At 70.6% G+C, this 57671-nt stretch carries 48 protein-coding genes (1 of these 48 running past the window's edge); 18 read left to right on the forward strand and 30 right to left on the reverse strand.

Features of this window, described 5'->3' with window-relative positions:
* Positions 1-464 precede the first annotated feature (464 nt).
* Positions 465-1472 carry a stage II sporulation protein M gene (locus ACIOEW_RS37390; RefSeq protein ID WP_401969699.1) on the reverse strand — a complete coding sequence of 336 codons (1008 nt, stop codon included), beginning with the start codon at positions 1470-1472 and terminating at the stop codon, positions 465-467.
* A gap of 119 nt (positions 1473-1591) precedes the next feature.
* Between ACIOEW_RS37390 and ACIOEW_RS37395 the strand changes: the two genes are divergently transcribed.
* A complete protein-coding gene (locus ACIOEW_RS37395) occupies positions 1592-2617 on the forward strand; it encodes an RDD family protein (RefSeq protein ID WP_401969701.1) in 1026 nt (341 codons plus the stop codon).
* Here ACIOEW_RS37395 and ACIOEW_RS37400 read toward each other — a convergent pair.
* From ACIOEW_RS37400 to ACIOEW_RS37435, 8 genes are all read right to left on the reverse strand, one after another.
* Positions 2614-3225: a hypothetical protein gene (locus tag ACIOEW_RS37400; RefSeq protein WP_327710876.1), complete on the reverse strand. Its 612-nt coding sequence runs from the start codon at positions 3223-3225 to the stop codon at positions 2614-2616. The two genes, ACIOEW_RS37395 and ACIOEW_RS37400, sit on opposite strands and share 4 nt — an antisense overlap.
* A gap of 215 nt (positions 3226-3440) precedes the next feature.
* On the reverse strand, positions 3441-4898 hold the full coding sequence (gene ahcY / locus ACIOEW_RS37405) for an adenosylhomocysteinase (protein ID WP_362553213.1): 1458 nt from the start codon (positions 4896-4898) through the stop codon (positions 3441-3443).
* 251 nt (positions 4899-5149) lie between these two features.
* Positions 5150-6202, reverse strand: a complete 1053-nt coding sequence (locus ACIOEW_RS37410) for a cation diffusion facilitator family transporter (protein ID WP_362553216.1) — start codon at positions 6200-6202, stop codon at positions 5150-5152.
* 88 nt (positions 6203-6290) lie between these two features.
* Positions 6291-7493: a mannose-6-phosphate isomerase, class I gene (manA, locus tag ACIOEW_RS37415; protein ID WP_401969704.1), complete on the reverse strand. Its 1203-nt coding sequence runs from the start codon at positions 7491-7493 to the stop codon at positions 6291-6293.
* Between the two features lie 212 nt (positions 7494-7705).
* Positions 7706-8845, reverse strand: a complete 1140-nt coding sequence (locus ACIOEW_RS37420) for an SIS domain-containing protein (RefSeq protein ID WP_401969706.1) — start codon at positions 8843-8845, stop codon at positions 7706-7708.
* A 51-nt stretch (positions 8846-8896) separates the two neighbouring features.
* Positions 8897-9079, reverse strand: coding sequence for a Trm112 family protein (locus ACIOEW_RS37425; RefSeq protein WP_148018973.1), 183 nt, complete (start codon positions 9077-9079; stop codon positions 8897-8899).
* A 422-nt stretch (positions 9080-9501) separates the two neighbouring features.
* The gene (locus ACIOEW_RS37430; RefSeq protein ID WP_401969709.1) at positions 9502-10875 is read right to left on the reverse strand and encodes a phosphomannomutase/phosphoglucomutase; all 1374 of its coding nucleotides are present in this window, start codon (positions 10873-10875) and stop codon (positions 9502-9504) included.
* 103 nt (positions 10876-10978) lie between these two features.
* Positions 10979-11356, reverse strand: a complete 378-nt coding sequence (locus ACIOEW_RS37435) for a DUF3499 domain-containing protein (protein WP_362553228.1) — start codon at positions 11354-11356, stop codon at positions 10979-10981.
* A gap of 321 nt (positions 11357-11677) precedes the next feature.
* Between ACIOEW_RS37435 and ACIOEW_RS37440 the strand changes: the two genes are divergently transcribed.
* Positions 11678-12106 (forward strand): metallopeptidase family protein, encoded by a 429-nt coding sequence (locus tag ACIOEW_RS37440; RefSeq protein WP_362553231.1) that lies wholly within the window; start codon positions 11678-11680, stop codon positions 12104-12106.
* Between the two features lie 104 nt (positions 12107-12210).
* Here the strand turns inward: ACIOEW_RS37440 and ACIOEW_RS37445 are convergent, their stop codons facing one another.
* The 3 genes from ACIOEW_RS37445 to ACIOEW_RS37455 all read right to left on the reverse strand — a co-directional run bounded on the left by ACIOEW_RS37445 (position 12211) and on the right by ACIOEW_RS37455 (position 18308).
* Positions 12211-13737, reverse strand: coding sequence for a DUF5719 family protein (locus ACIOEW_RS37445; RefSeq protein ID WP_401969710.1), 1527 nt, complete (start codon positions 13735-13737; stop codon positions 12211-12213).
* On the reverse strand, positions 13734-17666 hold the full coding sequence (locus ACIOEW_RS37450) for a glycosyltransferase (RefSeq protein ID WP_401969711.1): 3933 nt from the start codon (positions 17664-17666) through the stop codon (positions 13734-13736). Before ACIOEW_RS37450 ends, ACIOEW_RS37445 begins: the two co-directional genes overlap by 4 nt.
* A 378-nt stretch (positions 17667-18044) precedes the next feature.
* On the reverse strand, positions 18045-18308 hold the full coding sequence (locus tag ACIOEW_RS37455) for a WhiB family transcriptional regulator (RefSeq protein WP_018103995.1): 264 nt from the start codon (positions 18306-18308) through the stop codon (positions 18045-18047).
* Positions 18309-19012: 704 nt separating this feature from the next.
* Here ACIOEW_RS37455 and ACIOEW_RS37460 point away from each other — a divergent pair.
* From ACIOEW_RS37460 to ACIOEW_RS37470, 3 genes are all read left to right on the forward strand, one after another.
* Positions 19013-19504, forward strand: a complete 492-nt coding sequence (locus tag ACIOEW_RS37460) for a cysteine dioxygenase (RefSeq protein ID WP_401969714.1) — start codon at positions 19013-19015, stop codon at positions 19502-19504.
* A gap of 105 nt (positions 19505-19609) precedes the next feature.
* Positions 19610-20566, forward strand: coding sequence for a 2-phospho-L-lactate transferase (gene cofD, locus ACIOEW_RS37465; RefSeq protein ID WP_401969716.1), 957 nt, complete (start codon positions 19610-19612; stop codon positions 20564-20566).
* Positions 20563-21882: a coenzyme F420-0:L-glutamate ligase gene (locus tag ACIOEW_RS37470; RefSeq protein WP_401969718.1), complete on the forward strand. Its 1320-nt coding sequence runs from the start codon at positions 20563-20565 to the stop codon at positions 21880-21882. Before cofD ends, ACIOEW_RS37470 begins: the two co-directional genes overlap by 4 nt.
* A gap of 208 nt (positions 21883-22090) precedes the next feature.
* Here the strand turns inward: ACIOEW_RS37470 and ACIOEW_RS37475 are convergent, their stop codons facing one another.
* From ACIOEW_RS37475 to ACIOEW_RS37485, 3 genes are all read right to left on the reverse strand, one after another.
* Entirely contained in the window at positions 22091-23074 is a 984-nt protein-coding gene (locus ACIOEW_RS37475) for a DNA-3-methyladenine glycosylase 2 family protein (protein WP_362553249.1), read from the reverse strand.
* Between the two features lie 89 nt (positions 23075-23163).
* Positions 23164-24255: an NDP-sugar synthase gene (locus ACIOEW_RS37480; RefSeq protein WP_362553252.1), complete on the reverse strand. Its 1092-nt coding sequence runs from the start codon at positions 24253-24255 to the stop codon at positions 23164-23166.
* A 151-nt stretch (positions 24256-24406) separates the two neighbouring features.
* Positions 24407-25789 carry an N-acetylmuramoyl-L-alanine amidase gene (locus ACIOEW_RS37485; RefSeq protein ID WP_401969721.1) on the reverse strand — a complete coding sequence of 461 codons (1383 nt, stop codon included), beginning with the start codon at positions 25787-25789 and terminating at the stop codon, positions 24407-24409.
* Between the two features lie 138 nt (positions 25790-25927).
* Between ACIOEW_RS37485 and ACIOEW_RS37490 the strand changes: the two genes are divergently transcribed.
* The 4 genes from ACIOEW_RS37490 to ACIOEW_RS37505 all read left to right on the forward strand — a co-directional run bounded on the left by ACIOEW_RS37490 (position 25928) and on the right by ACIOEW_RS37505 (position 32043).
* A complete protein-coding gene (locus ACIOEW_RS37490) occupies positions 25928-26677 on the forward strand; it encodes a TIGR03089 family protein (protein WP_401969723.1) in 750 nt (249 codons plus the stop codon).
* A 267-nt stretch (positions 26678-26944) separates the two neighbouring features.
* Complete coding sequence (locus tag ACIOEW_RS37495) at positions 26945-28300, forward strand: LCP family protein (RefSeq protein ID WP_401969725.1); 1356 nt, start codon at positions 26945-26947, stop codon at positions 28298-28300.
* A 223-nt stretch (positions 28301-28523) separates the two neighbouring features.
* Entirely contained in the window at positions 28524-30290 is a 1767-nt protein-coding gene (locus tag ACIOEW_RS37500) for an LCP family protein (RefSeq protein ID WP_401969726.1), read from the forward strand.
* Between the two features lie 49 nt (positions 30291-30339).
* Positions 30340-32043 carry an LCP family protein gene (locus ACIOEW_RS37505; protein WP_401969728.1) on the forward strand — a complete coding sequence of 568 codons (1704 nt, stop codon included), beginning with the start codon at positions 30340-30342 and terminating at the stop codon, positions 32041-32043.
* Positions 32044-32196: 153 nt separating this feature from the next.
* Here ACIOEW_RS37505 and ACIOEW_RS37510 read toward each other — a convergent pair whose 3' ends face one another.
* Positions 32197-33228 (reverse strand): glycosyltransferase family 2 protein, encoded by a 1032-nt coding sequence (locus ACIOEW_RS37510; RefSeq protein ID WP_362553270.1) that lies wholly within the window; start codon positions 33226-33228, stop codon positions 32197-32199.
* 281 nt (positions 33229-33509) lie between these two features.
* Between ACIOEW_RS37510 and ACIOEW_RS37515 the strand changes: the two genes are divergently transcribed.
* Positions 33510-34874: an LCP family protein gene (locus tag ACIOEW_RS37515; RefSeq protein ID WP_401969730.1), complete on the forward strand. Its 1365-nt coding sequence runs from the start codon at positions 33510-33512 to the stop codon at positions 34872-34874.
* Between the two features lie 46 nt (positions 34875-34920).
* On the opposite strand, the gene ACIOEW_RS37520 is transcribed toward ACIOEW_RS37515, so the two are convergent.
* Complete coding sequence (locus ACIOEW_RS37520; RefSeq protein WP_362553275.1) at positions 34921-35469, reverse strand: acyl-CoA thioesterase; 549 nt, start codon at positions 35467-35469, stop codon at positions 34921-34923.
* Between the two features lie 119 nt (positions 35470-35588).
* Here ACIOEW_RS37520 and ACIOEW_RS37525 point away from each other — a divergent pair, with 119 nt between their 5' ends.
* Positions 35589-36884, forward strand: a complete 1296-nt coding sequence (locus tag ACIOEW_RS37525) for an LCP family protein (protein ID WP_401969732.1) — start codon at positions 35589-35591, stop codon at positions 36882-36884.
* Positions 36885-36988: 104 nt separating this feature from the next.
* Here the strand turns inward: ACIOEW_RS37525 and ACIOEW_RS37530 are convergent, their stop codons facing one another.
* The 6 genes from ACIOEW_RS37530 to ACIOEW_RS37555 all read right to left on the reverse strand — a co-directional run bounded on the left by ACIOEW_RS37530 (position 36989) and on the right by ACIOEW_RS37555 (position 42317).
* Entirely contained in the window at positions 36989-37795 is an 807-nt protein-coding gene (locus ACIOEW_RS37530) for a class I SAM-dependent methyltransferase (protein ID WP_401969733.1), read from the reverse strand.
* A complete protein-coding gene (locus ACIOEW_RS37535; protein WP_401969736.1) occupies positions 37792-38268 on the reverse strand; it encodes a hypothetical protein in 477 nt (158 codons plus the stop codon). The genes ACIOEW_RS37530 and ACIOEW_RS37535 overlap by 4 nt, the downstream gene beginning before the upstream one ends.
* 126 nt (positions 38269-38394) lie before the next feature.
* Positions 38395-38844 (reverse strand): hypothetical protein, encoded by a 450-nt coding sequence (locus ACIOEW_RS37540; RefSeq protein WP_362553285.1) that lies wholly within the window; start codon positions 38842-38844, stop codon positions 38395-38397.
* A 303-nt stretch (positions 38845-39147) separates the two neighbouring features.
* Entirely contained in the window at positions 39148-39741 is a 594-nt protein-coding gene (locus ACIOEW_RS37545; protein ID WP_401969738.1) for a GrpB family protein, read from the reverse strand.
* Positions 39742-40377: 636 nt separating this feature from the next.
* Entirely contained in the window at positions 40378-41565 is a 1188-nt protein-coding gene (locus tag ACIOEW_RS37550) for a serine hydrolase domain-containing protein (RefSeq protein WP_401969741.1), read from the reverse strand.
* A gap of 119 nt (positions 41566-41684) precedes the next feature.
* Positions 41685-42317 (reverse strand): TetR/AcrR family transcriptional regulator, encoded by a 633-nt coding sequence (locus ACIOEW_RS37555; protein ID WP_362553296.1) that lies wholly within the window; start codon positions 42315-42317, stop codon positions 41685-41687.
* A gap of 107 nt (positions 42318-42424) precedes the next feature.
* Between ACIOEW_RS37555 and ACIOEW_RS37560 the strand changes: the two genes are divergently transcribed.
* From ACIOEW_RS37560 to ACIOEW_RS37570, 3 genes are all read left to right on the forward strand, one after another.
* Entirely contained in the window at positions 42425-43981 is a 1557-nt protein-coding gene (locus tag ACIOEW_RS37560; RefSeq protein WP_401969744.1) for a long-chain fatty acid--CoA ligase, read from the forward strand.
* A gap of 23 nt (positions 43982-44004) precedes the next feature.
* The gene (locus ACIOEW_RS37565; RefSeq protein WP_362553302.1) at positions 44005-45174 is read left to right on the forward strand and encodes an acyl-CoA dehydrogenase family protein; all 1170 of its coding nucleotides are present in this window, start codon (positions 44005-44007) and stop codon (positions 45172-45174) included.
* 129 nt (positions 45175-45303) lie between these two features.
* On the forward strand, positions 45304-46653 hold the full coding sequence (locus ACIOEW_RS37570) for an MFS transporter (RefSeq protein WP_401969747.1): 1350 nt from the start codon (positions 45304-45306) through the stop codon (positions 46651-46653).
* 93 nt (positions 46654-46746) lie between these two features.
* On the opposite strand, the gene ACIOEW_RS37575 is transcribed toward ACIOEW_RS37570, so the two are convergent.
* Positions 46747-47904: an acyl-CoA dehydrogenase family protein gene (locus ACIOEW_RS37575; protein WP_362553416.1), complete on the reverse strand. Its 1158-nt coding sequence runs from the start codon at positions 47902-47904 to the stop codon at positions 46747-46749.
* Between the two features lie 174 nt (positions 47905-48078).
* On the opposite strand from ACIOEW_RS37575, the gene ACIOEW_RS37580 reads away from it, so the two are divergent.
* Both ACIOEW_RS37580 and ACIOEW_RS37585 read left to right on the forward strand, forming a co-directional pair.
* Entirely contained in the window at positions 48079-49422 is a 1344-nt protein-coding gene (locus ACIOEW_RS37580) for a UDP-glucose/GDP-mannose dehydrogenase family protein (protein ID WP_362553308.1), read from the forward strand.
* Between the two features lie 53 nt (positions 49423-49475).
* Positions 49476-49847, forward strand: coding sequence for a VOC family protein (locus ACIOEW_RS37585; protein ID WP_401969750.1), 372 nt, complete (start codon positions 49476-49478; stop codon positions 49845-49847).
* 75 nt (positions 49848-49922) lie between these two features.
* Here ACIOEW_RS37585 and ACIOEW_RS37590 read toward each other — a convergent pair whose 3' ends face one another.
* Genes ACIOEW_RS37590 through ACIOEW_RS37600 form a run of 3 tightly spaced genes read right to left on the reverse strand, consistent with a single transcriptional unit; the run spans position 49923 to position 52800 of the window.
* Entirely contained in the window at positions 49923-51119 is a 1197-nt protein-coding gene (locus ACIOEW_RS37590; protein WP_401969753.1) for a dipeptidase, read from the reverse strand.
* A gap of 5 nt (positions 51120-51124) precedes the next feature.
* Complete coding sequence (gene purE, locus ACIOEW_RS37595; RefSeq protein ID WP_362553317.1) at positions 51125-51664, reverse strand: 5-(carboxyamino)imidazole ribonucleotide mutase; 540 nt, start codon at positions 51662-51664, stop codon at positions 51125-51127.
* Positions 51661-52800, reverse strand: coding sequence for a 5-(carboxyamino)imidazole ribonucleotide synthase (locus ACIOEW_RS37600; protein ID WP_362553320.1), 1140 nt, complete (start codon positions 52798-52800; stop codon positions 51661-51663). The genes purE and ACIOEW_RS37600 overlap by 4 nt, the downstream gene beginning before the upstream one ends.
* A 233-nt stretch (positions 52801-53033) precedes the next feature.
* Between ACIOEW_RS37600 and ACIOEW_RS37605 the strand changes: the two genes are divergently transcribed.
* Positions 53034-53588, forward strand: coding sequence for a GtrA family protein (locus tag ACIOEW_RS37605; protein ID WP_401969756.1), 555 nt, complete (start codon positions 53034-53036; stop codon positions 53586-53588).
* Positions 53589-53600: 12 nt separating this feature from the next.
* On the opposite strand, the gene ACIOEW_RS37610 is transcribed toward ACIOEW_RS37605, so the two are convergent.
* On the reverse strand, positions 53601-54866 hold the full coding sequence (locus ACIOEW_RS37610; protein WP_362553326.1) for an ATP-binding protein: 1266 nt from the start codon (positions 54864-54866) through the stop codon (positions 53601-53603).
* 15 nt (positions 54867-54881) lie between these two features.
* On the reverse strand, positions 54882-55559 hold the full coding sequence (locus tag ACIOEW_RS37615; RefSeq protein WP_018524728.1) for a response regulator transcription factor: 678 nt from the start codon (positions 55557-55559) through the stop codon (positions 54882-54884).
* 422 nt (positions 55560-55981) lie between these two features.
* Between ACIOEW_RS37615 and ACIOEW_RS37620 the strand changes: the two genes are divergently transcribed.
* Positions 55982-57478: an oligopeptide:H+ symporter gene (locus ACIOEW_RS37620; RefSeq protein ID WP_362553329.1), complete on the forward strand. Its 1497-nt coding sequence runs from the start codon at positions 55982-55984 to the stop codon at positions 57476-57478.
* Between the two features lie 129 nt (positions 57479-57607).
* On the opposite strand, the gene ACIOEW_RS37625 is transcribed toward ACIOEW_RS37620, so the two are convergent.
* Positions 57608-57671, reverse strand: partial view of a hypothetical protein gene (locus tag ACIOEW_RS37625; protein WP_401969793.1) — the final stretch only. The gene runs 1247 nt beyond the window's last position; 64 of the gene's 1311 nt are visible here — the last part of the coding sequence; its start codon lies off the right edge, out of view; it ends in the stop codon at positions 57608-57610.

A 57671-nucleotide genomic window follows, 5' to 3' on the forward strand; every position in this document is an offset into this window, starting at 1 on the left:
ATTTTCTGGGGCTTTCCTCCGGGCGCTTCCCTTCGGTCTTGCGTTTCCGACTCTATCAGACTCTTTCGTGTCCGATTCCCGGTCGAAGCGGGCCTTGCATTTCCGCTTTCCAGTTCTTCGCTTTCGCGCTTCCCTTTCCGGCGGTTTCAACCTTACCAGAGTCATCCCGTCCCGTTTCCGGTCCGAATTTGAATTCTGATGGCCGTTGAAGTGACCTTGCCTTTCGGCTGATTCGACTTTATCAGAAGCAATTCCGCCGAGCTAATCGGCTTCATGTTCCGGAGAGTGGGAATCAAATGGCTCTGCGGAAATTCAATATTCCGGCGAGAGCGAGGTAAATCTACCTGTTGGGTTCGAGCTTGTCCAACTCGAGGCAACCGTTTAAATCTACCTCCCCCAGTCCGCCGTGTCAACGGTTTTTGGGGCGAGGAGGACAGTAGCAGGTCAGCGGAGCCGTATGCACATCAGGCGGCCACGGGCAGCTCGGCGCTTCGTTCTGCTGCCGTGATGTCGCCTGCGTCGCCGGCTCGGGCCGCCCTGCCGCCCAGGATGTAGACGTAGGCGAGGAATGCCAGCTCGGCAGCGATTCCGATGGTGATGCGAGCCCAGGTCGGAAGGCCTGAGGGGGTGACGAAGCCTTCGATGACGCCGGATACGAACAGGACGAGGGCGAGTCCCAGGGCCATGCCGATGGCTGCCCTGCCTTGTTGTGCCAGGGCCGTGCGCCGGGTGTGCGGGCCGGGGTCGATGACCGTCCAGCCCAGGCGGAGGCCCGTACCGGCCGCCACGAAGACCGCGGTGAGCTCCAGCAGCCCGTGGGGAAGGATCAGACCGAGGAAGGTGTCGAGCCGGCCCGCCGACGACATCAGTCCGATGCCCACCGCGAGGTTGAGCACGTTGACGAAGAGGATCCAGATCACGGGGACGCAGAGGAACGCGCCCAGCACCAGGCACATGGCGGCGGCCTGAGCGTTGTTCGTCCAGACCTGGGCGGCGAACGAGGCCGCCGGGTGGCTGGAGTAGTACGTCTCGTACTCCCCTCCCGGGCTGGTCAGGCGGCGGAGATCCTCCGGGGCGGCGATGGCCGACTGGACCTCCGGGTGGGTGCCGATCCACCAGCCCATCAGCGCGGCCAGGAGCACGGAGAGGACGGCCGTGGGTATCCACCAGTACCTGGAGCGGTAGACCGCTGCGGGAAAGCCCGCCGTGAGGAAGTGCGCGGCGTCGCGCCAGGAGGCGCGGCGGGTGCCTGTCACCGTCGAGCGGGCGCGGGCCACCAACTGCGTGAGGCGCGCGGTGAGCAGCGGGTCGGGAGCGCTGGACTGGATCAGGGAGAGATGGGTCGCCGTGCGCTGGTAGAGGTCGACCAGTTCGTCGGCCTCCGCGCCCGTGAGCCTGCGCCCGCGGTGCAGGAGGTGGTCCAGGCGGTCCCACTCGTTGCGATGGGCGTTGACGAAGACGTCGAGGTCCATGGGCGGCTGCTGCTCCTGGCATGGGTGTGTACGGGTGCGTACAACTGCGGCGCGTTGCGGGTCAGCTTGGCAGACTGTGGCCCCGAGGGGCAGAGATGGTCGGCGAAGGGTGGGCGGCGATGAGTGAGCTCGTGACCGGGGACGCGGTCGTGCTGGGGTTGCGGACGGCGAAACTGCCGAGCCGGGCGCTGGCTCTGGTCATCGATCTGGTGGCGGTCGGGACGGTGTTCGTGCTGGTGTCGGTCGGGATGGCCATCGCGACGGCCACGCTCGACGACGCAGCGGTGGCGGCGGTGGGCGTCGCCACCTTCCTGCTTGTTCTGGTGGGAGCACCGATCGCGGTGGAGACGCTCAGCCACGGCCGTTCGCTCGGGAAGCTCGCGTGCGGACTTCGGGTGGTGCGGGACGACGGGGGGCCCATCCGGTTCCGGCACGCGCTGGTGCGCGGGGCGATGGGTGTGGTGGAGATCCTCGCGACGCTCGGTGTGATCGCCACTGTCGCGTCGCTGGTCTCCGCGCGTGGGCGGCGGCTCGGGGATGTATTCGCGGGGACGCTCGTCGTGCGGGAACGGGTTCCGGCGGGCAGGGCGGCCGCCGTGCCGCCTCCCCCGCCCTGGCTGGTCGGGCGGTTCTCGGGACTGGACCTGTCGGCGGTCCCCGACGAACTGTGGCTTGCGGTGCGGCAGTACCTGACACGGATGCACCAGTTGGATGCCGTCGTGGGGCGAGCCATGGCGGAGCGGCTGGCCGCTGAACTTGCCGCGCGGACCGGGGTTCCGGCGCCGGAGGGTGTGCCTGCCGCGGCGTTCCTGGCCGCAGTGGTGAACGAACGGCAGTCGCGGGATACGCGCCGGGCGTTCGCCGCAGCCTCTGGCACGGTCAGCGGTTTCGTCGTTGGGAGGCCGCAGAGCGGGACAGTGGAAGTGACTGACGACTTCGGCACAGTCGGTGCGGTCGGTGCGGGTGCGGACGCGCCGTGGGGCGCCGGCCCCGTTACGGCCCCCGTGACTCACCCCGCTCCGGTGGCCGCTTCCCCTCGTGTGCAGGTGGCCCCTGGCCGGCCTGCCGGGCCGGACGGTGCGGCAGCGGAGCCCGGGGTGGATTCGGCGCCGCCACCGACTACCGGATTCGCCCCGCCCGCTTAGCGGTCCGAGGGCGGGGATTCCAACTCTTCGAGCTCGATACCGGGGGCCGAGAGGACCACGTCGCCGGCGATGTGAACGGTGTGCTGCTCACCGGTGTCCAGGGCGCTGACCTGGTACGCGTCCACGGTCAGCGGGCCGTTGTCAGTGGGGTGCGCTTCACTGTTCACCAGGGCCCAGGACTGGTCGACGGTACGAGGGGCGAGCACCGGGTCCGTGAAGGTGACGATGCGGAGCCGGGTCGGCGGGGAGGCGGGGGTGAGACGCAGCAGCCGGGCGGTGGCGATGAGGAACGCGGGGGACGTTCCGCTGAAGGCGTGGGCGCGGACATTGCCTTCGGTGGCGTGAGTGCCGGTCGGATCGGTTCGCACCCAGGTGACGCCTTCGAGGGCGGCGCCACGGACCTGCCAGCTCGCGGCATGGAGTTCAAGACGGATGGGGCGGCCGAGCTCGTCGAGAGTGAGGTCCACGGATCCGAGGTGATCGCCGGACGGGGCGGTCGTCTGGGAAACGTAGCGCCAGCCGGAGGGGCCTGGTGCGCAGTGGAAGTGTTCTTCGCCGAGGGGGGTGTGGTCGTGGAGATCGTGGAGCGAATATCGGCCGCGTGGCATGGGGTCCTTCGGGTTCCTCGGGTCGTGCGGGTGCGGTACAGCGCAGGCCCCCGACACGGGGGTGCGGGGGCCTGCGTTCGTAGCTGCTGCTGAGTCACCGGGGCTGCTGACGCGTGTGCGTCCGCAGGCACTGCGGGGTCTGCCGGTGGCCGGTCGTCACTGACCGGTGACGGAGTGACCGGTCACCGGCGGACCGTCGCGAGTGGTGACGGGGATCAGTAGCGGTAGTGGTCGGACTTGTACGGGCCGTCGACCTCGACGCCGATGTAGGCGGCCTGCTCGGGACGGAGCGTCGTGAGCCTCACGCCGAGTGCGGCGAGGTGGAGACGGGCGACCTTCTCGTCGAGGTGCTTGGGCAGCACGTAGACGTCGGTCGGGTACTCCTCCGGCTTCGTGAACAGCTCGATCTGGGCCAGGGTCTGGTCCGCGAACGAGTTGGACATCACGAAGGACGGGTGACCCGTGGCGTTGCCCAGGTTCAGCAGGCGGCCCTCGGACAGCACGATGAGGACCTTGCCGTCGGAGAACGTCCAGGTGTGGACCTGCGGCTTGACCTCGTCCTTGACGATCCCGTCGATCTTGGCCAGGCCGGCCATGTCGATCTCGTTGTCGAAGTGGCCGATGTTCCCGACGATCGCCTGGTGCTTCATCCTGGCCATGTCGGCGGCCATGATGATGTCCTTGTTGCCCGTCGTGGTGACGAAGATGTCGGCCTGCTCGACGACGTCGTCGAGGGTGGCGACCTGGTAACCGTCCATCGCCGCCTGCAGCGCGCAGATCGGGTCGATCTCCGTGATGATCACCCGGGCGCCCTGGCCGCGCAGCGACTCCGCGCAGCCCTTGCCCACGTCGCCGTAGCCGCAGACGACGGCGGTCTTGCCGCCGATCAGGACGTCGGTGGCACGGTTGATGCCGTCGATCAGCGAGTGGCGGCAGCCGTACTTGTTGTCGAACTTCGACTTGGTGACCGCGTCGTTGACGTTGATCGCCGGGAACAGGAGGGTGCCGTCACGGTGCATCTCGTACAGCCGGTGCACACCGGTCGTGGTCTCCTCCGTGACACCACGGATCTCCGAGGCCAGCTGCGTCCACTTCTGCGGGGACTCACCGAGGGTGCGGTTCAGCAGGGTGAGGATGTACGCGTACTCCTCGCTGTCCGCCGTCGACGGGTCCGGAGCCGCGCCCGCCTTCTCGAACTCCACGCCCTTGTGAACGAGGAGGGTGGCGTCGCCACCGTCGTCGAGAATCATGTTCGGACCACCGGTGGGGGTGTTCGGCCAGGTCAGGGCCTGCTCCGTGCACCACCAGTACTCCTCCAGCGTCTCGCCCTTCCAGGCGAAGACGGGAACGCCCGCAGGGGCTTCCGGCGTTCCGGCGGGGCCGACCGCGATGGCGGCTGCGGCGTGGTCCTGGGTGGAGAAGATGTTGCAGGAGGCCCAGCGGACCTCGGCGCCGAGGGCGACCAGGGTCTCGATCAGCACGGCCGTCTGCACGGTCATGTGCAGCGAGCCGGTGATGCGGGCGCCGGCCAGCGGCTGCGTGGCGGCGTACTCCTTGCGGATCGACATCAGGCCGGGCATCTCGTGCTCGGCGAGGGTGATCTCCTTGCGGCCGAAGGCTGCGAGGGAGAGGTCGGCGACCTTGAAGTCCTGTCGATTGGCGACCGTCGTCATAACGGGCTGCTCCTCGTGATGGGTCGAGGGTGGGTAGGGCGGCTCTGCGGCACGCAGTGGGCACAGGAATGCCCGGGCGGCTCGCAGCGCAGTCCGTCGGAGGCCCTCTCTCCCTCGGCCGGTCCGGCGTACGGACCGATCGACCGCCATCAGCAGCGACGTCTGACACTGTCAACGAATCTACACCGAACGGCCCAGCCGCTCCCAGTCCACCGGGTCCGGGAGCGGCCGGAGAGGCCTGACGGATGCGGTCAGTGGCCGGATTCCGTGGGGTCGGCCGGGGTGTCGGAGGTATCAGGGCTGTCGGGGCTGTCGCCAGGGGTGTCGTCGGCCGTCGGTTCGGCCGGTGCTCCGCCCAGCTGCTTGGCCGGGTTGACGCCGGCCGCGGCCGCTGCCGCGTTGTAGATGTCCGGCTCCAGGTAGATGACCCGGGCGATCGGGACCGCCTCACGGATGCGGGACTCGGCGGCGTTGATGGCATTGGCGACCTTGGTTGCCGTGTCGTCGTGCTGGACCGCGATCTTGGCGGCCACCAGCAGTTCCTCCGGGCCGAGGTGGAGCGTACGCATGTGGATGACGCCGGTGACGGTGTCGCCGTCGACAACCGCTGCCTTGATCTTCTCGACCTGGTCGGTGCCGGCGGCCTCGCCGAGCAGCAGGGACTTGGTCTCGGCTGCCAGGACGATCGCGATCACGATCAGCAGGATGCCGATGCAGAGGGTGCCGATGCCGTCCCACACACCGTTGCCGGTGCCGAGGGCCAGACCGACGCCGGCGAGCGCGAGGACGAGGCCGATGAGCGCGCCCAGGTCCTCGAGCAGCACGACAGGCAGTTCAGGCGCCTTCGCGCGGCGGACGAACTGGGTCCAGGAGAGCGAGCCGCGGGTCTCGTTGGACTCCCTGATCGCCGTACGGAAGGAGAAGCCCTCGGCGATGATCGCGAAGATGAGGACGCCGACCGGCCAGTACCAGGCCTCGATCTCGTGCGGGTGCTTGATCTTCTCGTAGCCCTCGTACACCGCGAACATGCCACCGACCGAGAACAGGACGATGGAGACGAGGAAGGCGTAGATGTAGCGCTCGCGCCCGTACCCGAAGGGGTGCTGGGGGGTGGCCTCGCGCTGGGCCTTCTTGCCGCCGAGCAGCAACAGCCCCTGGTTGCCCGAGTCGGCCAGCGAGTGGACGCTCTCCGCGAGCATCGACGACGAGCCACTGAACAGGAACGCCACGAATTTGGCCACTGCGATCGCGAGGTTGGCGCCTAGTGCCGCCACGATCGCCTTGGTTCCGCCTGACGCACTCATGGGTGCCTGGTGTCCCTTCTTCGGTGCTGCGGCTCCGGCGGCCGCGGTACGGCCGGACATTGTTGCAGTCGCTGGTGCGGACGGTACGTCAGGCCATCACAGTGGCGCGGAACAACGTACCCGTACCGGACACTTCGGCCTTCTCCCCGGCCGGCACGAAGACCGATTCGCCCGGCCCGAGCCCAAGCTCGCCGGCCTTGGGTGCGCCCGCCGTGCAGAGCAGGATCTGGGGCGTGGTCGCCGTCAGGTCGACGGGGGCGGCACCCGGCGAGAGGTCGAAGCGGGAGAGCCGGAACTCGTCGACCGGTGTCTCGTACAACTCCTCGCCGGACGGAGACGCCTCGGGGCGCAGGACGCCCGGTTCGGTCGCCTCGAAGCGGACGATGCGCAGGAGTTCGGGCACATCGATGTGTTTCGGGGTCAGGCCGCAGCGCAGCACGTTGTCCGAGTTGGCCATGATCTCGACGCCGAGGCCGCCGAAGTAGGCGTGCGGTACTCCGGCGTCGAGGAACAGGGCTTCGCCGGGCTGGAGTTGCACGTAGTTCAGCAGCAGGGCCGCGACGACACCGGCGTCGCCCGGGAAGTGATGGGCGACGCGGGCGTACGGGGCGTAGATGCCGCCGATCCGTTCGGCGGCGGCCGCCACGGCTGTCACCGTCTCCGCCATCTGCGCCGGGTCCGCGGTGAGGATCGCCGTGAGGACCTCGCGCAGGGCCGCCTCTTCGGGATGGGCGCGGAGCAGATCGGCGTAGGGCTTGAGGGAGTCGACGCCCAGCGCCTCCATCGCCTCGGCCGCCTCGGCGGGCCGGCGGAAGCCGCACAGGCCGTCGAAGGGGGTGAGCGCGCAGATCAGTTCGGGCTTGTGGTTGGCGTCCTTGTACACGCGGTGGGGCGCGTCGATCGGGACGGACCGGCGCTCCTCGTCCGCGTAACCCTGCTGTGCCTGGGCGAGGTCGGGGTGGACCTGGAGAGAGAGCGGGACTCCGGCGGCGAGGAGCTTGAGGAGGAAGGGCAGGCGGGGGCCGAACTTCTCGACGGCGGCCTGACCGAGTTCGCCGGCCGGGTCGGCCGCGATGACGTCGGTGAGGGTCTGTTCGACGGGGGTCGCCGAGGGGGTGTTCGGGACCTCGGCGGCGGCACCGGTGCGGGTTATCCGGGAAGGGGCTCCGGGATGGGCGCCCATCCACATCTCCGCCTGCGGCTCGCCGGTGGGGGCGACGCCGAGCAGGGCCGGGATGAGGGTGGTGGAGCCCCAGGCGTACGGGCGCACGGTGTTGGAGAGCCGGTCCATGGAATTCGTCCTCGGGCTGTGTGAGATGCGTGCGGTGCGAGATACGTGTTCTGGGTGGTGCGGGTTCGTTCTGCGGTGCGGGGTTCTTGCGGTGCGAGATACGTGCTCTGAGTGGTGCGGGGTCTGCGTGGGGCTTTTGGTCTGTGTGGGGCGTGGTCGCGCGCGTGAGCCGTGTGGCGGTGCCGCGCGGGGCCGGGGCGTCGCTCGCAGGGTCAGGCGCGGGCTGCCGAGGCCAGGGCCAGGTATACGGCGGCGAAGTCGGTGACCGCCAGGAGTTCGGCGAGGGCTTCGAGCCTGCTGCTGCCCTCCTCCGGTTCCAGCTCGCTGATCGCCGTGTCGTGGCCCAGGGCCAGCTCGCGGGCCGCGGGGGCTGCGCTCAGGCCGCCGGTGGGCCGGTCTCGGAGCAGGACCACCCGGGCATGGAGGGGCTCGGACTCCTCGACCCGGTCGCGGAAGAAGTCGTCGGGGTCGGCCCCGGCGGCAAAGGCACCCGCAAGCAGGGCACCGTGGGCGGGAAGCGCTTCAGGGAGTTCGGCCGAGAGGGCCGGACGGCCGGAGAGCTCGGCCAGGACGGCGGCGAACCTGCGCCCGACCGGGCCCGCGGCGTCACCCTCCGTCCAGACGAGGGGCAGGCTGTCCGCGAGTTCGGCGGCCAGCGTCTTGGCGGGGTTGCTGTACGTGGCGATCGCGGGTCCGCAGCGCTCTGCCGTGCGGTCCAGGCGGTCGGCGACGCTCTGCAGCGTCTCCGGGGGCGCGGTGACCAGGCCGACTCTGTCGAGCAGGGCGAGCAGCGGGGTGAACAGGGCCCAGAGCGTGCCGGGGCCCGCCGCCGACGTCTCCGCGTCGTACTCGCCGTGCGGGGCCGAGGCCATCGGTACGACGAGGCCGTGCACGCCGTCGACCGCCTCACGCAGCGGGGACTGCCGGGGGGCGACGGCCACCACGGTGCAGCCGCGGCGGTATGCCTGCTCGGCGAGGAGGGCGAGGCCAGGTTCGGAGCCGTCCGCCGTGGCGATGAGGAGCAGGTCGACGGAGCCGGCCCAGCCGGGCAGCGTCCATCGCATCGCGCCTGCGGCGGGGGCGACGCCGGTCGGGTGAATGCGCGTGACCGGGGCGGAGGCCCCGGCCAGGGCCCCGATCAGGTCGGCGACGCCGGATGCGGCGGTGCCGGAGCCTGCGACCAGAACGGCGCGTGGGCGGCCCTCCGGGCTCAGCTCGGTGATCCCGGCCTCCGTCGCGTGGCGGGCGGCGGTACGGACCCGGGCCCCGGCCTCGGCGGCGCCGCGGAGCAGGCCGCGGCGGTCGGCTCGGGCCAGGGCTTCCGGGGCGTCGAGCAACGACTCGTCGAGCATGGGGACGGTCCTCCGATCACGTGCCGATCACCGTGCGGGGTGGGGCCGGGTTTACGCGGGGCGGCGGGCCTCGTCGACGAGGAGGACGGGGATGCCGTCCCGTACCGGGTAGGCCAGGCCGCAGTCCGTGCCGGTGCAGATCAGTTCGGGGCTGTCGGCCGCCGACCGGTCGTCGAGAGGGGAGTGACAGGCCGGGCAGGCCAGGATCTCCAGGAGGCCGGCTTCGAGCGGCATGTGATGGGTTCCCTTCGGGCGGGCGGGCGCGGAGTGCGTGGTGCGTGTTACGTGGTGCGTGGTGCGTGTTCCGGTTTTGCAGTTGATCTTGTTTGTGATTCGCGCTCTGCCATTCGCGTTTGGTGCGTTGTGCGTCGCGCCTCGCGGAACGGGCGAGGTCAGCCTACCGCTGGGGTGGCGGGGGCGCGGCCTGGCCCGGCCGGGCAGGCGGTGCGGGTGGCGAGGGCTGCGGAAGTTGCGGGGGTGGTGAGGGTGGGAGGGGGTGCGCCTGCGGCGGGCCCTGTCCCCTACCCGCCCCTTCCCGTAACCGGGGCTCCGCCCCGGACCCCGCGCCTCAAACGCCGGCGAGGCTGGAAGTGGGCCTCAGGCGCCGAAGAGGCTGGAGGGGCGGAAGGCCCGGTCTGTGCCCCGGAGGCTCAGGATCAGGCGGTCGGTGTGCGGATCAGGGTCAGGACCTCGTCACGTACCGCCGTCATCGTCTCCTCGTCGCCGGCCTCGACGTTCAGGCGCAGCAAGGGTTCCGTGTTGGAGGGGCGGAGGTTGAACCACCAGCCTGGGGACGTGACCGTGAGGCCGTCCAGGTCGTCGGTGGTCACGTTCTCGCGGCCGGCGAACGCTGCCCGTACGTCTGCCGTGCGGGCCTGCTGGTCGTCGACCGTGGAGTTGATCTCGCCGGAGTCGACGTAGCGGTCGTACTGGGCCACCAGGGCCGAGAGGGGTTCCTCCTGGCCTCCGAGAGCGGCCAGGACGTGGAGGGCGGCGAGCATGCCCGTATCGGCGTTCCAGAAGTCACGGAAGTAGTAGTGGGCCGAGTGCTCGCCGCCGAAGATCGCGCCGTGTGCGGCCATCTCCGCCTTGATGAAGGAGTGGCCGACCCGGGTACGGACGGGGGTGCCGCCGTGTTCGCGTACGACCTCCGGGACCGAGAGGGAGGAGATCAGGTTGTGGATGACCGTGCCCCGGCCGCCGTTGCGGGCCAGTTCCCGGGCCGCGACCAGGGCGGTGATCGCCGACGGGGAGACACCCGCACCCCGCTCGTCCACGACGAAGCAGCGGTCGGCGTCGCCGTCGAAGGCCAGGCCGAGATCGGCGCCCTCGGCCAGTACCCGGGCCTGGAGGTCGACGATGTTCTTCGGGTCGAGCGGGTTGGCCTCGTGGTTCGGGAACGTGCCGTCCAGTTCGAAGTACATCGGGACGAGTTCCAGCGGCAGCCCTGCGAGGACCGTCGGGACCGTGTGGCCGCCCATGCCGTTGCCCGCGTCCACGACCACCTTCAGGGGGCGGATCGCGGACAGGTCGACGAGGGACAGCAGGTGGGCGGCGTAGTCGGTGAGCGTGTCCCGTTCGGTGACCGTGCCGGGGGCGGCGGCCGGCTGCGGTGCACCGGTCTCCGACCACTTCTCGACCAGGGTGCGGATCTCGGCGAGGCCGGTGTCCTGACCCACCGGGGCCGCGCCGGCCCGGCACATCTTGATGCCGTTGTACTGCGCCGGATTGTGCGACGCCGTGAACATCGCGCCCGGCAGGTCAAGTGACCCCGACGCGTAGTACAGCTGGTCGGTCGAGCAGAGACCGATCAGGGTGACATCGGCTCCGCGGGCCGCCGCACCCCGGGCGAAGGCTCCCGACAGCGCGGGGGACGTGGGGCGCATGTCGTGGCCGATGACGATCGCGTCCGCGGCTGTCACCTCGACGAACGCCGCGCCGAACAGCTCGGCCAGTGACTCGTCCCACTGGTCGGGCACGACTCCGCGCACGTCGTACGCCTTCACGAGCTGCGACAGATCTGCGGTCACGGGCCGGGCCTCCTGAGGTCTCTTCGGACCGCCAAACTACCCGGCGCCCAAGAACGCCCCATGCTCCGGGGAGGCTGCCCCGGCTCAGAGGCCGGGCGACGGCTCAGGAGTCGGGCGAGCGCAGCACGCGGAGGTGGCCTCTGCGGCCGACCTCCATCGGATCCGCGGTGCGCGGACCGCCGCCCCTGGGACCGTCGCCGCGGTCCGGTGGACGCGCTGCTTCCCGTACGGCGTTGGCCAGAGCTTCGAGGTCGTCGCCGCTGGGACGGGTGGGCGCGGAAGGGTCGGAGAGCCGGACGACCTCCCAGCCACGGGGCGCGGTCAGGCGCTCACTGTGCTCGGCACAGAGGTCGTAGCAATGAGGCTCGGCATAGGTGGCGAGCGGGCCGAGGACCGCAGTCGAGTCGGCATAGACGTACGTCAGTGTCGCGACGGCAGGGCGGCCGCACGCGGTGCGCGAACAGCGACGTACAGGGCTCACGATGTTGGACGGTACCGCACTCTTGAGCGGGCTGCGACGACTCTCCCCGGCTCACCCCACCGTGTCGCCCTGTGACCCCGGGCACAGGCTCTTGCCGGACAACTCCCCTGACCTGCACGGGAGGAGAGGGGCGCAGTTCCTGGCCGCACCGATTCCGGTCACCACCTGGCACAAAAGCTGTCATACGGCAGGTAACCAACGATCAGGAGCGGGGCCTGAAACGGGTCATCCCATGGCCGGATCGTTCAGCAACGGACAGGTCGGCTCCCTCCCGGACAGCCGCAGGCCGCTCACCCGGCGGAGGGTTACGCTGCGTCAGTGATGGACAGTCCCGTACCGCCCCACCCGTCCGAGCCGCGACCGCGGCGCCGAGACCGACACGGCCGCGGCATGCGCGGCCCCGTCGCCCCTCCCCAGGTGCCGCTCTCGGCCAGCAGGGCGGACAGCTTCCGCGATCTGGTGCAGGACTCGGTGGAGCGGCTGGAACGGCGCTGGCCGCAGCTGGCCGAGGTCGACTTCGTGGTCCTCGACGTACCGGGGACCGTGGAGGAGACCGTTCCGCTGGGGAGTGCGTTGTCCGCCGAGAAGGAGCGCCCCGCGCAGATCGTCATCTACCGGCGCCCCGTCGAGATCCGTACCAAGAACCGTGACGAGCGTGCGCTGCTGGTGCACGAGGTCGTGGTCGAGCAGGTCGCGGAGCTGCTCGGGCTCTCGCCGGAGTCGGTCGATCCCCGGTACGGGCAGGAGTAGGCGGCCCCTGCGTCGGGGGCGCACAGCTGTGGGGCGGGCCGGTTGCACGGACCGCCCCACAGTCATGTCGTCGCGGCCCTCAGTCGTCCAGGTCCGACGGTCCCTCAGTCGTCCAGGACCGACAGGTCCTGTTCGGCGGCCGGTACCTCGACCGTTCCCCGGTCGTCCGGCAGCGTCTGCACCGTGAACATCGGGATGCCGCCCATCGGGACCGTGAGCGTGCGGGCGGCGTGGACCGGACCGCCCGACTGCGTCTCGACGGTCAGCGCGTACGTGCCCTTGAGTCCTGCCGGAACGGGCGGCGTGACCGCGACGGTCGTACCGGCGCCGACCTCGTACGTCTTGCTGACCGGTGTGCCGCCCTTGCTGCCGGCGGACGCCGTGACCTTCACGGTGCCGGCGGCGCCGGGGGCGGTGAGCGAGAGGACCGAACCCTTCGCACGGTTGTCGGCGGCGGTCGCCTGCGCGCCCACCGGGCCGGTCGCCGGAATGTAGCCGACCTCCTGGTTGGCGCCCTTGCCGCGGACCACCCGCAGTGCGGCCACCACCGGGGTGGCCTTGCCGTCCTGGGCGGGGCTCAGGACCAGGGAGCCCGCCTCGCCCCTGGTCAGATCCTTCAGGTCGACTCCGGCGGTCATCTGCGACTTGACGTGAAGTTCCTCGTGGCCCGCCGGTGAGATCGAACCCGTCTTGCCGAGCAGCATCACCTTGAGGTCGGCGTCGTCCTCGCCGGGGGCGAAGGCCACGAGCCGCACCGAGGTTGCGTCCGCCGGGATGCCGGGCAGGACGAGGGTGCCCGCCGGCTCGGTGGAGGCGGGGAGCCAGTCGCTGCCGGTCTTGCTGTCCGCGGACCTCACGACCGCGCCGACACGGCCGGTCCGGGTGGTGACGTGGACGGTCACGTCGTCTGCGGCCTTACTGGTCAGCGTCGAGATGAGGACGCGGACACCGGACCTGGCGGGCACCGTGATGCCTTCGCCCACGTCGGACTTGAGCGTGCCGTCGGGGCCGTACAGCTCGATGTCGGCGACGGCGGCGGTGTCGTCCGGGTTGGTGAGGTGGACGTAGTCCTCACGGGACTTCGCCGTGCTCGCGGCCGGGAACCAGAAGTCGGTGTCGGGTGCGGTGCAGCTGACCCCGAGGAGGCCTCGGGAGTCGCCCGCCTCGACGGTGGTGGTCTGCTGGGCGGTCCAGCCGGGGGCCAGCCGGCCGGTCGCGGTGCCGACGAGTGCGGGGGCGTCCGCGCCCGACACCTCGGCGGTGACCGGCTTGCCGGGCTCCTTGAGGAGAACGACCGGCTTGTCCGGGGCCGCCTTCTTGGTCTTCTTCTTGCTCTTCCCGGATTCCTTCTCGTCGTCCTTCGCGGCCGTGGACGACAGGAGTTCGGCCGTACCGGCCGGCCCCGCCGCGTCACCGCCCTTCGCCGCCGGAGTGAAGGAGGTGTACTCCGTCTCCGCGAGGTCGGACAGGCCGGGGGCCGGGCAGAGCAGGCTGGACCGTTCCACGGGCAGCCGTGCGGCCGCCTTCGCCGTCGTCGTGCCCCCGGCGTCCGGCACGGTGACCGCGGCGAATCCGGTGACGGCTGCGAGGGCGACGGCCCCGGCGATGAGGGACAGGCTGGTGGACTTCACTCGGACTCGCCTCGCGATGCGTTACCGGTCGGCCACGGGTTCTGGCCCGGGGCGGGGTTCCCGTCGGGGTTCTCGTCGGGGTTCTGCGGGTCGTACGCGCCCTGGGTGCCGTACTGGTCCGCACCGTACTGGCCGGTGCCGTACTGACCGGGGTCGTACGGGGCGTTGCCGTACTGGGCGTTGGGGTCGTACGGCCCGCCGTCACCCTGCGGAGCGTTGGGGTCGTACGGTCCGCTGTTGCTCTGCGGAGCATTGGGGTCGTACTGGCCCTGGGCGTACGGGGCGTACTCACCCTGCTGCTGATAGCCGTACGGGTCATAGCCGGCGGCGCCGTCGGGCTGCTGCTGCGGCGCGGCGGCGTACTGGCCGTCCTGGTACTGACCTTCCTGGTACTGACCCTCCTGGTACTGCGGGTAGGCGGTGTCCTGGTACTGCTGGGCGTCCCAGTCCCCGTACTGCTGCTGGGGCACCGCCGCGTACTCGCCGGTGTCGCCGTCGGCCTGCTGGGGGACGAAGACGTCCTGGCCGTCGTCGGCGTCGAACGGCTCCGCCGCGGTGGTCCGCGGACCGGTCTGCTGGGCGGGGATGTGCCCCGCCGGCTCCCCCGCTTCCGCGGACTCGCCGGCGTCGAAGTCCTCGCCGTCTTCGCCCTCGCCCTCCGCCAGCGCGGCCGCACGCAGCCTGCGGGCCCGGCGTCCCTCGCCGGCGACCGGCTCGGCGGGGACCACCACGTCCTCCTCGGGCAGGTCGTCGTCGATCTCCCGGCGGCGGCCCGGCAGGGCCAGCACGAGCAGGACCACGATGAGCGCGGCCTGGCCCCAGACCCACACGGAGTGCGTGAAGGGCGTCTCGTACGTGAGGTCCAGCGTGCCGCCCTCGGTGGGGAGCTCGAAGCCCTGCGCCCAGCCGTCGACGGTCTTGCGGGTCAGCACCCGTCCGTCGAGCGTGGCCTGCCAGCCGGAGTCGGCGGCGTCGGCGATCCGCAGCACGCGGCCCGCGCTGCCCGACGGGATCTTGGTGTGCGCCTCGACGGGCTCGGAACCCACCGGGAGCGGTTCGTCACTGGCGGCCGACGGGACGATCATGATCCGGGCGACCTGGCGGTCCACGCGCCACAGCGCGCTGCCGTCCAGCTGGCTGAGGCGGCTGAGGCCGGGGGTCGCGTCGAGGACCCGGCTCATCTGCTTCGGCGCCCCGTCCCGCACGAGCACGTAACGGATCGCGAAGCCGCTGAGCTGGCTGCCCTGGTCGGCGCCGGAGCCTGCCACCAGGTTGGCGACGACCTTGTCGAGATGGCTGTTGCCGCCACCGGCCGCGGCCAGTTCGGCATCACCCAGCCGCGCGCCGGAGCCACGGACCAGGGTGTACGCGACGGAGGTGGCCGAGGTCCCGCCGAGCACCAGGGTGCGCGGCTGGTCCCGGGTGCCGCTCTCCTCGGCGACGAACGCGGGCACCTGCACCGGATCGCGCCGCTCCAGCGGGCCGGCGGCGCCGCCGATCATCCAGCCGACGGCGGCCAGCACGGGGGCCAGCACGGCAGCCAGCGCGATCAGGACCGCGACCGGCTGGCGCCAGCCGAAGCTGAGTTCGGCCACCCGGACCCGGGCACCGTCCGCGCCGACCAGGGCGGCGGCGATGAGCGCGGCGCCGTAGACGAGGGTGGCGGGTCCCGCCCAGCCCGAGCCGTTGGCGAGTCCGGCGAAGGCCAGGCCCACCAGGGCGACGGCCCAGGCGGTCCGTACCGCGAACTGCCGCTCCCCGCGCAGCAGCGCGGCCAGTGCCGCGAGCACGATGCCGAGGAGCAGGACGCCGCCGGCCGCCTTGGGCCCGCCGGGGCTGATCCCGAGCAGGTCCAGTGCGGAGGCCGAGCCCGAACCGGTCTCCAGCCCCGCTTCCTTCAGGAAGGAGGAGGGGCTGGACAGGAGCGAGAGCGACCAGGGCGCGAGGACCAGCATCGGGGTGCCGACCGCGGCGAGGAAGCGGAGGCCGTAGGCCGTGATGTCGTTGCGGCGCAACGCCAGTACACCGATGCCGAGGACCACGGCGAGCGGCCAGACGATGGGGGTGAACGCCATCGCGAGCGTGAGGAGCAGGGTGTACGCCCAGGTGGCGCGCCAGCTGCCGCGGTTGTCACCGCCGCCGCCGCGCAGGCCGTGCGCGGAGACGGCCGTGCGCGCGATCAGCGGGAGCAGGACGGCGAGGACGGCGGTGCCGAGGCGGCCGGTGGCCAGGGCGCCGGTCGCGGCGGGCAGAAAGGCGTACGCGACGCTCGCCCAGGCCCGCAGCAGCCGCGAGGGGAGCAGCGGGCGGGAGACGAAGTACGCGGTGAGCCCGGCGAGCGGGACCGAGCAGACGAGCAGCAGGGTGAGCGCGAAGCCGGTGGAGCCGAGGAACAGCGCGGACAGTGCGGAGATCACGGCCAGGTAGGGCGGTGCGGTCTGGGTGCCGCCGGTGCCGATGGTGTGCCAGCCGTCCGCGTAGCGGCCCCACAGGTCGGAGACGTCACCGGGCGCGGGCAGCAGGGCGCCGCCGGCCAGCGCGCCGCCGCCCAGGAGGCTGCGGCACGCGACGAGGGAGACCAGGAGCAGGACGGCGAAGAGCACCGGGCCCGGCTTGCGCCCGACGCGCTTCAGCTTGGCGAACTGGTCGATCTCCAGGAAGTCGGCGTCGTCGCCGCCCGGACCGGACTCGACGGCGCCGTGCCGCGACCCGCCGGACTCGGTCTCCGCGCCGCCGCCGAAGTTCCCGGCGACCTGCTCGACGGTCGCGCGGACGGTGGCACCGGGGGCGGGGAAGAGCCCGCGCAACTCGGCCGGGTCGACGACCCCCTTGCCGCGGTGCCGTCGTGCGGTGAGGATGCGGCCGGGGCGCAGCAGGGTGCCGAGGAGGCCGGTGACCTCGTCGAGTGCCTGGCCCGGCACCTTGCCGACGAGGTAGGCGAGCGTACGCAGCAGCGTGCCGACGAGGAGCCGGAGCAGCACCCAGGGAAGCCGTTTGCCGGGGGCGTTGACCAGCATGGTGTAGACGGCGCCGGCCTTGTCGACGCGGTGCGGGCTGGAGACGGAGCGGCCTGCGCAGTCGATGGGGCGTCGTTCGCGGGCGGACGCCTCGGCGTGCCGCAGGACGGCGTCGGGGGCGACGAGCACCCGGTGGCCCGCCATGTGGGCGCGCCAGCACAGGTCGACGTCGTCACGCATCAGGGGCAGTCTGCGGTCGAAGCCGCCGAGCTCCTCCCAGACGTCCCGGCGGATCAGCATGCCGGCGGTGGAGACGGACAGGACGGTACGGACCTGGTCGTGCTGGCCCTGGTCCTGCTCGCGCCGGTCGAGGCCGGTCCAGCGGCGCCCGCTGTTGGCGATCGAGACGCCGACTTCGAGGAGCTGGCGGCGGTCGTACCAGCCGCGGAGCTTGGGGCCGACGATCGCGGCGTGCTGGTCGTTGTCGACGACGCGCAGCATCTCGGCGAGGGCGTCGGGTTCGGGGGCGCAGTCGTCGTGGAGCAGCCAGAGCCACTGCACCGGTTCGCCGTGCGGCAGGTCCGGCAGGTCGTAGGCGTCGTCGCGCCAGGACCTGGTGACGGGGTCCCAGCCGCTCGGACGCTTCAGGTACGGCAGGTCGTCCGGGGTCAGGACACCGGCGGTGCGGCTCGCCTCGTCGACGGCGGTGCCGAAGCTCGTACGCCGCGCGAGGTGCAGTACGCGGTCGGCGCCGAGCGCCTCGGTGACCAGTCGCGCGGAGTCGTCGGCGCTGCCGGTGTCGGCGGCGACGACGTTCTGTACGGGGCGTTCCTGCCCGAGCAGCCCGGCGAGCGCGTCGGGCAGCCAGCGTGCGCCGTCGTGGGAGACGAGCACGGCGGTGACGACGTGCCGGGGGAACTCTGGGGCGGCGGCAGCCGCGTACGGCGCCGTTGCTTGGCTGTGCACGGACATCGAGGTACGGGCCCTCCGGCCGGGTCCGGGGGACGTCCCCCGGGGGCTGCATCGGTGTACACGCGCGCCCTGTCGGGTCGTTGGCGCGTCTCGGACGGGGCCCCACACTAACGGTACGGATAACCGGGGTTGCGCGGAGCGGTTGAACGAGGGCTGCGGTACAGCGGTGGAGGGCGGCCGGTGCCCCTGGTCCGGCAGTGGCGGCAGAGGGAGCCCGGAACGGGTCCCGGGCCGCTCCGCCACCGTGCCGGAGGTACGGCAATGGCCCGCCGCCTGCGGGCCAGGCGCAGGAGGGCGGGCCATGGACGGCCGGTCCGGGAGCAGCCGGCTCTCAGGGTTCGGCGCCTTGCGGCCAGGGCGTCGCGGAGGGGGGCCGGGTCAGACCGCGGCCTTCTTCAGGCGCCGTCGCTCACGCTCGGAAAGACCGCCCCAGATACCGAATCGCTCGTCCTTGGAGAGGGCGTACTCAAGGCATTCGGACCGGACCTCACAGGCGAGGCAGACCTTCTTGGCCTCGCGGGTCGATCCGCCCTTCTCGGGGAAGAAGGACTCGGGATCGGTCTGGGCGCACAGTGCGCGCTCCTGCCAGCCGAGTTCCTCGTCCGCGTCCTCGACCAGCAGTTGCTGGAACAGCTCGGTCATGTGCGCCCCTCGTCTGTCTCTTGCGTCCCCGTGATGCGGCCGTTATCGAATCGGCCGAACGACACGAGTGAAATTACAAGTGTGTAGCTCCGGGCCAGTCAAGCTCAGATCTGCTATTGGACCCGGGATTCACTCTGCGGAACCAAGCGTATGCGTAAAGTGTGCAAATCACCAAAAACCTGACATATGCCACGGGCTCTGGTGCGTCTTCGCCCGCCACAGGGAAGAACTCCCAGGAGGGCGGACACGTTGCGATTCGATCACCGAAGCGATCAAGATCACAGTCGGGTCACAGAGGCGCGACCGCGTTTGCCGCAGCGGTTGTTGCGCCACATCTCCGCCACGGGGGCTGCATAAACCTTTCTCCGAACGGAGTAACCGGATGAGGTGAAACATTACCCCCAAATCGGGCATTGGGTTGACAGTCGGAGGTTCTCCGGTTCTCCTTGATGTCATGCCAGCGACCTCAGCCATGCGTGTCACCCACATCCGTGGGTTCCGCAGCGCTGTCCAGGCCCGCTGTTGCTGTTCCAGCTGTCTCAGCTGTTGAAGCCCCCGCGCTCCAGCCCGACACAGCTCATCCCGGACCCCCGGACCCTCCCCACGCGGCTTCCCGCCACTGCGGTCACCCGGTCCCTCAGGTCCTGCGACACCCCTGCATCCGCACTGCACGACTTGCACCCTGCCGAGGAACCACCGCACCCATGAACAGCAACAGCGACCTCCAGATCGCCGGCGACCTCCTCGAGGTCCAGCACCTCCTGCGTCCCGCCCGCAAGCACCCCGCCACGGTGGCGGAATTCGTCGGGCTCGCCCGCACCATCGCCGGCGACCGCTCCCAGTGGGCCCCGCTCGTCCGGTACGACACCACCACCCGCTGGTACCACCGTCTCCGCACCGGACCCGGCTACGAGATCTGGCTGCTCAGCTGGGTCCCCGGCCAGGGCAGCGGCCTGCACGACCACGGCCCGTCCTCCGGCGTACTGACCGTCCTGGACGGCGAACTGACCGAGCGTACGGACCGCGGAACACGGACGCTGAACGCCGGCTCGCAGCGCGTCTTCGCCCCCGGCTACATCCACGAGGTGGTCAACGACTCCCTCGAACCGGCCGTCAGCCTGCACGTCTACTACCCGGGCCTGACCGACATGCCGATGCACGCCGCGCAGTGCGCCGCGGCCGTCGCCACCGCCTGACAACCCGCCACCACCCGGACGAGGACCAGGCTCCGCCCGACAGTCCCGCCCGTCACACACCACCACCCCGCCAAGGATCAAGCGCCGCCTGACAGACTGGTTCGCATGCGCATTGTGGTTCTGGCCGGCGGTATCGGTGGTGCTCGTTTTCTGCGTGGCCTCAAGGAGGCCGCGCCCGACGCGGACATCACGGTGATCGGCAACACCGGTGACGACATCCATCTGTTCGGCCTCAAGGTCTGCCCCGACCTCGACACCGTGATGTACACCCTCGGCGGTGGCATCAACGAGGAGCAGGGCTGGGGCCGTACCGACGAGAGCTTCCACGTCAAGGAGGAACTTGCGGCGTACGGCGTCGGCCCCGAGTGGTTCGGGCTCGGTGACCGGGACTTCGCCACCCACATCGTCCGTACGCAGATGCTCGGCGCGGGCTATCCGCTGAGTGCCGTCACCGAGGCGCTCTGTGCGCGCTGGAAGCCGGGGGTCCGGCTGCTGCCGATGTCCGACGACCGGGTCGAGACGCATGTGGCCGTCGACGTCGACGGCGAGAGCAAGGCCATTCACTTCCAGGAGTACTGGGTCAAACTGCGCGCCTCCGTCCCGGCGCAGGCCATCGTGCCCGTCGGCGCCGAACAGGCCAAGCCGGCTCCGGGCGTCCTGGAGGCCATCGCCGAGGCCGACGGCATCCTCTTCCCGCCGTCGAACCCCGTCGTGTCCGTCGGGACCATCCTCGCCGTGCCCGGCATCCGGGAAGCCATCGCCGAGGCCGGGGTGCCGGTCGTCGGCCTCTCCCCCATCGTCGGTGACGCACCGGTGCGCGGGATGGCGGACAAGGTCCTCGCCGCGGTGGGCGTCGAGTCGACGGCCGCTGCGGTCGCCCAGCACTACGGTTCGGGGCTGCTCGACGGCTGGCTCGTCGACACCGTGGACGCGGGCGCCGTGGACGCGGTGGAGTCCGCGGGCATCCGCTGCCGTTCCGTGCCGCTGATGATGACCGACGTCGCCGCCACCGCCGAGATGGCGAGGCAGGCGCTGACCCTCGCCGAAGAGGTACGCGCATGAGCACCGCAGCCCCGGACGCCGCGCCCTCCTTCCGCGTGTGGGCGCTGCCCGGCATGCCCGAGGTGCGGGCCGGGGACGACCTCGCGAAGCTGATCGCCGCCACCGAGCCCGGACTGGCCGACGGTGACGTGCTGCTCGTCACCTCGAAGATCGTCTCCAAGGCGGAGGGCCGAATCGTCGAGGCCACCGACCGGGAGGCGGCGATCGACGCCGAGACGGTTCGGGTGGTGGCGCGGCGCGGCACGCTGCGGATCGTGGAGAACCGGCAGGGCCTGGTGATGGCCGCCGCCGGGGTCGACGCGTCGAACACCCCCGCAGGGACCGTCCTGCTGCTGCCCGAGGCCCCGGACGCCTCGGCGCGGGCGATCAGGGAGGGGCTGCGGGACACGCTCGGCGTCGAGGTCGGCGTCATTGTCACGGACACCTTCGGGCGGCCGTGGCGCAACGGGCTGACCGATGTCGCGATCGGCGCGGCCGGGGTGCGGGTGCTGGACGATCTGCGGGGCGGCAGCGACGCGTACGGCAATCCGCTGAGCGCGACCGTGGTCGCCACCGCCGACGAGCTCGCCTCGGCCGGTGACCTGGTCAAGGGCAAGGCGGACGGGCTGCCGGTCGCGGTCGTGCGAGGGCTCGGCCATGTCCTGGACCCGGCCGATGCCGGCGGGGCCCGCGCGATGGTGCGGGTCGCGGCCGACGACATGTTCCGGCTGGGGACGTCCGAGGCTGTACGGGAGGCGGTGACCCAGCGGCGTACGGTCCGCGAGTTCACCGACGAACCGGTGGACCCGGGGGCGGTGCGGCGTGCCGTGGCCGCGGCGGTGACGGCTCCGGCCCCGCACCACACGACGCCCTGGCGGTTCGTCCTGCTGGAGTCGCCCGGGTCGCGGACCCGGCTGCTGGACGCGATGCGGGACGCGTGGATCGCGGACCTGCGGCGCGACGGCAAGAGCGAGGAGTCGGTCGCGCGACGGGTGAAGCGGGGCGATGTGCTGCGCCGGGCGCCGTACCTGGTGGTGCCGTGTCTGGTGATGGACGGCTCCCACACGTACGGGGACGCGCGGCGCGACGGCGCGGAGCGCGAGATGTTCGTGGTCGCCGCGGGCGCCGGGATCCAGAACTTCCTCGTGGCGCTGGCGGGCGAGCGGCTGGGCTCGGCCTGGGTCTCCTCGACGATGTTCTGCCGGGATGTCGTGCGGGAGGTGCTGGAGCTGCCCGCGTCGTGGGATCCGCTGGGAGCGGTGGCCGTGGGGCGGGCCGCGGTGTCGCCTCCGGCGCGGGTGGGGCGGGGCGCGGAGGGGTTCGTCGCGGTGCGGTGAGGGGGTGGGGGGTGAGGTTTCCCCTTGCCCGCCCCTTCCCGTGACCGGGGGCGCTGCCCCCGGGCCCCTGCGCCTCAAGCGCCGGCGGGGCCGGCTTTCGGGGCTCGGCCCCGGACCCCGCTCCTCAAACGCCGGAGAGGCTGGATTTGAGACGCCCCCGATGATGCCCGGCAGCATGGGGCCGGACTTTCCGGACCGACGTGGCCGTTCACAGACGCGCGATGTTGCCCGGCTGCATGCGGGGCGCGCGGCGGGACGGGGTGTTGTCCGAGAGCATGATCAGGCGGGTGGCCCGGTGGCGTTGGCCCTCGTAGGGGGTGAGGAGGGACAGCATCTCCTCGTCGTCGGCGTTCCGGTTGCCCGCCAGTGCGTGGCCGACGATGCCGGGGAGGTGGAAGTCGCCGACCGTCACCGCGTCCGCCGCACCGTTCGCCCGTTGCAGGGTCTCGGCGGCTGTCCAGGGGCCGATGCCGGGGATCGCCTGAAGGCGGGTCATGGCCTCGGTCAGCTCCATGGCTGCCGCCTCCTCCATGCGGCGGGCCACCCGGACCGTGCGCAGGATCGTCGCCGAGCGCTTGCTGTCCACACCCGCGCGGTGCCACTCCCAGGACGGGATCAGCGACCAGGTGCGGGCGTCCGGCATGACGTAGAGGCCGTACTCCTGCGGGCCGGGCGCCGGCTCCCCGTACGTGCGCACCAGCAGCCGCCAGGCGCGGTACGCCTCGTCCGTGGTGACCTTCTGCTCCAGGACCGACGGGATCAGGGACTCCAGCACCAGGCCGGTGCGCAGCAGCCGCAGACCCGGGCGGCGGTGGTGGGTCACGGCAAGCAGGCGGTGGCGCGGGGTGAACGCCTCGGGTTCGTCCGACGCGCCCAGCAGGGTAGGCAGCTGGTCCAGCAGCCAGGCCGCGCCCGGCCCCCAGGCCGCGGCCTCGATCCGGCCCGCGCGGGCGACGACATGGAGTGTGCCGGGTCCCGCGGGGGTGCGGCTGGCCCGGCGGACCGAGCCGTCGGCGGACATCCGGAACGTGGGGTCGGCGGGGCCGCGTCGCAGCGGGCCGAGGACGAGCCTCAGGTCGAGCGGGCCCGGCGGGGTCCAGGCGCGGGTCAGCGGCGCCGGTACGGGCGTCGCCGCCGCCTGGTGCGGGACGGCCGCGCGCGGGGCGCTGCGGGGAGCGAATCGTCCTGCCACGGGTGAGGTCCTCGGTAGTCGGGGCTGCCTGTCGAGGGTACGGCTGATTCAGGCCACTCGGGGAGTCCATACGGAGGTGGCCGGTCCGGTCATTCGTCCGAGGAGAACCGGACCGACGCGGCGGGCAGGTGCGCCCCGCACCAGATACGGACGCCGTCGCGCAGTTCGTTGTCGGCGCCGACCTTGGCCCCGTCGCCGATGACCGCGCCCGCGAGCACCGTACGGCTGCCGATCCTGGCACCCGCTCCGACCAGGGAGTCCGTGATCACGGCGCCCGGTTCGACGATGGCTCCCGCGAGCACGGTGGAGCCGTCGATCCTGGCGCCCGCGCCGATGACGGCGTCGGCGCCGATGACCGTACCGCCGGAGAGTTTGGCGTCGGGGGCGACGGAGGCGGTGGGCAGAACGAGGCGGTCGCCGCAGCGGCCGGGGACGGCCGGGGAGGGCGCGATGCCGAGGACGAGGTCGGCGGAGCCGCGTATGAACGCCTGCGGGGTGCCGAGATCCAGCCAGTACGTGGAGTCGACCATGCCCTGGAGGTGCGCGCCGTCGGCGAGCAGTCCGGGGAAGGTCTCGCGTTCCACGGAGACCGGGCGGCCCGCCGGGATCGTGTCGATGACCGACCGGCGGAAGATGTACGCCCCCGCGTTGACCTGGTCGGTGACGATCTCCTCGGGCGTCTGCGGCTTCTCCAGGAACGCGGTGACCCGGCCCGTGTCGTCCGTCGGCACGAGGCCGAAGGCGCGTGGGTCGTCGACCCGGGTGAGGTGGAGCGAGACATCCGCTCCGGAGTCGGCGTGCGTGGTGACCAGGGCCCGGATGTCGAGCCCGGTGAGGATGTCGCCGTTGAAGATGAGGACCGGTTCGTCCGGGCCGGAGGTGAGCCGCCGGGCGACGTTGCGGATGGCGCCGCCGGTGCCGAGCGGTTCGCGTTCGGTGACGTACTCGATGTGGAGGCCGAGCGACGAACCGTCACCGAAGTACGGCTCGAAGACCTCCGCCAGGTACGACGTCGCGAGGACGATGTGCTCGACACCGGCGGCCCGGGCACGCGCCAGCTGGTGGGTGAGGAAGGGGACGCCTGCTGCCGGAACCATGGGTTTCGGGGTGTGCACCGTGAGGGGGCGCAGCCTGGTTCCCTTGCCGCCGACCAGGAGAATCGCTTCTTTTGCCTCTGTCACAGCACTGTCTCTGCTTCCTGCTGGGGCCGGGCCGGCGAACAACCGCTTCTTTCGGCTGGCCAGTGTATGCAGACCAAAGGGGGGGTCCTTCGGTCAGCAGCCCGCAGCAGGTCTCCGGCGCGGCCGGCGCCGGTTCACGGCTCCTTGCGCGTCAGCGGCCCTGCAGCTTGGCCGAACTGGTTCGGGCCGTGCCGAGCTTCTTGTAGAGACGCGCTCCGGGGCATTCGGTTGCGAATCCGTCCCGGTGACCGGAGATGACGTTGAGTTTGACCTTCTTGCCCTTCTTGTACTTGTTGCTGCCGCCCGAGGTCAGGGTGACCTTTCCCTTCGGGTTGGCGCCGAACAGGCCGAGCTTCCAGGCGGTGAGCTTGGAGACGGCGTTGACGGCGGCGGCCGGAGGGTTCGACGTGGTGAAGGTCCCGAGCACGGCGATGCCCATGGTGTTGGTGTTGAAGCCAAGCGTGTGGGCGCCCATGACAGCCTTCGTCACGCCTCCGGCACGGCCCTCGTAGATGTTTCCGCACTTGTCGACGGCGAAGTTGTAGCCGATGTCGCGCCAGCCGCTGCTCTTGACGTGGTAGCGGTAGATGCCGCGCAGGACCGAGGGCGCCTGGGAGCACTTGTAGTTGTTGCCGGTGGCGCTGTGGTGGATGAAGGCGGCCTTGACGGTCTTGGTGTACGCGAAGCCGCTCTCGCGGAGCTTCTCGTCGGCGCCCCAGCCCTTGCGGGTGATGATGCGCGGCCGGGGCCCGATGTACGGCTTGGCGACGGGCGCGAGGCCGGCGGCCTCCTCGGTCTCGGCCCTGTTCAGGGCGGGGAGCACGGCGGCGGCGCCGGGCGAAGTGGCGCGGTCCGCGCCCGCCACGCCGGTGTCGGGGCCTTCTTCCAGGGGATCCGTTGCGGGGCTTTCCGCCGGGTCCGTGCCGGGGACCTGCTGCGGGTCCTTGCCGGGGTCGACGAGTTCGAGGTGCAGCCCGGCGGGCAGCGGTACGGGGGCCTCGGCGGCCTCGCCGGGGCCGGGGGTCTCGGGGCGCACCCGCACCTCGACGCCGTCGGAGTCTCCGACCCAGAGCGGGGCGGTGGAGCCGCGGGCGGCGCCCGAGTCGCGTTCGGCGGTGCCGGCGTCGGCGGAGTGCTCGGCGTTGTGCGTCTCCAGGTCCTGCCAGTCGGACCACTGGCCGGTGCCGGTGGCGCGGGTGCGGACCTGGGCGGTGCCGTGGAGTTCGGTGTTGACGTCGTCCCAGACGACACCGACCAGCGAGAACGGCTGGACGTCGCGCTCGGGCAGCCCTTGTTCGGCAGCTGCGGCGGCGGGTGCGCCGGTGGCCCGTACGGAGGGGGAGGCCAGCGGATCCATGGCCAGGGACTGCGTCGAACCGGGCACTCCGGCCGGTTCGGACGCCTCGGCGGGAACGGATCCCGCAGTGGCCGGGTGGGCGGGGGTGTCGGGGGCGGCGCCCGCGGGCGCGGCGAGCGGCAGCACGAGAGCTGCCGCGCAGGTGACACCTATGGAGGATGCAATGAAGGCACGCATACATATGATCCTGGGCATAAGCGGACCACTCCGGCGACCGGGATTTCTCTGGGCAATTGACGACTCGTCTGCCGAACCGGTGCACCCGGCAGCGGCCGCACCCGGCCCCTCCCGGCACCGCCGCGTACCCTTCTGCGAATGAACGCCAGCGACCGCACCCCTGCCGACCTGCTGCGTTCCGCGCTCGCCGCGGACCCGGCCCGCCCCATGGTCACTTTCTACGACGACGCCACCGGAGAGCGCGTCGAACTGTCGGTGGCCACCTTCGCCAATTGGGTGGCCAAGACGGCGAACCTGCTGCAGGGCGACCTCGCCGCGGAGCCCGGCGACCGGCTCGCGCTGCTGCTGCCCGCGCACTGGCAGTCCGCGGTCTGGCTGATGGCCTGTGCCTCGGTCGGCGTGGTCGCCGATGTGCAGGGGGATCCCGCCGCCGCGGACCTCGTCGTCTCCGGGCCGGACAGCCTGGAAGCCGCGCGGGCCTGCCGCGGTGAGCGGATCGCGCTGGCGCTGCGCCCGATGGGCGGCAGGTTCCCGCAGGCGCCCGACGGCTTCGCGGACTACGCCGTCGAGGTGCCGGGCCAGGGCGACCGGTTCGCCCCGTTCGCGCCCGTCGACCCGGATGCGCCGGCGCTGACCGTGGGCGGTGTCGGGTTCACCGGGGCGGAGCTGGTCGCGCGGGCACGCGTGGACGGTGCCGCGCTGGGCCTGGGCGCCGGTTCACGGCTGCTGTCAGGTCGTACGTACGACACCTGGGACGGCCTCAGTGCCGGGCTCTTCGCACCGCTGGCCACCGGGGGTTCCGTGGTGCTGTGCCGGCATCTCGGACAGCTGGGCGAGGACGGGCTGGCCCAGCGCGTCGAGAGCGAGCGGGTCACCCGGACCGTGTGACGGCCGGGCGGACGCGCCGGGCCCGCCAATCCTTCTTCCTGCGCCCCGTCACCTGCGCGGGCGTCCGCCTCGACGCCGCAGTACGACAAGCGGCCCGAGGGGTCACCCGTCCGGCCCAGCCTGGGCCGAGCCCTCCGGCCTGGGCGCCAACTCCGGTACATGATCTGCGGTACAGACCACTCAGGCACAACCAAGCGTGAGGTTCAGCCGTCTACTTCTGCAACCGGCGGCCCAGCGCGCTGCCGAATATGAAGGATGGACGCAGACGTGACCGAAAGCTCCGGCACGCCGGCCGACCCCGACGACTCGGCCGCAGGCGGGAACCGGACGCCCGACGACTCCGCCGCGGACGGGCCGTCCGGCGAGGGCCCCGGCGAGAATCCCGTCCCGGGCAACGGCTCCGAGGGTGCCCCGGGCGGTGAGACGCGCAGCGGGTCGGGCAGCGGCCCGTCGCACGGGCCGCTGCCCGAGGACTCCGGACCGGGTCCGGGCCTCGACATCGTCGTCAAGCGCAAGCGTCACTGGCTGCGTTGGACCGCGCTCGGCGCCTCGTTCGTCGTGCTCGTCGCCGCGGGCGCCGGCTGGTGGCTGTACAAGAAACTGGACGGCAACATCAGGACGGACACCTCCGCGGCCGCCGAACTCAGGGCGTACGAGAAGGAGCGTCCCGCCTCCGTCGTCCACAACGCGCAGAACATCCTGCTCATCGGCTCCGACAGCCGGGCCGGGGACAACCGCAAGTACGGCCGCGACGACGGCGGCAGCCAGCGATCGGACACCACGATCCTGCTGCACCTGGCCGCGAACCGGAAAAGCGCCACGGCGATGTCTCTCCCGCGCGACCTCATGGTGAACATCCCGGAGTGTCACAAGCCGGACAAAACCGTGAGCAGGCCGCAGTTCGCGCAGTTCAACTGGGCCTTCGAGTTCGGCGGAACCGCCTGCACCATCCGCACGGTCGAGAAGATGACCGGCATCCGCATCGACCACCACATGGTCGTCGACTTCAACGGCTTCAAGAACATGGTCGACGCGGTGGACGGGGTCGAGATCTGCCTCAAGGATCCGATCGACGACAGTGCCGCACACCTCGAGCTCCCGGCGGGCCGCCAGAAGCTCAACGGCGAGCAGGCCCTCGGGTACGTACGGGCCCGCAAGTCGATCGGCAACGGCAGCGACACCGAACGCATGGACCGCCAGCAGCAGTTCCTGGGCGCACTGGTGAACAAGGTGCAGAGCAACGGGGTCCTGCTCAACCCCACCCGGCTCTACCCGGTGCTGGACGCGGCCACCAAGGCGCTGACCACCGACCCGGGGCTGGACAGCCTGAAGGACCTCTACGACCTGGTGCGCGGCATGCGCAACGTGCCGACCGACAAGGTGCAGTTCCTGACCGTCCCGCGGCAGCCGTACAGCGCAAACAGGAACCGGGACGAACTGGTGCAGCCCGACGCGGACAAGCTCTTCAAGCAACTGCGTGACGACAAGCCCGTCGCCGTCGTGCCTGCGGACCAGCTGAAGGATGACGACGGGAAGGATGCTGACGCCGCCGACGCCTCCGGCCCGACTCCCACACCCACGTACTCGGGGAACAATGCGGCGACCGACCTGTGCAAGCAGTAAAGCAATGACCAAGCGGACAACAACGTTCGACGTGCAATGGGAAGAATGCCCGGTTGTAAGGGCCGTGGAATATGTCACGCCCGTCGCTCGACAGCGAACGGGACGGATAGTGTGACGCGATCCGGTGCTATCGGCCACCTGGCCGCGCACTTCCGGAGCGAAAGACTGAGCGCCTTATCGGGGAAGGCGCCTCGCGTGGCACCGACGGAGGATTCAGGCGACCGTGGATGCACAAGGCCGTGGGCGGGCGGAAGAAATCGATCCCGCAGACCAATGGGTCCTCAACCCGGACACCGGCGACTACGAACTGCGACTGAACAATTCCGGAGGGGATTCAGGCAGGGCGTCAGGCGTTTCGGCTCCGCGGAGTTCCGGGCGCAGAGGTGCTGCCCGTGAGGGCGACGGCGAGCGTCGCGGTGCGGCGGGCGAGGGTGCGCGCCGCAGCCGTGAGGTGCCGCGGCAGGGTGGCCGCCGTTCGGCCTCCGGATCGCGCGGCCAGGAGGCTTCCGGCTCCGCCGAGAACAGCACGGGCAGGCGCAAGCGCAAGGCCCCGAAGGCCCGCCGCAAGAAGGCGCTGCTCTGGACGGGCGGCGTGATGGCCTTCCTGCTCGTCGGCGTCTCGGTCGGCGGATACATGCTGTACCAGCACTTCAACGGCAACCTGAGCACCGTGGACATCGGCGACCGCGGCAACAAGGACGTCGTCACGGCCAACGCGCCCCTCAACATATTGGTCATCGGTACGGACAAGCGCACCGGCAAGGGCAACGAGGGCTACGGCGACAAGGGCAGCACCGGCCACGCGGACACGAACATCCTGTTCCATGTGTCCAAGGACCGCACCAACGCCACGGCGATGAGCATCCCCCGCGACCTCATGACGAACATCCCGGACTGCAAGACCAAGCAGCCGGACGGCTCGGAGAAGACCATCCCGGGCACCCAGAACGTCCGGTTCAACACCAGCCTCGGCCAGGACGGCCGCGACCCGGGCTGCACGATGGACACCGTCAAGGAGCTCACCGGCCTGACCGTCGACCACTTCATGATGGTCGACTTCAACGCGGTCAAGGAACTGTCCACGGCGGTCGGCGGCGTCAAGATCTGCCTGGCCCACGCGGTCAAGGACGAGAAGTCGCACCTCGACCTGCCGGCGGGCCCGAGCACCGTTCAGGGCGAGCAGGCGCTGGCCTTCGTACGGACCCGGCACGCCTACGCCAACGGGAGCGACCTCGACCGGATCAAGGGCCAGCAGCAGTTCATCGGCTCGATGATCCGGCAGATGAAGTCCGACGACACGCTGACGAGCCCGACGAAGCTGTTCAAGCTGGCGGACTCGGCGACCAAGGCGCTGACGGTCGACTCCGCCATCGGCTCGGTGCCGAAGCTGACCTCGCTCGCCAAGGAACTCACCAAGATCGACACGAAGAACATCACGTTCGTCACGCTGCCGGTGATCGACAACCCGGCGGAGCCCACACCGATCACGGTGGTCGTGGACCCGGTCAAGTCGCCTCAGCTGCTCACGATGATGCAGGAGGACACCTCGCTGACCGAGGTGGCCGCGCAGAAGAAGGCCGCCAAGAGCAAGCAGGACGCGCTCCTCAAGGGAACCAAGGCGGCAGCGGCCGACGTCCGTGTCGACGTCTACAACGGCGGCGAGATCGCCGGTGCTGCCCAGCAGACCGTCACCTGGCTGCAGAACGACAAGGGCGTCCTGAAGTCCACGAACAAGGCCAACGCTCCGGCGAAGGCCGCCAAGACGACACTCGCGTACGCGCCGAACCAGGCCGACCAGGCCCGGGCGCTTGCCGAGATGATGGGGCTTCCCGCCTCGGCGATGAAGCCGGGCACCAAGGACGCCGTGGGATTGCAGGCAATGGTGCTGACGCTGGGGGCCGACTTCAAGGGCGCGGGCACCCCCATCACCGGCCCGGCGAAGATCGACATTCCGAAGGCCAGCGCCGACAAGGCAGAGTGCGCCAAGTGACACCGCGTCACAGCGCGATACCGCGAGTCTGAGCAGCAGGGGGGTCCTGGTGGGACGGAGCAGTACGCCCGGGGAGGGGACGCGACCACGCGTCCGGCAGGCCGGCCAACTCGGCTGGGACGACGGCCTCTACGAGGGCGGGGACGAGGGCAGCGGCAAGGATGCCGCGAAGCCGGACGCCGGTGGGAGCGAGGGCGGCGGTGGCCGTCGCGCCGCGAGCCACGGCGGACGCCGCGGCCGGCCCCGCCGCGCCCCCAAGCGGAAGAAGCACCGCGTTCTGCGCTGGATAGCCTTCTCCCTCGCGTTCCTCATACTCGGCACCGGCGCGGCCGGTTATCTCTGGTACGAGCACCTGAACAGCAACCTCCGCAAGGGGGACCGGAGTGCGGGCAACAGCGGGGCGAAGAAGAAGGCCCCGAACGCCGCGGGCCAGACCCCGCTGAACATCCTGCTGATCGGTTCCGACGACCGGAACAGCAAGGAGAACCTGAAGCTCGGCGGCTCGAAGAAGAGCGTCGGCAATACCCCGCTCGCCGATGTGCAGATGCTGCTCCATGTGTCGGCGGACCGGAAGAACGCCTCGGTCATCAGCATCCCGCGGGACACCCGGGTGGACATCCCGGCCTGCGAGAACCCCGATACCCACCAGAAGTACGCCGCCACCAACGGAATCATCAACGAGTCGCTCCGCGGCGGCCCCGGATGCACGCTGGACACCTGGGAGCAGCTCACCAAGGTCTACATCGACCACTGGATGATGGTCGACTTCGCCGGTGTGGTGGACATGGCGGACGCCGTGGGCGGCGCCTGGGTGTGTGTGAAGCAGAACGTCAACGACGTCTCCAAGCCCGGCGTGCCCGGCGGCTCCCACCTGAGGCTGACGAAGGGCCCGCACAAGATCCAGGGCGAGGTCGCACTGCAGTGGCTGCGCACCCGGCACGCCTTCGAGAGCGACTTCGGCCGGTCCAAGGCCCAGCACATGTATCTGAACTCCGTCATGCGTGAGCTGAAGAATCAGAACGCGTTCACGGACACCGGGCGTCTGATGAACCTCGCCGAGACCGCGACCAAGTCGCTCCAGGTCTCGGAGGAGATCGGTACGGTGAAGAAGCTGTTCGACCTCGGCATGCAGCTCAAGAACGTGCCGATGGACAAGCTGAACATGCTGACGATGCCGCGGATCCCCGACCCGAAGAACCCCGAGGCGCACGTCCTGCCGAAGCCCGGCGCCTCCGAAAAGCTGTGGGCGCTGGTGCGCGACGACCAGTCGCTCGACCCCAAGGACCGCGCCGCGGCAGCGAAGAAGGTGAAGGCCGGCCCGAAGGCCGGCGCTCCCGCCTCGCTCGGGGTGACCGTCATCAACGGCACCGCCGCCGATGGCCAGGCGGCCACCGAGGGCAGGGCCGGGGTCGTCCGGGACATGCTGAAGGCCAAGGGCTTCACCGAGGCGGACACCTCGACCGAGCTCGGATCCGCGCTGACGACCGAGGTGACCTATCCGCACAGCGCCGGTGCCCAGGGCAAGTCGGACGCACTGTCCGTCGCCAAGGCGCTGGGGATGCCGACCAGTGCCGTGACGGAGACACCGGACGGAGCGGGGCTGACGCTCACGGTCGGCTCGGACTGGCGGACCGGCTCCACGTTCCCGAAGACCGTGGACGACGACAGCGACCCGCTGGAGGGCACCGAGTCGGTCAACGGCGCCAAGACGGACGACTGCATGGACGTGTACTGGCCGTACCGCCAGATGTAGCGGCCGCGGGACATGCGAGAGGGGGCGCCCGGTGGACCGGGCGCCCCCTCTCGTACGTCTGTGTGCGGTGGCCGGCCGCTCAGCTCTCGTACGTCTGCGTGCGGTGGGCCGGCCGCTCAGCTCTCGTACGTCTGCATGCGATGGGCCGGCCGCTCAGCCGACCGGCGCGTCCGGCTCACGGACTGCCGGGCGGCGGCTCGCGATGACCCGCTTCGCCAGGGAGCGCGGGCTGGTCAGGAAGCCGTAGCCCCACGACATGTGCATGGTCGCCAGCGCGACCGGGATCTGCGCCCGCGCCTTCAGCGGCAGGCCCTTGCCCGCCGGGAGCGAGCCCGCGACGATGGCCGCGACGTAACCGGCCGGGACGACCAGCGCCCACGGAGTGACGGCGGCGCCCACCACGAGACCGGCCGCGATCGCGACGACGGCGGTCGGCGGGGCGAGGTAGCGCAGGTTGATCGAGCCGGGGTGGTAGCGGGCGACGACGTGGCGCCAGCGGCCGTAGTCCTTGTACTGCTTGGCCAGCGCCCGGACGGAGGGGCGCGGCCGGTACTGCACGCGCAGCTCGGGCGAGAACCAGATCAGGCCGCCGGCCTCGCGGATGCGGAAGTTCAGCTCCCAGTCCTGGGCGCGGATGAACTCGATGTTGTAGCCGTCCGCCCGCTCCAGGGCCTCCCGGCGGAAGACGCCCAGGAACACGGTCTCGGCCGGTCCCGCCTCGCCGCCCGTGTGGAAGGCGGCGTTGCCGACGCCGATCTTCGACGTCATGGCCGCGGCGACGGCGTCCTCCCAGGCGTTCTCGCCCTCCGCGTGCATGATGCCGCCGACGTTCTGCGCGCCCGTCTCCTCCAGGAGCCGGACGGCGGTCGCGATGTAGTTCGGCGACAGCATGCCGTGGCCGTCCACGCGCACGACGACGGGGTGGCGGGAGGCCTTGATCGCGGCGTTGAGCGCGGCGGGGGTGCGGCCGGTCGGGTTCGGCACGGTCTGGACCCGGGGGTCCTCCGCGACCAGTTCGGCGGCGATCTCGTCCGTACGGTCCGTGGACGGGCCGAGCGCGATCACCACCTCCATCTCGCCGGCGTACTCCTGTTCCAGGATGTGCCGGACGGAGTTCCGGAGGTGCCGCTCCTCATTGAGTACCGGCATGATCACGGAGACGGCGGGGTGCTGCGCGGCAGACATGTGGTCCTCGGGGGGTCCTCGGGGGCGCCGGGGGTCTCGCACCCCACCAGGCGGCGGTATTCGGCCGCCACGTTACCGCGAATGGGGGACAGCGGCGCGCGCCGCCTGTGTGCTGCCCGGGATGCAGATCGTATGGGCCTACTGTGCGAATTGTCCCCCTTGCACCGCGGAGGTGTCACCCCGTGCCCACGCCGCACCGCTCCCCCCGTCCGCCGAGGCCTCGTGCCGTTCCCCCACAGCGCAGGCGGCCCAGGAAACGGGACGAGAGACCACGCTGGGGCATGCGGGTGGCGACCACGCTCTCCGTGCTGGTGCTCGGCGCGGGCGGCATCGGCCACGCCGTGGTGACCGACCTGGAGTCCGGGATCGACCGGATCGACCCGTTCAAGGACATGAAGAACCGTCCCGCGGGCGGTAACGGCATGAACCTGCTCCTGGTGGGCACCGACGGCCGCGACAAGATCACCGCGGAGGAGAAGAAGAAGTACCGGCTGGGTGGTGCCCCCTGCCACTGCACCGACACGATCATGCTGGTGCACCTGTCCGCCGACAAGGAGCGCGCCAGCGTCGTCAGCCTGCCGCGTGACAGCTACGCCGAGATCCCCGAGCACCGGGACGCGACGACGGGCAAGAAGCACGCGGCCCATCCGGTGAAGCTGAACGCCGCGTACGCCGAGGGCGGGCCGAATCTGACGGTGCGGACCGTCGAGCACATGACGGGTGTCAAGGTCGACCACTATCTGGAGGTCGACTTCACCAGCTTCATGACGACGGTCGACACCCTGGGCGGGGTGAAGATCTGCACCGCTCGGCCGATGAAGGACGCCTACACCGGTCTCGATCTCGCGGCCGGCACCCATGAGCTGGACGGCGGCCAGGCGCTCCAGTACGTGCGCTCCCGGCACATCGACGGCGCCGCCGACCTGGGCCGGATGCAGCGCCAGCAGAAGTTCATGGCCTCGCTGATCAAGCAGGCGACGAGCAGCGGGGTGCTGCTGAATCCGGTGAAGTTCCGTGAGGTCGCCTCGACGATGCTGAAGTCGGTACGGGCCGACAAGGGCTTCGATACGGAGCAGATGCTGGATCTCGGCCAGGCGATGCGGGGCTTCTCCGCCGCCTCGTCCGAATTCACCTCGGTGCCGATGAGTGACGTCGCCTACCAGGTCAAGGGCATCGGCTCGACGGTCAAGTGGGATCCGAAGAAGTCGAAGCAGCTGTTCCAGGCGCTGCGGGACGACAAGCCGCTGACCGTGGCGCGGCCCAAGCAGGAGCCGGCGAAGACGGTCGACGTCGCGCCGCAGCAGATCCGGGTCCAGGTCTACAACGGGACCTCGAAGGACGGCCTCGGTTCCACGGTCGACGCCGCACTGCACGGCACGGGTTTCAACACCACCCGCGCCCCGCTCACCGCGCCGCAACGCGACCTGGAGCAGACCCTGGTCACATACGACCCGCGCTGGGACCGGTCTGCGAAGACGCTGGCGGCAGCGCTGCCGGGGGCCGATCTGAAGGCCGTGAAGGGGCAGGGCGGCACGATGAAGGTGACGGCGGGGGCGGACTACCGGAAGGTCGAGCGGGTCCGGGCCGAGGAGCCGGATCCGGGCAGGTTCGGCGCGGTGAAGGGCGACGAGGTGGTCTGCCCGTAGGGGCCCCGGGCCTCAGTCCCCGGTCTCGATCCTCGGCCCTCGGCCCTCAGTCCTCGATGCCGTCGGCAGCGCGCTTCTCGCGCAGTTCCTTGATCGCGCGACGCCGGGCCAGGCGGTGGGTGCGACGGATCTGCGCCTCCTGGTAGCGCCGGTTGTCGCGCTCCGTCTCCGGGATCACGGGCGGTACCCGGCGCGGCCTGCCGTCCGCGTCGACCGCGGCGAACACCAGGTACGCGCTGCCGACCTGCGAGGCGGGGGTCGACTCGTTCCACCGCTCGGCCATGACCCGGACCCCGACCTCCATGGAGGAGCGGCCGGTCCAGTTCACCTGGGCCCGGACGTGAACAAGGTCACCGACGCGGACCGGCTCCAGGAAGACCATCTCGTCCATCGAGGCCGTCACAGCGGGGCCGCCGGAGTGCCGGCCGGCCACCGCGCCCGCCGCGTCGTCGACCAGCTTCATGATCACGCCGCCGTGCACCGTACCCAGCAGATTCGTGTCGCTGCCGGTCATGATGTGGCTGAGGGTGGTCCGGGAGGCTGCGGTGGGCTTGCCCGGAATGTCACTTTCCGAGCGCGGGGCCTGATCTGTCATACCGTCCACCTTATGCGGGGGCTCGGAACGCGTCGCAATGCATCAGCTTCGCAACAGCCCTGGTCCGATTTCCCTCACACCCTGTAATAGCAGTGGCTCCGACCTGCACACTGGATGGCATGAACGATTGGCCCGAGGGTTGGACCGACGACAACCGCAGCGGAAACCGCTACGGGCAGGGCAGCGCGAGCGACCGGCCCGAGGGTGCCCGCTCGATGCCGCACGTCCAGCGCCGCCCCGCTCCGCCCCAGCAGCGCCCCGCGCCGCCGAGGCAGCGGCCGGTGCCGCAGCAGCCCGGCGGCTACGGCGACGCCCCTGAGTACGACAGCGGCTACAACACGGGCCAGGTCTACGGCGGCGGCCAGGGCGGCCGCGGCGGTGGCGGTCACGGCGGCGGACCCGGCGACGGCGGATACGTCCAGGGCCGGCCGGGGGCAGCGCCCGACTGGCGTCGCCGGATCAAGATCGGCGCGCTGACCCTCGTGGTCGTGGTGCTCGCCGTCTCCATCGGCACGTATTTCTGGGCGGACTCCAAGCTGAAGCGCGAGGTCGACCTCTCCAAGGTCATCGAGCGGCCGAAGTCGGGGGACGGCACGAACTATCTGATCGTCGGGTCCGACAGCCGCGAAGGCATGACGGCCGAGGACAAGAAGAATCTGCACACCGGTTCCGCCGCGGGCAAGCGGACCGACTCGATGATGATCCTGCACGACGGCTCCAACGGCCCGACGCTGGTCTCCCTGCCCCGTGACTCGAACGTCGAGATCCCGTCCTTCGTCGGCTCCGACTCCGGCAAGAAGTACGAGGGCAAGGGCCGCACGACCAAGCTGAACGCCGCGTACGCCGAGGACGGCCCCGACCTCCTCGTCCGTACGGTCGAGTTCAACACCGGGCTGCACATCGACCACTACGTCGAGATCGGCTTCGGCGGCTTCGCCAAGATCGTGGACGCGATCGGCGGCGTGGAGTTGGACATCCCCAAGGCGTTCAAGGACAAGTACTCCGGCGCCGACTTCCAGGCCGGCAAGCAGACCCTCGACGGGCAGCAGGCCCTCGCCTTCGTCCGGACCCGGCACGCCTTCACCTCCGACCTGGACCGTACGAAGAACCAGCAGAAGTTCCTCGCGGCGCTGGCGAGCCAGACGGCGACACCGTCGACGATCATCAACCCGTTCAAGCTCTACCCGACGATGGGCGCCGGTCTCGACACCCTCGTCGTCGACAAGGACATGTCTCTCTGGGACCTGGGCCAGATGTTCTTCGCGATGAAGGGCGTCACGGGTGGTGACGGCGCGTCGCTGAACATTCCGATCTCCGGCTCCAGCGGCGGCAACCTCCTCTGGGACAAGGCCAAGGTCAAGCAGCTGGTCGAGCAGCTCAACAACGACGAGAAGGTCACGGTCACCGGTAGCTGACCGCGTACAGCGCGCAGTACGGGGCCCGGACGGTCGAACCGTCCGGGCCCTGTGCCGTGCGCCGTACGTCTTGTGCCGCGTGCCGTACGTCCTGTGCCGTGCGCCTACACCCTCCCGTGAGCCAGCACCGCAACGTGCGGCAGCGCCAACAGCCCGTCCTCCGCGGCGAACTCCTTGCACATCACGTCGTACTCCCGCTTCGCGGCGGCCACCCCCTCCGGCCCCCGGCCGTTGAGCAGCTGCCCGGTCGCGGCGACCCCGGACGCGGGCCCGGCCCACCAGTCGTCCGCTTCGGCCCGGTGGTCCCAGGACAGCGATTCGCTCCGTACGTCCCCGAGACCGGCCGCCGTCAGCAGGGCGCCCAGCCCGTCCGGGGTGCGCGGGAAGTTGTGTTCCTCGTCGACCGTGGCCAGCCAGTCGGGCCGGGTCAGTCCGGCGGCCTCGGCGGCGCGGCCGATCAACGCCTGGCCCGGGGCGTTCGGCACCTGCCAGATGGTGACGGCGATCCGGCCGCCGGGGCGGGTGATCCGGCGCAGTTCCACGAGGGAGTCCAGTGGCCGGCCGACGTGGTTGAGCACGAAGTTCGCCACGACGGCGTCGAACTCGCCGTCGGGGTAGGGCAGCTGGGGCAACGAGCCGGTACGTACCTCGACTCCGGGCGCCGCCTGCCGGGTTGCGGCGACCATGCCCGGTTCGGCGTCCACGGCCCGTACGACCGCGCCCCGTCCGACGGCCGCCACCGTCACGCTGCCGCTGCCGCACCCCACGTCGAGCAGCCGCGTCCCGGCGCCGGTGGACACGACGTCCAGCAGGACGGGGACCGTATGGGCGCAGAGGTGGGCGAAGGTGCGGGCGTAGCTCTCGGCCCGCCCGTCCCAGATCCGCCGCTCACTCACGTCGAACGCGGTCATGAGCCACCTCCGGTCGGGCTCTGCGGTTCCGCTTCGTTCAGGTCCTCGTGGAGCGCGCCCAGGGTCCGCCCCGTGGGCTCGCCCTCAGGTGACAGCTCGGCCAGACGCCAGCCGGGCAACTGCGCCTCCGTCCCGGGCGGTACATCGCCGCGCGCCGGGTCGTCCATCCCCTGCAGCAGAGCGAACGTCGTCTCCCTCGCGATCTCCCGGGCTATCTCGCCCAGTTCCACGGGGGTCAGCCCGAGCCGCACCGCCCGCTCGACGGCCCCGCCCGCCAGACCTTCCCTCCGGTAGGCCTCGACCCAGTGCGGCGCCGCCGAGCTCCACGCGTCGATGTCCTGCCAGGCCATGCGCAGGAACCTGAACCGGGCCAGCTGAGGAATGTCGTCCTCGGCCTCCGAGTCGGCCCAGCCCGTGGCGTCGTCGGCCCCCAGCGCTTCGAACAGGCCGGTGAGCTTGTCGATGTCCGTCATGGAAAGGGAAGTTACGCCACCGGGCTTCCCGTCACGCGGGACCGGCCGCGCCGACACGGTCGCGGCCGGGGCGATGCGTACCTCTCCGTCCGGATCGGACGTCGTTCATGCCGTCCGCCACTTCGTTCAGCCGAACATCGAGACGGCGATCAGCCCGACAACGACGGCGGCACACACCAGGACGGCCGTTCCCTGCCTGCGCCTGCTCTTCCGGCGTCCCGGCCGTGACCGGGCCGTCATCGGTGAGGGTGTCGCCGTCTCCGGCGCCCGCGCACCGGCCGTTTCGGCCAGCAGGCCGCGGCAGCAGGCCGCGAGACGGGCGATGTCGCCGTCGAGGGGGACGGTGGTCTCGGCACGGGCCGGGGCGGTGGTTCCGCCGTCCAGGATTCGGCCGGCCCGGATGCGCACCCGTCCGGACCCGTGGGAGGCGAGACTGATCCACCGGCCGGCGTCCTCGCCTCGGATCACTACGGTGCCGCCGCGTTCGCGGTAGACGGTGTGCCGCCGCCAGAGCAGCTTCGCCAGCGGTTCGGGGAGGTCGGACACCGTCGCCGCCTGGCGCCTGTCGTCGCTCAACGGCATGAGGCCGCCCGTCGGCCCAGGGCACGGGGACGGGTGTGTCGCGCCTGCCTTCCGCGAGCCTCCACGGCCACGGCGGTGCGTCTGTGGTTCGACCGGGGTCTGTGCCCCGGTATGTGCGTGGTCAACTCGCCGGTCCTTTCGGTCCACGCCGGTCGGCGTGATCACCGCTGGATTGTAGGCGTGCAGCAACCATGCATGCCTGCCCGGGAATTGGCCGGCCGTGAGTCCTCCGTCACGGTTGCCCGGAGATTCGGACGAACCAGGGCGACCTGACCCGGCCGAAGATCCGTCCCGGCCCTACGGCCGCCAGCCCGTCGCCCGCGCCCAGGGCTCCGCCACGGCAACCACCAGGTCCACGACCGGGTCCTTGACGTCCGCGTACGTCCCCGTGTCCGGGACCGATGCGGCGAGCGTCCGCTTGAACGCGGCGTAGGCGGGCACGGCCTCCGGGTGGCTCCGGAACCAGTCGCGGAAGAGCAGCGCGAGGCGCTCGTTGGGCGAACCGGCCACCCGTACATGCAGGTTGACGTCCTCGGCCGCCGCACCCGAACCACCACGACGCACCCACAGCCGCTTGCCCCAGCGCGCCGGATCGTCGTCCAGGCCCGCGGGCGCATGGTCACGCTCGTACGGGGAGCGCCCGAACCCTAGCCGGGCCAAGGGGAGTTCGAAGGCCAGTGCCGCCGCCCCGAGATCCTCGACGCTCGCCTGGAGATCGAAGACGGGCTTGGCCGACATGCCGGGAATGGCCGTGGAGCCGATGTGCTCGACACGTAGAGCCAGGGGGCCCATCTCCGCCCGCAGCCGATCGGCCAGCGCCTGACCGCGGCGCCCCCAAGCAGGGTCGGCGGGGAGGACTACGGGGCGGTCGGAACTGGAGTCGTGGATCATCCGGCCGATTCTAGGAGCCGTCGGACAGCGCTGGACGACGCGGCGGGGCGGAGCTCGTCGGTCGGTCATCGCAGCGGCTTTCCCGCCGGCGCCGACCGCCTCGTCCACCGTGTCCAGAAACACCGTCCGCGGAATCCGCCGCCCGCCCTCCACGGGCAGCCGAGCCGAGTGATGCGCCTCCCTCACGGAGCGCTTCCCGGAGAGCGAAGCCCGCGTCGCCGCCGCCCTGCGCGAGCTGGAAGCCACCGGCTACCTCCACCGCAACCGCGTACGACTCCCCGACGGCCGCGTCGTCACCCGCACGGTCTCGTGCAACCGGCCGGACAGCGAGGCACCGCAGGTCACCACGCCACAGCAGCGGACGCCACAACGGCAGACCGAGCCCCCACCCTCACCCACGTACCGGCACCCCACACGCCCAGGACGTCGCCCCCGGCATCGCCGCCTGGCTCGAACGCGACACGCACCCCGACACGGAGGGGCGGCGCTCAGGGGCGTACTGCCGCTTTGTGCACAGGAGCGGGCCCGCATGAGCAGCCGGGACGGGTGCCACAGAACCCCGCCTCGTACGCGCGCCGAGGGATCACGATCTGGGCGGCACATGTCCGGACGTCACCGGGCCGCGTCAGCTCCTCCTCAATCGTGAAGGTGGGTTCCGATCGCCAGAAAGGCCTGGACAAGGGGGACTTGGGGAACCGCCGGGGAGACGACCTGGGAGGCGTAGTGGACGATCACCAGGTCGAGGGCGGGTGAGACGAAGAGGCGCTGGCCGTGGATGCCGCTGGCCATGAAGGAGCCGTAGGGGTCGTTCGGGATCCACCACAAGTCGTGGTACGAGAGCGTGGCGGGCGCGTCGGGCGGCGCCGCGGGGAAGCGGACGCGCCGGGGATAGCCGTCCGGGACTCCGGAGACGATCGTGGAGGCGACGGCCTCGGGAATGATCTGGCGGCCGGCGAGGGCGCCGCCGCAGCGGATCATCTCGCCGAGCCTGGCCAGATCGCGGGCTGTGGCGCTGAACCCGCCGCAGGCGGCTTCGGTTCCGTCCGCGTCGAGAAGGTAGTAGGCGTCCTCCTCGGCTCCGGTCCGGGACCAGATCATCTCGGACAGGAGTGCCGAGGTGGTGGCGCCGGTGATGCGGCGCAGGACCTCGGCGAGGGCTTCGACGTTGCCGTTCTCGTACCGGAACTCGCCGCCCGGTTCGCCGGTCGGGCGGGCGGTGGCGAGGTGTTCACGGATGGTGGACGGCCCGGTGTAGGCGTAGGGCCGCAGCTGGGGGGCGAGGACCGCGAAGTAGCGCTGGGCCTCCAGGGCCTTGTCGTAGGGGCGGCCCGCGTAGCTCATCCGGGTGCCCATATGGAGCAGGTGGTCGACCTCCGCTTCGCCGAACGCGGTGCCGGCCAGTTCGGGGACGTACTTCGACACCTGGGCGGTTCGGTCGAGTTGGCCTTCGTGGGCGAGGACCGCGGCGATGAGGCCGAGGTAGGACTTGGCGGCGGAGGCGTTGAAGTGCGGGACGTGGGGCTCGTACCCGTGCAGGTACTGCTCGTGGACGAGCGATCCCCGGTGCAGTACGAGAAGGGCGTCGGTCTCGGCCTGGGCAAGCAGCTCGGTGAGGGTGCGCGCCCGTCCGTGCGGTCCGGGGAAGGTGAGGCCGTCCAGGGCGCCGGGCGGTGCGGTAGGCAGAGCCGAAGCCGGTCCGGATCCGCGCCAGACACTGCGGCTCGGTACGAGCTCGCGGCCCGATGTCGTGTGCCGACGGGCCCAGGCCGGATCGGTGTATCCCCGTGCCCAGACGAGGTCGGCCAGTGTGGGCATGCCTGTCATGCGTCCGCTCCGCTCGGTCGATCGTGCACTGCTCGGCTCGTTACCGTACATGTTGTTCGGTAACTCGCCCCAGTGGGCCGAGGGGGGCGGCGGTCACGGCACCGGGCGCCGGTTGCGGTTCAGGGGGTGAGGTCGAGGGCCCCGGGGGCGTCCGACGGGGCCAGACCGGTGGCCCAGACACGACCGTAGACGGACAGGTCGCGCAGGTGGGCGGTGACGTCGGTGGCGGTGTACCCGGTGTCGTTCTCGACCCACCAGGTCAGCACGCCGATGAGCTCGCCCGTCCAGGCCCGGGCGACGATGTCGAGGGGGATCCTCGGCGTGACGCCGAGCTGTTCGGCCCGCAGGCGGAACGCGGCTTCGGCCTGCGCACGGATGAGGTCGGTGAATTCGCGCAGGGCCCGCCCGTCGCCCTCGCCCCGGAGGATGACGCGGTAGACCGGCTTCTCCTGCTCGGCGTGTTCGAAGATGTACTTCACCGGCAGGCCGGTGAAGCCCTCGGCGCGCGCCTGGCGAATGGCCGGCAGGAGGCGTTCGCGGTCGTCGGCGAGGTCTCGGACGATGCCGATCAGCAGGTCTTCCTTGTCGCGGTAGTGCGCGTAGAACGTGGCGCGTCCGACGTCGGCGCGCTCGGTGATCCGCTCGACCGTGACCGCCTGGAATCCGTCTTCCAGAACCAGTTCCACCAGGGCCTGGCGCAGCGCGGCCCGCGTTCTGCGGACTCGGCGGTCTCCCGCGGGCTTGATATCCACTTTGCTTCCTTCTCCTCCGGACCGTTGACCTGACCTTAGCGCTGCCCTTACGTTACCGAACATCAAGATTGCTACGAGACATACTGTTCGGAAACTCTGGAGATGCGATGAACCTCGGGCGGTACGTACGCCGGACAGCCGGCCACCAACCCGATGCCGAAGCTGTGGTCTGCGGCCCCGTTCGGCTGACGTATGCGGAACTCGACGACCACAGCGACCGCCTCGCCACCGCGCTGCGCGGGCTCGGGCTCAGCCCCGGTGACCGCGTCGCCACGCTCGCCGCCAACCGGGCCGAACTCGTCGTCACCGAGGTCGCCCTGTACAAGGCGGGGCTGACACGCGCGCCGATCAACGCCAGGCTCGGCACCGCGGAGGTCGCCCATCTGCTCGCGGAGTCGGACGCCCGGGTGCTGCTCACCGACGCCGCCCACCTCGAATGCGCCCGTGCCGCGGTTCCCGGCACGGCGGTGAAGACGGTTCTGGGCTACGACGGACCGAGCGACCTGGGCCCCGGCTACACCGAGACCCTCGCCGCCACCGCCGCCGAACCCGTGGAGGTGGACTGCGCCGAGAGCGACGCCGCCGTACTGCACTTCACGTCCGGCTCCACCGGCAAGCTCAAGGCGGCCGTGCAGACGTACGGCAACCGGCTGGCGCTGCTGCGCAAGTCGGTGATGGGCGACGGGACCCGGGTCGGTCCCGGCGACCGGCAGATCCTGGCCGGGCCGGTCACCCACGCCTCCGGCATGCCGCTGATGGGCATCTTCTTCGCCGGGGGCTGTGCGATCGTGCTGCCGCACTGGGATGCCGAGGGTTTCCTCGCCACCATCCAGGGCGAGCGCGCCACGCACGCCTTCGTCGTACCCACGATGATCAACACCGTCCTCGCGCTGCCGAACACCCGCGACTACGACGTCTCCAGCCTGCGCCAACTCATCTACGGCGCCGCCCCCATGTCCCCGGCCCGGATACGCCAGGCCTGGGACCTTTTCGGGCCCGTTCTCTCCCAGGGGTTCGGATGCGGCGAGACCACCTCCGGCGTGCTGTTCCTCACCACCGAGGACCACCGGCGGGCGATCGACGGCGAGGACGAGGAACTGCTGCTGTCCTGCGGGCGGCCACTCGCCGAGGCGGAGGTGCTGATCGTCGGCGACGACGGCACCCCCGTCGCCGACGGGGAGATCGGTGAGATCGCCGTCCGCGGGCCCGACGTCGTCCCCGGCTACCACAACGAACCGGGCCTCACCGCGGAGACCTTCCGCGACGGCTGGTTCCACACCGGGGACCTGGCCCGCCGCAGGTCGGACGGGTACGTCTTCATCGTCGACCGCAAGAAGGACATGATCATCTCCGGCGGGTTCAACATCTACGCCGTCGAGGTCGAATCCGTACTGCACCAGCACCCCGACGTGTACGAGGCCGCCGTCGTCGGAATCCCGGACGAGCAATGGGGCGAAGCCGTCCAGGCCGTCGTCGTACCCCGCGACGGCGCCGTCCTCGACGCGGCCGAACTGATCGCCTTCTGCGCCGAACGCCTCGCCCGGATGAAGAAGCCCCGTTCCGTCGACCTCGTCGCCGCACTGCCTCACAACCCCAACGGAAAGATCGACCGCCGCGCGATCCGCGAGCGGTACTGGGCGGGCACCGAGCGCCGCGTCCACTGACCCACGGAACAGGAACCCGCACCATGCCCTACACTCTCGAACCCTCCTACGACGACAACCCACGCCTGAAGGAACTTGCCGCCCGGCTGCGCTCCTATCTGACCGACGAACTCATCCCCTACGAGCGCGCCCACGGCATCACCCCCGAGAGCAAGCTCGACCGCCCGACGCTCGAACACGTCTGGAAGCGCAGCGGCGAACTCGGCTTCTACGGCGTCAGCCTGCCCCCGGAGCTCGGCGGACAGGGGCTTAGCCTCGTCGAACTGTGCGCGCTCAAAGAGGAGTTGAGCGCCTCCGGGGCCGCTCTGTCCCACTCCGTCCTCGGGGACATGGGAGGCCCGCTGCGCGTCGGGGCGATCGTGCAGTACGCCACCGAGCACCAGCTGGAGCGCTACCTGATGCCCGTCATCCGCGGCGAGCGGGCCTGCTGCTTCTCGATCACCGAACAGGACGCGGGCTCCGACGTACGGCGGATGAGCACCACCGCGAGCCCGGACGGCGACGCCTACGTCCTCAACGGGCACAAGGTGTTCTCCTCCGCGGCCCCCTTCGCGGACTTCGCGATCGTGGTCGCCCGCATGGCCGGAACCGAAGAGGCGTACAGCGCCTTCCTCGTCGACCTGGACACCCCGGGCTGCCGGGTCCTGGAAGGCGAAGTACCCATGTCCGGCCAACAGATGGAGGGCGACCTCCTCTTCGAGAACTGCCGCATTCCGGCAGCGAACCTGCTGGGCGAGATCGGTCAGGGCCTGCGCATCGGCATCGGCCGCATCACTCTCAACAGGCTGCTGCACTGTCCTTCCCTGATCGGCGCCGCCCGGAGGGCATGGGACCTCTCCGTCGCCCACTCCAAGAGCCGTATCGCCTTCGGACAGCCGCTGCTCGCCCTCCAGGCCATCCAGCACAAACTCGCCGACATGGCCACCGACCTCTACGCGGCCCGTTCCATGGTCATGGCCACCGCAGCGCGGGCCGACCGCGGCGAGAACATCGCCGTCGAGGCCAACATGTGCAAGCTGTTCGTCTCCGAGGCGTGCTTCCGCGTCGCCGACCAAGCCGTACAGATCCACGGCAAGACCGGGCTGACCCGCGGCCACGAGGTCGAGCAGATCTTCCGCACCCTGCGCATGTTCCGGATCGTCACCGGCACCACGGAGATCCACAAGAACGCCATCGTCAAGGCCCTCGTCTGAGCCGGAACCCCGGCATGTACAGCGTTTGAGGCCCTTCTCCCGGTTCCGCCGCCCCGCCCTCACCGGCGGCGGAACTGGCCTCCCCTTCGCCTGGCCACCTGCTTCACCCGCACCCCGCAGGAGTCACCCATGCCCGCCCATCCCGCCGCGTCCCCCGCCGCCTCCGCGTCCCCCGCGGGTCCTCTCGACGAAGAGACGGCCGACGCCCCCTCCTACGACCGGCGCCGCGCCTGGCTCATCACCGCCATGATCGTCACCTTCATGGTCATCAACTTCGCGGACAAGGCCGTCCTCGGGCTCGCCGCCGTCCCGATCATGGACGAACTGGACATCAGCCACAGCACCTACGGCCTGATCGCCAGCTCCTTCTTCCTGCTCTTCAGCCTCTCCGGTCTCGTCGTCGGATTCCTCTCCGCCCGGATCTCCAGCCGCACACTGCTCTTCGTCATGACGCTGACGTGGGCCGTCGCCCAGCTGCCCGTCCTCGTCGTGGCCGCCGTCCCGACGCTCATCGCCGGCCGCGTCCTCCTCGGCGCCGCCGAAGGTCCGGCCGCCTCCATGTCCATGCACGCCCTGTACAAGTGGTACCCGGCGCACCGGCGCGGCCTCCCCTCCGCCCTTCAGATCAGCGGCGCGGCCCTGGGCACCCTCATCTCCGCGCCCGTCCTCACCTGGCTCATCACCGAGCACGGCTGGCGCTACGCCTACGGCGCGCTCGCCGCCGTCAGCGCGGTCTGGGCGCTGGTCTGGTGGCGCATCGGCCATGACGGCCCCTACGACGAGGCGCGCCCCGCACGACCCGGGAAGCAGGCGCCCATCACTGCGCGGCTGCCCTATCGCACGATCCTTCTCACCGGGACAGTCCTGGGCAGCATCTCCAGTGCCTTCGGCGCCTCCTGGGCCCTCGCTCTCAGCCAGGCCTGGCTGCCGTCCTACCTCCGGACCGAACTCGGCATGTCCGCAGGCGCGGCCGCGAGCACCATCAGCATCGTCTCCGCCTTCAGCCTCGTCCTGCTGCTGGCCGTCTCCCCACTCATGGACGCACTCAAGTCCCGCGGCGTCACCAGCCGTTGGTCCAGCGGTGCCACCCAGGGCATCGCGGTCTGCGTCGCCGGCTGCGCCATGGCCGCCTTCCCCTTCGCCGACGGCAACCCACTGCGTCTGCTGCTCATCGGGCTGGCCTTCGGCACGGTCGCCGTCGCCATCCCCCTGCACTACATGACCGCCGCCGAAGTCGTCCCCACCGCCCAGCGCGGCGCCGTCTTCGGGATCGTCGCCGCCACGGGCACCCTCCCCGGTCTTGTCGCACCCAGCCTCACCGGCCATCTCGTCGACGCCGCGGACAGCACGGCTTCCGGCTACACCGCCGCCTTCCTCGTCACGGCCGTCGTGATGGTCCTGACCGGCCTGCTCGCCGTGGTCTGCATCCGCCCGGAGCGCGACGCGCAGCGCCTGGAGCCGGCCGGTCCACGCCCCTGACAGCGACGGCCGGCCGGATCCCACGCGAAAGGCCCCCGGCTCGACGCCGGGGGCCTTTCGCTTCTGTGCAGGTCAGAGTGGCTGCGGAACCCGCTACGGCAGGTTGCGCGCCATGACGATGCGCTGGACCTGGTTCGTGCCCTCGTAGATCTGCGTGATCTTCGCGTCCCGCATCATCCGCTCCACCGGGTAGTCCCGCGTGTAGCCGTAGCCGCCGAGCAGCTGGACCGCGTCCGTGGTGACCTCCATCGCGACGTCGGAGGCGAAGCACTTGGCCGCGGCGCCGAAGAACGTGAGGTCGGCGTCGAGGCGCTCGGACTTGGCGGCGGCCGAGTAGGTGAGCTGGCGGGCCGCCTCCAGCTTCATGGCCATGTCGGCGAGCATGAACTGGACGCCCTGGAAGTCGCCGATCGGCTTGCCGAACTGCTTGCGCTCCTGGACGTAGCCCTTGGCGTAGTCCAGCGCGCCCTGGGCGACACCGAGTGCCTGGGCCGCGATCGTGATGCGGGTGTGGTCCAGCGTCTTCATCGCGGTGGCGAAGCCGGTGCCCTCCTCGCCGATCATGCGGTCGGCGGGGATGCGGACGTTGTCGAAGTAGACCTCGCGGGTCGGGGAGCCCTTGATGCCGAGCTTCTTCTCCGGGGCGCCGAAGGAGACGCCCTCGTCCGACTTCTCGACGACGAAGGCCGAGATGCCCTTGGAGCGCTTGGTCGGGTCGGTGACCGCCATGACCGTGTAGTACTCGGAGACGCCCGCGTTGGTGATCCAGCGCTTCACGCCGTTGAGGACCCAGAAGTCGCCGTCACGGACGGCCTTGGTCTTCATGCCTGCCGCGTCGGAGCCGGCGTCCGGCTCGGAGAGGGCGTACGAGAACATCGCGTCGCCCTTGGCGAGTGGGCCCAGGTACTTCTTCTTGAGGTCCTCGGAGCCGGAGAGGATCACGGGGAGCGAACCGAGCTTGTTCACGGCCGGGATGAGGGAGGAGGAGACGCAGGCGCGGGCCACCTCCTCGATCACGATGACCGTGGCGAGCGCGTCGGCGCCGGCGCCGCCGTACTCCTCCGGTACGTGGACCGCGTGCAGGTCGGCGGCGGTGAGGGCGTCCAGCGCCTCCTGCGGGAAGCGGGCCTCCTCGTCGACCGCGGCCGCGAACGGAGCGATCTTCGCCTCGGCGAGCGCACGCACCGTCTCACGGAGCATGTCGTGCTCCTCGGCCGGACGGTACAGGTCGAAATCGGTCGAACCCGCCAAGACGCTCACTCCCCAAGATGCTAACTACCGTTAAGTAACCCAATTTTAGGCGCCTGGCCCGGCAAAGGCATACGCGCGCGGGCCGTGAGCTTCACGACAGCCGGAATGGGACGTTTCAAAGGCAGGACTATGCTCGTTCACCGCACGTCTGTCCGCATCTCACAGGAGCACTACATGGCCCTCAGGATCACTGTGATCGGCACCGGCTATCTCGGCGCCACCCACGCCGCGGCCATGGCGGAACTGGGCTTCGAGGTCCTGGGGCTCGATATCGTGCCCGAGAAGATCGAGATGCTGTCCGCCGGCCGGGTCCCGATGTACGAACCGGGACTCGAGGAGATCCTGAAGAAGCACGTCGCGGGCATCGAGGGCTCCACGGGGCGGCTGCGGTTCACGACCTCGTGGGAAGAGGTGGCGGAATTCGGCGATGTGCATTTCGTGTGCACCAATACGCCGCAGAAGCACGGCGAGTACGCCTGCGACATGAGCTACGTCGACAGCGCCTTCGACTCGCTCGCCCCCCTTCTGACCAGGCCCGTCCTGGTCGTCGGCAAGTCCACCGTGCCGGTCGGCTCCGCCGCCCGGCTCGCGGCCCGGCTCGTCGAGCTCGCGCCCGTGGGCGAGGGTGCCGAGCTGGCCTGGAACCCGGAGTTCCTGCGCGAGGGCTTCGCCGTCAACGACACCCTGCACCCGGACCGGATCGTCGTAGGCGTGGAGAGCGAGCGGGCCGAGAAGCTGCTGCGCGAGGTGTACGCCGGGCCGGTCGCGGAGGGCTCGCCGTTCGTGGTGACGGACTTCCCGACCGCCGAGCTGGTGAAGACGTCCGCCAACTCCTTCCTCGCCACCAAGATCTCGTTCATCAACGCCATGGCGGAGGTCTGCGAGGCCGCCGACGGCGACGTGGTGAAGCTGGCCGAGGCGATCGGCCACGACGAACGCATCGGGAAGAAGTTCCTGCGGGCCGGCATCGGCTTCGGCGGCGGCTGCCTCCCCAAGGACATCCGCGCCTTCATGGCGCGCGCCGGTGAGCTCGGCGCCGACCAGGCGCTGACCTTCCTCCGCGAGGTCGACTCCATCAACATGCGCCGACGCGGCCACATGGTGGAGCTGGCCCGGGAGGCCGTGGGCGGCGACTCCTTCCTCGGCAAGCGGGTCGCCGTGCTGGGCGCGACGTTCAAGCCGGACTCGGACGACGTACGCGACTCACCCGCGCTGAACGTCGCCGGCCAGATCCACCTGCAGGGCGGCCAGGTCACGGTCTTCGACCCGAAGGGCATGGACAACGCCCGGCGGCTCTTCCCCACCCTCGCCTACGCGGGGACCGCCCTGGACGCCGTACGCGGCGCGGACGTGGTGCTGCACCTCACCGAGTGGGGCGAGTTCCGCGAGCTGGACCCGGAGGCGCTGGGCGAGGTCGCCGGCCGCCGCATCATCCTGGACGGGCGCAACGCGCTGGACCCGGCGGTGTGGCGCGAGGCCGGGTGGACGTACCGGGCGATGGGGCGGCCGAAGGCCTGACCGACCCGCACCACTTCTCAGCCGACCGATCAGATCTACCGAGGAGGAACGTCATGGCCGTCGCCACACTGGGTGCTGTCGTCCTGGACTGTCCGGACCCCCTGGCCCTCGCCGGCTTCTATGCCGGGCTGCTGGGCGGAAAGATCACCGCGATGGAGGACGGCGGCGACAGGTGGGTCGACCTCACGGGCGGCTTCGGCACGCCGCTCGCCTTCCAGGCCGCGCCCGGCTACGTACCACCGCGGTGGCCGAGCGCGGACGGCTCGCAGCAGTTGCATCTGGATCTGACCGTGCAGGATCTGGACGCGGCGGAGCGGGAAGTGCTGGCGCTGGGTGCCACGGTGCTCGACGCGGCGGACCGCGAGCGGTCGTTCCGGGTGTACGCCGATCCGGCGGGGCACCCGTTCTGTCTCTGCGTCGACTAGGCGTCGACCAGGGCCTTTCCTTCTGACCGCGCGAGCCCGGTCTGATCCAGACGAAAGGCCCTGGGCGCCCGGGGCTCAGGCCTTCGGGCCGTCCAGCTGCTCGATCGTGGCGTGGGACGGCCCGCGGCGGGTGCGCAGGTCGCGGGCCACGTCCTCGGCGGCGCGCAGCACCCGTACGGCGTTCTGCCAGGTGAGCTTCGCCAGGTCGGCGGTGGACCAGCCGCGGCCGAGCAGCTCCGCGATCAGGTTCGGGTAGCCCGAGACGTCTTCGAGGCCCTGCGGGAGGAACGCGGTGCCGTCGTAGTCGCCGCCGACGCCGATGTGGTCGATCCCCGCGACCTCGCGCATGTGGTCGAGGTGGTCGGCGATCGTGGCCACGGTCGCCATGGGGCGGGGGTTCGCCGCCTCGAACGCGGCGTGGATCTTCATGGCCCGCTCGGTGGTGTCCAGGTGGTGCAGCCCCTGGGCGCGCAGGTTCTCGTCGGCTGACTTCGTCCAGGCGACGGCTTCCGGCAGCACGAACTTCGGCACGAAGGTCGCCATGGCGATGCCCCCGTTGGCCGGGAGCTGCGCGAGGACGTCGTCGGGGATGTTGCGCGGGTGGTCGCAGATCGCCCGCGAGGAGGAGTGCGAGAAGATCACCGGCGCCGTCGAGGTGGCGAGCGCGTCGCGCATGGTCGTCGCCGCGACGTGCGAGAGGTCCACCAGCATGCCGGTGCGGTTCATCTCGCGTACGACCTCGTGGCCGAACGGCGAGAGACCACCGACGCCCGGGTCGTCCGTCGCCGAGTCCGCCCAGGCGATGTTGTCGTTGTGGGTCAGCGTCATGTAGCGGACGCCGAGGGTGTGCAGGGCGCGCAGGGTACCCAGCGAGTTGTGGATGGAGTGGCCGCCCTCGGCCCCCATCAGGGAGGCGATGCGGCCCTCGGAGCGGGCCGTCTCCATGTCGTCGGCCGTCAGGGCGCGGCGCAGGTCGGCGGGGTGGCGCTCCAGCAGTTCGGCGACCGCGTCGATCTGTTCCAGGGTGGCGCTGACCGCGTCGTCGCCCGCCATGTCGGACTGTACGTACACGGACCAGAACTGGGCCCCGACTCCCCCGGCGCGCAGCCGGGGGATGTCGGTGTGCAGGTGGGCCGACTGGTCGGTGGCGATGTCCCGCGCGTCCAGGTCGTAGCCGACCTGTTCGCGCAGTGCCCACGGCAGGTCGTTGTGGCCGTCGACGACGGGGTACTCGGCGAGGAGTTCCCGGGCCTGGTCCAGTCGGTCCGTCACCGTTCCTACTTTCCGAAGCCGAAGGAGTCGGGGCTTCCGACCTTGTTGCGCAGTCGCTTGCCCTTCTCGGTGGCCTGGTCGTTCAGGTCCGAGAGGAACTCCGTCATGCGGGTCTGCAGCTCGCTGTCGTGCGCGGCGAGGATGCGGACGGCGAGCAGGCCGGCGTTGCGCGCGCCCGCGATGGAGACGGTGGCGACCGGGATGCCGGCGGGCATCTGGACGATGGACATGAGGCTGTCCATGCCGTCCAGGTACTTCAGCGGGACCGGCACGCCGATGACGGGCAGCGGGGTGACGGAGGCGAGCATGCCGGGCAGGTGGGCGGCGCCGCCCGCACCCGCGATGATCGCCTTGATGCCGCGGCCGGCGGCGTTCTCGCCGTAGGCGATCATCTCGCGCGGCATGCGGTGGGCGGAGAGGACGTCGACCTCGTAGGGGATCTCGAACTCGTCGAGGGCCTTGGCCGCCGCTTCCATGACGGGCCAGTCGGAGTCCGAGCCCATGACGATGCCGACGACCGGCGCTGTGGAGGCGGGGGAAGTCATTCGGTGATCGTTCCTCGCAGGTAGTCGGCCGCGTGCCGGGCGCGCTCCCGCACGTCCGCCAGATCGTCGCCGTAGGTGTTGACGTGGCCGACCTTGCGGCCGGGCTTCACGTCCTTGCCGTACATGTGGATCTTGAGCTGCGGGTCCCGTGCCATGCAGTGCAGGTACGCCTGGTACATGTCCGGGAAGTCGCCGCCCAGCACGTTGGACATGACCGTCCAGGTGGCGCGCGGGCGCGGGTCGCCGAGCGGGAGGTCCAGGACGGCCCGGACGTGGTTGGCGAACTGCGAGGTGATCGCGCCGTCCTGGGTCCAGTGCCCGGAGTTGTGCGGGCGCATCGCCAGTTCGTTGACGAGGATCTGCCCGTCGCGCGTCTCGAAGAGCTCGACGGCGAGGTGGCCGACGACGCCGAGCTCGGCGGCGATACGGAGCGCGAGCTGCTGGGCCTCGCCTCCGAGCTTCTCGCTCAGCTGGGGGGCCGGGGCGATGACCGTGTCGCAGACACCGTCGACCTGGATCGACTCGACGACCGGGTAGGCGACGGCCTGGCCGTGCGGCGAGCGGACGATGTTGGCCGCCAGCTCCCGTACGAAGTCGACCTTCTCCTCGGCGAGGACGGGGACACCGGCCCGGAAGGGGTCGGCCGCGTCCGCCTCGGAGCGGACCACCCAGACGCCCTTGCCGTCGTAGCCGCCGCGCACCGTCTTGAGGATGACGGGGAAGCCGCCCACCTCTTCGGCGAAGGCCGCGGCGTCGGCCGGGTCCTTCACGATGCGGTGGCGGGGGCAGGGCGCGCCGATCTCGGTGAGCTTCGCGCGCATCACCCCCTTGTCCTGGGCGTGTACCAGGGCGTCGGGGCCGGGGCGCACGGGGATGCCGTCCGCCTCCAGGGCCCGCAGATGCTCGGTGGGCACGTGCTCGTGATCGAAGGTGATCACGTCACAGCCGCGCGCGAAGGCTCGCAGCGTCTCCAGGTCGCGATAGTCGCCGACGACGACTTCACTCACGACCTGGGCCGCCGAGTCCTGAGCGGTGTCACTGAGGAGCTTGAACTTGATGCCGAGGGGGATGCCCGCCTCGTGGGTCATACGGGCGAGCTGACCGCCACCGACCATGCCGACTACCGGGAACGTCACTCCTCCAGGGTATCCGCACCGCCCGGGGACACCCGACGATGCCCCGGGCCATGCGTTCCGGCGGGCCCGCCGGGGCGTCCAGGAGAGGGCTGTGGGGTGTCACGGCCTCGCCAAACCTGTATCCGTACTCACAGCAGCCGACGGTCCGCCTGGTTAGCATGGCTGGGTTGACGGAACCTGAAGCCGAACCGACAAATCCGAAGCCGAACCGACAGACGGGCTGAGCGATCACCATGAGCGAACGGGGCGCACTGCGGACCCGGCTGGATCTGCTGGCCCGGGAGGTCGCCAAGTTCGGCGTGGTCGGCGCGGTCGGCCTGGTCGTCAATATCGCCGTATCCAACCTGCTGTGGCGGTACACGGACATCCCGACGGTGCGGGCGGGTCTGATGGCGACGGCCGTCGCCATCCTCTGCAACTACGTCGGCTTCCGCTACTGGACGTACCGGGATCGCGACAAGAGCGGCCGGACCAGGGAGCTGACCCTGTTCCTGCTGTTCAGCGCGGTGGGTGCGGTCATCGAGACCGGTGTGCTGTACGCGGCGACGTACGGGTTCGGCTGGAACAGCCCGGTCCAGAGCAACGTCTTCAAGATCCTCGGAATCGGCATCGCGACGATGTTCCGCTTCTGGTCCTACCGGACGTGGGTCTTCCGGGCGCTGCCTGACAAAGACGTGGTCGTGAGCGCGGAGGACGCCGCGCAGGTGACGCGCCCCGTTTCCGTACCCGCTCCGGCGCCCGCTCCGGCCGCAGTGGTGCGGGTCGAGGCCGACACGGCGCGGCGGTAGCGGGTCAGCGGATCACCTCACCGGGCGTTCCGGTTCCTTTCTGTCCAGGGCCACCTGGCTGAGGAACAGCGCGAAGACCGGGGGCTGCTGCTGGAGCAGTTCGAGGCGGCCGCCGTCGGCCTCCGCGAGGTCGCGGGCCACCGCGAGGCCGATGCCCGTGGAGTTGCGGCCGCTGATGGTCCGCTCGAAGATCCGCGCTCCCAGGTCGGCGGGGACACCGGGGCCCTCGTCCGTCACCTCGATGACCGCCTGATTGCCGGTGACCCGGGTGCGCAGCGCGACCGTACCGCCGCCGTGCATGAGTGAGTTCTCGATCAGCGCGGCCAGCACCTGGGCGACCGCGCCCGGGGTTCCGACGGCCCGCAGCCCCTTCTTGCCGGAGCGGACGACGGCGCGGCCCTCGCTCCGGTAGGCCGGGCGCCACTCCTCGATCTGCTGCTTGACGATCTCGTCGAGGTCGAAGACGACTGCCGAGCCGGTCCGCGGGTCCCGGGCGTTGGTGAGCAGCCGCTGGACCACGTCCGTGAGCCGCTCGACCTGGGTGAGGGCGATGTTCGCCTCCTCCTTCACCGTCTCGGGGTCGTCCGTGACGGAGATCTCCTCGATTCGCATGGAGAGGGCGGTGAGCGGCGTACGGAGCTGGTGGGAGGCGTCGGCGGCGAGCCGGCGCTCCGCGGTCAGCATCCGGGCGATCCGTTCGGCGGAGGAGTCCAGGACGTCGGCGACCCGGTCCAGCTCCGGCACCCCGTACCGCTTGTGCCGTGGGCGCGGGTCGCCCGAACCCAGGCGCTCCGCGGTCTCGGCGAGGTCGGTGAGCGGGGAGGCCAGTTTGTTGGCCTGGCGTACGGCCAGGAGCACGGCGGAGACGATCGCCAGCAGCGCCACCGCGCCGATGATCATCAAGGTGCGGCCGACCTCGCGGGTGACGGAGGAGCGGGACTCCTCGACGGTGACCCTCTCGCCGTGTTCGCCCTCCTCCGTGGCGGTGATCACACTGCCGCTGGGGCGTTCGCCGACCTCGATGGGGGCGCGGCCGGGCATCTTGACCAGGGCGTAGCGCTTGTCGTCGATCTGTTCGGCCAGCACGCCGGGGTTGATCCGCTCGGCGCCCAGCAGCCGGCTCTCGATCACGCTGATCAGCCGCAGCGCCTCGGAGTCGACGCTCTCCTGGGCGCTGCTGCTGATGGTGCGGGTCTCGACGATGACGAGGGAGACGCCGAAGACGGCGATCACCACGAGCACCACGGCGAGGGTGGAGTTGATCAGACGTCGGCGCATGACTGCTTCTGTACGTCAGCTCTTCTCGAAGCGGAAGCCGACGCCCCGGACGGTGGCGATGTACCGGGGATTGGCGGCGTCGTCGCCGAGCTTCTTGCGGAGCCAGGAGATGTGCATGTCGAGGGTCTTGGTGGACGACCACCAGGTGGTGTCCCAGACCTCGCGCATCAGCTGGTCGCGCGTGACGACCCGGCCCGCGTCCCGGACCAGGACCCTCAGGAGGTCGAACTCCTTGGCGGTGAGCTGGAGTTCCTCGTCGCCCATCCAGGCGCGGTGCGACTCGACGTCGATCCGGACGCCATGGGTGGCGGGCTGCGGGGCGGGCTCGGTGGCGCCGCGGCGCAGCAGGGCCCGGACCCGGGCCAGGAGCTCGGCGAGCCGGAAGGGCTTGGTGACGTAGTCGTCGGCGCCGGCGTCGAGGCCGACGACCGTGTCCACCTCGTCGGCGCGGGCGGTGAGCACCAGGACCGGCACGGTGTGGCCCTCGGCGCGGAGCCGGCGGGCGACCTCGAGGCCGTCCATCCCGGGCAGCCCCAGGTCGAGCACGACCAGGTCGATGCCGCCCTGGAGGCCGGCGTCGAGTGCGGTCGGGCCGTCTTCGCGGACCTCGACCTCGTAACCCTCCCGACGCAGGGCGCGGGCCAGCGGCTCCGAGATGGATGCGTCGTCCTCGGCGAGCAGTACACGGGTCATGGAGTGATGGTAGTCCGCGCGGGCGACAAGGAGTGAGGTGATCCAGAACCCCTGCGGGTCTGCGACCCGTTCTTGCCCAGACCTTCGAATGTGGGAGTGTGGTTGCACCTGGACCTGTGATCCATCTCTCAAGTCCTTCCTTATCCCGCTCAGTCGTGTCGTATGGTGTTTCAACGCCTGTTGCACTACTCAAGGACCTTTGGGCAGCTATGAGCGCCTGGGGTCCTTCTTCATGTGCAGGGCTGGTACCCGCCAGCCCGGATTTTTCAGTGAATGACCTGTGGGCCGGGCCCGGAACGCCGATGAGGGTGTTCCGGGTGTGGATCCCGATCGCGGTGGGCGTGCCCGCGTCGGTGCCGGCCTCCCCCCACCGGGCGCGTACCGCTCACGCGCGACGCGTCCCGAGCAAGCAAGGATCGATCATGGCGTCCAGCCTGACGAAGGACCCGGCGAGCACCGCGGGTGGCGAGAAGACTTTCTTCGGCCACCCCCGCGGCCTGGCCACGCTCTTCATGACCGAGATGTGGGAGCGCTACAGCTTCTACGGCATGAAGGCACTGCTCCCGCTGTACCTGATCGCGCCCGGCGGCATGCACATGAGCGCCACCACGGCGACGGCGATCTACTCCGTCTACATGGCGATGGTCTATCTGCTCGCCATGCCCGGCGGCTGGATGGCCGACCGCTTCTGGGGGCCGCGCAAGACGGTCGCCGTCGGCGGCGGTGTCGTCATCCTCGGCCACATCACGCTTGCTGTGCCCAACTCGGCGACGTTCTTCGCCGGTCTGGTGCTCGTCGCGCTCGGCTCCGGGCTGCTGAAGGCGAACATCTCCACGATGGTCGGCCACCTCTACAAGGGCCCGGAGGATCCGCGCCGTGACGGTGGCTTCACGCTCTTCTACATCGGGATCAACCTCGGTGCCTTCCTCGCCCCGCTGACCATCGGCACCGTCGGCGAGAAGGTCAACTGGCACTTCGGCTTCGCGCTCGCAGCGATCGGCATGGCCCTGGGCCTCGCCCAGTTCATGCTCGGCACCCGCCACCTGAGCCCGGAGAGCAACGTCGTCTCCACCCCGGCGACGGACCAGGAGAAGCGCTCCGTCCTGCGCAAGGGCCTGGTCTGGCTGATCGTCGCGGCCGCCTTCTACACCCTGCTGGCCATCACCGGGAACTTCGCCGACTGGGCGCTGCTGCCGATCACCGTCGCCGGACTGATCATCCCCATCGCCGTCCTGGTCCGCATGAAGCGCGACAAGGAGCTGACGGACACCGAGCAGTCCAAGCTGTCGGGCTACATCTGGTTCTTCGTGGTCGCCGCCGTCTTCTGGATGATCTACGACCAGAACGGCTCGACCCTGTCGATCTTCGGTGAGAACTCGACGACGAACAGCCTGTTCGGCTTCGACTTCCCGACGTCCTGGTACCAGTCGCTGAACCCGATCTTCATCATGGCGATAGCCCCCGTGGTCGCCTCGGGGTGGCTGTGGCTGAACAAGCGCGGCAAGGAGCCGAGCACCGCCGTCAAGTTCGCCTCCAGCCTCGTGCTGATCGGCATCTCCTTCGTCGTCTTCATGATCCCGCTGATCGACACCGCGGCCAACGGCGGCAAGGTCAGCCCGATGTGGCTGGTGTCGATCTACTTCATCCAGACCGTCGCGGAGCTCTGCCTCTCCCCGGTCGGCCTGTCGGTCACCACGAAGATGGCCCCGGCGAAGTACAGCTCCCAGATGATGGGTGTCTGGTTCCTCGCGGTCACCGCGGGTGACTCCGTGACCGGTCTCCTCACGTCCCCGCAGCTCGGGGTCGACCTGAACACCTCGGGCGCCGTCGCCTTCGAGGCGATCCTCGCGGTCATCGCCGGTGTCGGCATCTGGATGTACCGCAAGAAGGTCACGAAGCACATGGGCGACGTGAGCTGATCCCCCGGTTTCACGCGCAGGGGCCGCCGCACCGTGAGAACGGTGCGGCGGCCCCTTCCGTCTGCGTACGCGCTTCAGCTCACCGGCCCGTGCGCAGCCGGCGCCTTCCGTACACGTACGCGCCTCAGCTCACCGGCCCGTGCGCAGCCGGCGCCACGGAGTGAACGTGAACACCGCGCCGCCCAGCAGGATC

Source organism: Streptomyces sp. NPDC087901 (genome assembly GCF_044742205.1).
In the GTDB taxonomy this organism is placed as follows: domain Bacteria; phylum Actinomycetota; class Actinomycetes; order Streptomycetales; family Streptomycetaceae; genus Streptomyces.

Coding starts and splice junctions, on each gene's coding strand:
- ACIOEW_RS37470 (WP_401969718.1), top strand. CDS start 20,563: ATGAGCACCGCAGCCCCGGACGCCGCGCCCTCCTTCCGCGTGTGGGCG.
- ACIOEW_RS37610 (WP_362553326.1), bottom strand. CDS start 54,866: ATGCGCCGACGTCTGATCAACTCCACCCTCGCCGTGGTGCTCGTGGTG.
- ACIOEW_RS37615 (WP_018524728.1), bottom strand. CDS start 55,559: ATGACCCGTGTACTGCTCGCCGAGGACGACGCATCCATCTCGGAGCCG.
- ACIOEW_RS37460 (WP_401969714.1), top strand. CDS start 19,013: ATGAACAGCAACAGCGACCTCCAGATCGCCGGCGACCTCCTCGAGGTC.
- ACIOEW_RS37545 (WP_401969738.1), bottom strand. CDS start 39,741: ATGATCCACGACTCCAGTTCCGACCGCCCCGTAGTCCTCCCCGCCGAC.
- manA (WP_401969704.1), bottom strand. CDS start 7,493: ATGGACCGGCTCTCCAACACCGTGCGCCCGTACGCCTGGGGCTCCACC.
- cofD (WP_401969716.1), top strand. CDS start 19,610: ATGCGCATTGTGGTTCTGGCCGGCGGTATCGGTGGTGCTCGTTTTCTG.
- ACIOEW_RS37605 (WP_401969756.1), top strand. CDS start 53,034: ATGAGCGAACGGGGCGCACTGCGGACCCGGCTGGATCTGCTGGCCCGG.
- ACIOEW_RS37395 (WP_401969701.1), top strand. CDS start 1,592: ATGAGTGAGCTCGTGACCGGGGACGCGGTCGTGCTGGGGTTGCGGACG.
- ACIOEW_RS37420 (WP_401969706.1), bottom strand. CDS start 8,845: ATGCTCGACGAGTCGTTGCTCGACGCCCCGGAAGCCCTGGCCCGAGCC.
- ACIOEW_RS37450 (WP_401969711.1), bottom strand. CDS start 17,666: ATGTCCGTGCACAGCCAAGCAACGGCGCCGTACGCGGCTGCCGCCGCC.
- ACIOEW_RS37485 (WP_401969721.1), bottom strand. CDS start 25,789: ATGCGTGCCTTCATTGCATCCTCCATAGGTGTCACCTGCGCGGCAGCT.
- ACIOEW_RS37490 (WP_401969723.1), top strand. CDS start 25,928: ATGAACGCCAGCGACCGCACCCCTGCCGACCTGCTGCGTTCCGCGCTC.
- ACIOEW_RS37440 (WP_362553231.1), top strand. CDS start 11,678: ATGGACAGTCCCGTACCGCCCCACCCGTCCGAGCCGCGACCGCGGCGC.
- ACIOEW_RS37530 (WP_401969733.1), bottom strand. CDS start 37,795: ATGACCGCGTTCGACGTGAGTGAGCGGCGGATCTGGGACGGGCGGGCC.
- ACIOEW_RS37535 (WP_401969736.1), bottom strand. CDS start 38,268: ATGACGGACATCGACAAGCTCACCGGCCTGTTCGAAGCGCTGGGGGCC.
- purE (WP_362553317.1), bottom strand. CDS start 51,664: ATGACTTCCCCCGCCTCCACAGCGCCGGTCGTCGGCATCGTCATGGGC.
- ACIOEW_RS37570 (WP_401969747.1), top strand. CDS start 45,304: ATGCCCGCCCATCCCGCCGCGTCCCCCGCCGCCTCCGCGTCCCCCGCG.
- ACIOEW_RS37620 (WP_362553329.1), top strand. CDS start 55,982: ATGGCGTCCAGCCTGACGAAGGACCCGGCGAGCACCGCGGGTGGCGAG.
- ACIOEW_RS37455 (WP_018103995.1), bottom strand. CDS start 18,308: ATGACCGAGCTGTTCCAGCAACTGCTGGTCGAGGACGCGGACGAGGAA.
- ACIOEW_RS37390 (WP_401969699.1), bottom strand. CDS start 1,472: ATGGACCTCGACGTCTTCGTCAACGCCCATCGCAACGAGTGGGACCGC.
- ACIOEW_RS37565 (WP_362553302.1), top strand. CDS start 44,005: ATGCCCTACACTCTCGAACCCTCCTACGACGACAACCCACGCCTGAAG.
- ACIOEW_RS37585 (WP_401969750.1), top strand. CDS start 49,476: ATGGCCGTCGCCACACTGGGTGCTGTCGTCCTGGACTGTCCGGACCCC.
- ACIOEW_RS37580 (WP_362553308.1), top strand. CDS start 48,079: ATGGCCCTCAGGATCACTGTGATCGGCACCGGCTATCTCGGCGCCACC.
- ACIOEW_RS37510 (WP_362553270.1), bottom strand. CDS start 33,228: ATGTCTGCCGCGCAGCACCCCGCCGTCTCCGTGATCATGCCGGTACTC.
- ACIOEW_RS37410 (WP_362553216.1), bottom strand. CDS start 6,202: ATGAGTGCGTCAGGCGGAACCAAGGCGATCGTGGCGGCACTAGGCGCC.
- ACIOEW_RS37515 (WP_401969730.1), top strand. CDS start 33,510: ATGCGGGTGGCGACCACGCTCTCCGTGCTGGTGCTCGGCGCGGGCGGC.
- ACIOEW_RS37525 (WP_401969732.1), top strand. CDS start 35,589: ATGAACGATTGGCCCGAGGGTTGGACCGACGACAACCGCAGCGGAAAC.
- ACIOEW_RS37550 (WP_401969741.1), bottom strand. CDS start 41,565: ATGACAGGCATGCCCACACTGGCCGACCTCGTCTGGGCACGGGGATAC.
- ACIOEW_RS37520 (WP_362553275.1), bottom strand. CDS start 35,469: ATGACAGATCAGGCCCCGCGCTCGGAAAGTGACATTCCGGGCAAGCCC.
- ACIOEW_RS37400 (WP_327710876.1), bottom strand. CDS start 3,225: ATGCCACGCGGCCGATATTCGCTCCACGATCTCCACGACCACACCCCC.
- ACIOEW_RS37425 (WP_148018973.1), bottom strand. CDS start 9,079: ATGCCGCTCGAAGCCGGCCTCCTGGAGATCCTGGCCTGCCCGGCCTGT.
- ACIOEW_RS37560 (WP_401969744.1), top strand. CDS start 42,425: ATGAACCTCGGGCGGTACGTACGCCGGACAGCCGGCCACCAACCCGAT.
- ahcY (WP_362553213.1), bottom strand. CDS start 4,898: ATGACGACGGTCGCCAATCGACAGGACTTCAAGGTCGCCGACCTCTCC.